This is a genomic window from Psychrobacillus vulpis, from assembly GCF_006861825.1.
GTDB lineage: Bacteria > Bacillota > Bacilli > Bacillales_A > Planococcaceae > Psychrobacillus > Psychrobacillus vulpis.
The window spans coordinates 245,002-302,672 of sequence record NZ_VDGI01000003.1; the positions used below are offsets into that span (position 1 = coordinate 245,002).

The following is a 57,671-nucleotide window of genomic DNA, read 5'->3' on the forward strand; positions in this document are numbered from 1 at the left end:
ACGAGCAATTAGTTGAAATGTACAATACAATACTCTCATCCGATGAGTTATCCATCTATGTCGTAGGAGACGTGAATGTGGAAGCAATAAAAGAAAAAATGGATAAACATTTCCGTTTTTCTAGTAGAACACCAGTCCAGGAACCATCAACAGTGGATATAAAGCAGGCATCACATGAAAAAGACTTTTTACATGAAATACAAGATATGAAGCAAGGTAAATTACATATCGCCTATCACACTCCAATTAATTTTTATTCCGAAGACTTTCCAATCATGCAGATGACGAATGGTATATTTGGTGGATTTGCACACTCGAAAATATTTATGAATGTACGTGAAAAAGAAAGTATGGCTTATTATGCTTCGAGTAGTTATTCTTCCTTGTATGGTTTAGTATTTGTCTTTGCGGGTATTGATGCGAACTTACAAGAAAAGGCAGTTTTATTAATAGATGAGCAGTTAAAAGTAATGCAAGCAGGTGACATTTCTGATTTAGAAATCAATCAAACAAGATCTATGTTAATAAATCAGCTAAAAGAAGCCTTAGATTCTGCTCGAGCTCAAATTGAAATTTACGATCAATATAAAGAATTGAATGAAGCATTTACAGTAGAAGAATGGATAGAAAAATGGTCCAAAGTCTCAAAAGAACAAATTCAACAAATGGCTTCTAAAATAGAGAAGGAATTCGTCTATTTCCTATCTGGCAAGGAGGGTGCAGACAATGAATGAAACGTATTTTAAACAACTAGAAGAAACGTTATATCATGAACAATTACCTAATGGTCTAAATGTATATATATTACCGAAAAAGGGATTTTCAAAAACCTTTGTAACCTTTACAACAAAGTATGGTTCGATAGATCGTGAATTTATTCCTATCGGTAAAGAGGAACCTGTTATTGTCCCAGACGGAATTGCTCACTTTTTAGAGCATAAAATGTTTGAAAAAGAAGAAGGAGATGTATTTCAAAAGTTTAGTGAAAAAGGTGCATCAGCAAATGCATTTACTTCTTTTACAAAAACTACGTACTTATTTTCATCCACAGACCATGTACTAGAAAATACGAAGACATTACTCGATTTTGTACAGCAACCTTATTTTACAGAACAAACTGTTGAAAAAGAAAAGGGAATCATTGCCCAGGAAATTACGATGTATGATGATCAACCTGATTGGCGTTTATACTTTGGTGCTATTGAGAATATGTATAAAGAGCATCCAGTGAAAATTGATATTGCAGGTACTATTGAATCGATCAATCAAATCACGGCAGATCATTTATATGAGTGTTATCATACTTTTTATCATCCATCCAATATGGTAGTATTTGTCGTCGGGGCAGTGGATCCAAATCAAATGATGAATTTTATTAAAGAAGATCAAGCGGCGAAATCATTTGAAGAACCACAGGAAATAAAGCGATTTTTCCCAACTGAACAAAATTCAGTTGCATATTCAGAACGATCATTACAAATGGATGTGCAAAAACCGAAAGTTATTTTTGGGATCAAATCTAATAATGCAACTATTTCTGGAAATGAGATGTTAAATTTTGAACTTTCCATGCAAGTAGCTATTGAACTGATTTTTGGAAGGACTTCTGCATTCTATCAAGATGTATATGACAAAGGCTTAGTTGACGAATCGTATTCGGCTGATTTTTCGATGGAACAAGGATATGGATTTACGATGATTGGTTCAGATTCTCCAAATCCAGAGACTCTTGTAAAATCGATTAAACAAACGATTCTAGATAATACAAACGAGTGGAATTTCTCTGATGAAGATTTAAAGCGTATTACTCGTAAAAAAATCGGATACTTTTTAAGAGCATTAAATTCTATTGAATATATTGCTAATCAGTTTACACGTTATTCATTCAACGAGATGAATTTATTCGATGTAGTACCAGCTTTAGAAAGTTTAACAATGGAACAAGTGAAAAATGCTTTTGAAACACTGAAAAATGAAGAAACGCATACAATTTTTACAATAGTTCCTTTTGAGAAAAAAGGTCAATGAGTAAAAAGTTTGCATTAGTAGTAGGTGCTTCTGGTGAAATCGGCCATGCAATCAGTCATAAGCTCGCAGAAGATGGCTGGTCTTTGTACTTACATTTTGCGAGCAGTAAAGAACGTGTTATGGGACTTTTAGAAGAACTAGAGGCATCGTATAAAGAACAGGAATTTATGTCTGTGCAAGCGGATTTGCGAAATGTAGAATCTATTGAAAGATTATCTTCTGCAATTTTTTCTTTACAGGCGGTAATATTTGCGCAAGGTCATAGTCTGTATAAAGGATTAGAGGATACTTCGATTGAAGAAATACGTCAACTATTTCAGGTTCATGTGGAACATCCCATGTCTTTATTAGCTAAGTTAACTCCAAAGCTTCGAAAGAAGGCTAATGCTTCTGTTGTTTTTGTAGGTTCTATTTGGGGGGATACAGGTGCATCTTATGAAGCTGCATATTCGGCTGCAAAAGGTGCTCAGCATGCATTTGTAAAAGCATATGCGAAAGAGGTTGCTTCGCAAAAAATTACAGTGAATGCAGTTGCACCAGGATTTATTGATACAAAAATGAACCAACATGTGGAATTGGATACACGCCAAATGTTACTAGAGGAAATTCCAGCAGGGGTTTTCGGTACTACAGAAGATGTTGCGAATGCAGTTGTTTTTTTAGTAGGCGAAAAAGCAAACTATATAACTGGTCAAATCATTAGAGTAAATGGCGGCTGGTATATTTGATTTGAATACAGAAGAAATAAATACAGACTTAATTTGTTGGCGACTTAGTAACGTTTTTTTATGTGTTGTGAGCAGGATCTGTATGGATAAAAGGAAGTTAGACATTCATAATCGGAGGAAAAGAAAAGAGAGATATACTTACTCTTTTCTTTTTTTCTTTTATTCACCAGAGAAATCATATATGATAGAACTTATAATGAACTGAAACGTCATCTACATAGAGAGGACAGATGGGCAATGGCTAGTGAGTGGTTTTTTGAATACGAAATTCAAATAAATCGTCCCGGACTTTTAGGAGATATTTCTTCCTTACTTGGTATGTTGAGAGTGAATATTGTCACGATTAATGGAGTGGATGAAGGTCGACGTGGTATGCTTATTAAAGCAGAAAAAAAAGAAAATATTGAACGCTTTGAGCATATTGCTTCTACAATGGAAACAATCCATTTAACTAAATTTAGAGAACCGAAGCTACGAGATCGTTTAGCTGTTCGACATGGTAGATATATTCAACGTGATGCCGACGATAAAAAAACATTTCGTTTTGTTCGTGATGAACTTGGGCTTCTCGTAGACTTTATGGCAGAAATTTTTAAACAAGATGGCCATAAGCTAATTGGAATAAGAGGCATGCCTCGTGTAGGGAAAACGGAATCGGTTGTAGCAGCAAGTGTATGTGCTAATAAAAAATGGATTTTTCTTTCATCCACAATGATTAAGCAAACAATTAGAAGTCAACTTGCAGGGGATGAATTTAGTGACCGCAATATTTTCATACTAGATGGTATTGTGACGAGAAATTCAAACGATGAAAAGCATTTACAGTTAGTAAGAGAAATGATGCGTATGCCTACTATCAAAGTCGTAGAACATCCGGATATGTTTATCCAGCATTCAGAGTATTCTATTGACGATTTTGACTATATTATTGAACTTCGTCATAGTCCAGAAGAGCAAATTACGTATGAAATGATGGAGAAAAACCACAGTATGTCCGACAATGGAATGGGTGGATTTGGCGGATTTGGTGGATTTAATTTTTAATGGGTAGGTGTTTTTAGGTGACAGAATTAGGGGCTCGCTTAAAAGAAGCGAGAACGGCAAAAGGATACAGTATTGATGATCTACAAGAAATTACAAAAATTCAAAAAAGATACTTGGCTGGCATAGAAGAAGGAAATTACGCAACGATGCCAGGTGCATTTTATGTGCGTGCGTTTATAAAACAATATGCAGATGCAGTCGGATTGAATGGGGACGAGTTATTAGAAACGTATAAAATGGAAATCCCATCTCCAACAAATGAGGATGTTTCTAAAAATATCCCTGCTACTCCTTCAAGAAGATCTCTAGGTGGTCGTTCTTCTAACAAGTTCATGGAGATTTTTCCAATGCTCGTTGTTGGTTTATTCATCATTGCAATTATTGTTATTGTTTGGACTTTATTTCAAAACTTACCTAAAGATACACCGGAACAAGTGGATACTGGAGATGGTCTAACCATTGAAACAAAACCACAACAACCTCAAGTTAAACCAGACGCTGAGGAAGAAAATGATCCAGTTGAAGAGGAAAAAGAAGAGGTTGTAGAAGAACCTGAAAAGGTTGAGCAGCAATTGACATTGATTGAAACACAAGGTGATACATCCACATATGAATTAACTGGTGCTGAAAATTATAAAGTGAAAATTGTAGCAGCCAATAATACGTGGCTGAATATTAGAGATCAGGACAATAAGATTTTGGTTGATCAAGCGGTTAATGCTGGTCAAACGTACGAATTAGATGCAACTAGCTTTACTAGAGTTCGTATCCGTATGGGCTATACTACTGGTAATACGCTGTATATGAATGATCAAATAGTTGAATTTCCAACCGATAGAACTACGCAAAACTTAGTAATACAGTTCAACAAATAGTCATCTAATAGATGGCTATTTTGTTTGAAAAATCAAAGGAGCTCGTTTTACATGAAAATGAATATACCAAATCAGATATCCATGTTTCGGATTTTTTTAATCCCGATATTTATGTTTTTTATGCTTGTTGATTTTAACTGGGGGGATGTTAGTTTTCTTGGAGCTACAATTCCAACCGGACATTTAATAGGAGCGATTATTTTTATCATAGCTTCTATTACAGATTTTATTGATGGATATTATGCTAGAAAATATAATTTAGTGACGAATATGGGGAAATTTTTAGATCCGTTAGCCGATAAGTTACTTGTTTCAGCTGCTCTTATTATTTTAGTTCAATTTGGCATTGCCCCAGCTTGGGTAGTTATTCTAATTATTAGCCGAGAGTTTGCTGTTACAGGACTAAGATTGATATTGGCGAATGAAGGAGAAGTAGTTGCTGCAAATCAGCTTGGAAAGATTAAAATGTGGACTCAAATTATCGCTATTTCTTCACTATTGCTAGGTAATGTTTTCTTTGAAATGTTCTCATTCCCGTTTGCAACTATTATGCTATATGTTTCATTATTCTTTACGTTATGGTCAGGGTTCGATTACTTCTATTTAAATCGTAAAGTGTTACTTGACTCAAAGTAGGAAGGAAGTATTACTAAGATGAAAGCAGAAATAATCGCAGTAGGTTCTGAGTTATTGCTAGGTCAAATTTCAAACACGAATGCCAGATTTATCTCTTCCCAACTTGCAGAGCTAGGAATTGATGTATATTACCATACAGTTGTAGGTGATAATCCGAATCGATTATTAGATTCTATAAAGATTGCTGAAGGACGAGCGGATCTACTCATTTTTACTGGTGGATTAGGTCCTACGAAAGATGATTTAACAAAAGAAACAATAGCTAATCATTTAAACAAGAAATTAGTAATGGATGATCATGCCTTAATTTATATCGAAGATTTTTTTAAAAGAATGAATCGAGAGATGACCGAAAACAATAAAAAACAAGCATTGGTTCTCGAAGGCTGTACTGTTCTTCCAAATAAGCATGGAATGGCGCCTGGAATGCTCCTGAGTAACGAGAAACACTCTTATATACTTTTACCAGGGCCACCAAAAGAAATGGAGCCAATGTTCCAATTTGAAGCAAAACCATTACTACCAAAACTGCTCAATGAAGAAACAATTATATTGTCTCATGTCATTCGTTTCTATGGAATTGGTGAGGCTGAATTAGAGACAAAAGTACAGGATTTACTGGAAAATCAAACAAATCCTACTCTTGCTCCACTTGCTTCTGATGGTGAAGTCACATTACGTCTAACGGCTAAAAGTGACACAGAAAAGGATGCATGGCATAAAATAGAAACCCTTCAAGCCGAAATTTTACAAAGAGTAGGAAATTTTGTTTATGGATATAACAATGACTCCCTAGCTTCTAAGCTTAGAGAACTATTAATCGATAATAACTTGACCATTTCTGCAGCTGAAAGTATGACGGCTGGTTTGTTTCAATCTGAACTAGCAGAAGTACCTGGTATGGGCGAAGCATTAGTTGGTGGAATGATTACATACACAGAAAAGATAAAAGTAGAACAGTTAGGTGTTAAACAACAATTATTAAGTGATTATGGGGTAGTTTCTAGTCAATGTGCGGAAGAAATGGCTGTTCGAATAAAAGAAAAGTTTGGAACGAATATTGGAATTGGCATCACAGGAGCAGCAGGACCAGATGGACATGGCGGACAGCCAGCAGGAACTGTTTGGATTGGTATAGCTTTAGACCAAATGGCTCCAGTTTCTTATAAATTAAGTCTTACTGGTATGAGAAATACAAATAGATTAAGAGCAGTAAAATTTACAATCCATTATTTAATACGATTACTTCGTGAAGAGGGAATTGCGAAAATTTAATCTTTCTAGAAACGCTCAAAATTAAATTTTATACAATAAAAACGGCCTAAAATTCAGTTTTGAGCCGTTTTTCGCTTTCAAATTTATATTGTCGTTAAAAATAAACGAATAAACGTTCGCTTTTTTCTTGTATATTTCTCACACACCGAGTATAGTAGTAGTAGAAATAAAAAACTGATTTTCTTATAAGGAGGAAATACTTTTGAGTAACGATCGTAAAGCAGCATTGGAAATGGCTTTAAAACAAATAGAGAAACAGTTTGGTAAGGGTTCTATTATGAAACTGGGAGAAAAGACGGATCGAGAAATTTCAACGTCATCTAGTGGTTCTCTAGCGCTTGATGCAGCGTTAGGAATTGGCGGATATCCAAGAGGACGTATTATTGAAATATATGGCCCAGAAAGTTCAGGTAAAACAACTGTAGCACTTCATGCGATTGCAGAAGTTCAAAAAAACGGAGGACAGGCAGCATTTATTGATGCTGAGCACGCACTTGATCCCGTATATGCACAAAAATTAGGTGTAAATATTGATGAATTACTTTTATCTCAACCAGATACAGGAGAGCAAGCACTTGAAATCGCAGAAGCATTAGTACGTAGTGGTGCTGTGGAAATTTTAGTTATTGACTCAGTAGCTGCTCTAGTACCGAAAGCAGAAATAGAAGGAGAAATGGGAGATTCCCATGTTGGTCTTCAAGCACGCTTAATGTCACAAGCATTACGTAAACTTTCAGGTGCTATTAATAAATCAAATACTATCGCGATTTTCATAAACCAAATTCGTGAAAAAGTAGGGGTAATGTTCGGAAATCCAGAAGTTACACCAGGTGGTCGTGCACTTAAATTTTATAGCTCAGTTCGATTAGAAGTGAGACGTGCAGAAGCATTAAAACAAGGAACGGATATTGTTGGGAATAAAACAAAAATTAAAGTTGTGAAAAACAAAGTAGCACCTCCGTTCAGAACGGCAGAAGTAGACATCATGTACGGAGAAGGAATTTCTCAAGAAGGAGAAATTATCGATCTTGGATCTGAGATGGATATTGTCCAAAAAAGTGGTTCTTGGTATGCGTATAATGAAGAGCGCTTAGGGCAAGGTAGAGAAAACGCAAAGCAATTCTTAAAAGAAAATCCAGCAACTAAAAATGAAATTGCAGTAAAAATTCGTGAATCTCTAGGAATGACTGCGGGCTCTTATACAATTGCAGGACATGAACCTGAAGAAGAAGACGAAGAATTCGAATTATTGTTAGATGAAAAATAATAAATGTAAAAAGTCTCCCGATTTTTGGGAGACTTTTTTTGTAACTATTCTTTCCGATTCCTTGACAGAGTATTTCTACATCTATACAATTAAAACTGTATAATTTCTTTACTAATATTATGATAAAAAGGCAATACATATATGTGTTTACATGTATGGGCCGACTGAACTTAAAAATGTATAGCAATAGGGGGTGTTCAAATGCCATATGAAATTATCATCTCCGCTTTGCTTGGTCTGTTTGTCGGTGCCGTTGTTGGTTATATTTTTCTAAAAAAAGTGAACGATTCAAAAGTGACTGGTGCAAAACAATCTTCTGTACTCATCTTAGATGAAGCAAAGCGAGAAGCAGAAGCGTTAAAGAAAGAAGCACTATTAGAAGCCAAAGATGAAACTCACCAATTACGAAGTGAAGCAGAATCTGACATCCGTGAACGCCGTATGGAACTGCAAAAACAGGAAAATCGGTTATTACAAAGAGAAGAGAATCTTGATCGTAAGGATGATGCTCTAAACAAGAGAGAAGTAGGTCTTGAGCGTAAAGAAGATGCTCTAACCGAAAGACAACAGCATATTGAACAGATGGAAAGCAAAGTGGACGAGCTAGTTGGAAAACAACAAAGCGAACTAGAAAGAATTTCTACGTTAACACGTGAAGAAGCAAAAGGAATTATTCTTCAAGAAGTAGAAAACGAGCTTACTACTGATATAGCTATTATGACGAAAGAATCGGAAACTCGTGCAAAAGAAGAGTCCGATAAAAAGTCACGTGAGATTCTTTCACTTGCATTACAACGTTTTGCAGCTGATCATGTAGCAGAAACAACAGTTTCCGTTGTAAACTTACCTAACGATGAGATGAAAGGTCGTATCATTGGTCGTGAAGGTCGAAACATTCGTACGCTTGAAACTTTAACTGGAATTGATTTAATTATTGATGATACACCAGAAGCTGTTATTCTATCAGGATTTGATCCAATACGTAGAGAAACTGCTCGTTTAGCTCTTGAAAAATTGGTACAAGATGGTCGTATACATCCTGCGCGAATTGAGGAAATGGTAGAAAAATCAAGACGTGAAGTGGATGAACAAATTCGCGAAATTGGAGAACAAACGACGTTTGATGTTGGTATTCATAATTTACATCCAGATTTAATGAAAATTCTAGGTAGACTTCGCTATCGTACTAGCTATGGTCAAAATGTGTTGAAGCATTCAACAGAAGTAGCATTTTTAGCAGGTTTACTTGCTGCAGAGCTCGGTGAAGATGTTACACTAGCGAGACGTGCAGGATTACTTCACGATATTGGAAAAGCAATTGACCATGAAGTAGAAGGAAGTCATGTAGAAATTGGCGTAGAGCTTGCAACAAAGTATAAAGAACATCCTGTAGTTATAAACAGTATAGCTTCTCACCACGGAGATACAGAAGCAACTTCTGTTATTGCCGTACTAGTGGCTGCAGCAGACGCATTATCTGCAGCACGACCAGGTGCAAGAAGTGAAACATTAGAAAATTATATTCGTCGTTTAGAAAAACTGGAAGAGATTTCTGAATCTTACGATGGAGTAGAAAAATCTTTTGCTATACAAGCAGGAAGAGAGATTCGTATTATGGTTCGTCCAGACCAAATTGATGATATATCTGCGCATCGTTTGGCTAGAGATATACGTAAACGAATCGAAGAAGAGCTAGATTATCCAGGTCATATTAAAGTGACAGTAATCAGGGAAACTAGAGCTGTAGAATACGCAAAATAATAAATGAAAGGCTTCGAAAAGAAGCCTTTTTTTCGTGAAAGGATTGAAGAAATAGATGAAAATATTATTTATAGGTGACATAGTTGGTTCTATTGGAAGAGATACTTTGGAAAGCTATTTACCAAGACTAAAAAGAAAATACTCGCCAGACGTAGTAATTGCGAATGGAGAAAATGCTGCTGCAGGACGTGGAATTACAAAGAGTATTTTTCAATCATTACTGCATATGGGTGTAGATGTTGTAACAATGGGTAACCACACATGGGATCAAAAAGAAATTATGGACTTTATAGATGATACTGATTATTTAATCCGTCCAGCAAACTTTTCAGAGGAAGCGCCAGGAAAAGGGATGACCTCCATTACTAAAAATGGACAAACTATATCTATTATTAATTTACATGGAAGAACTTTCTTACCACCTCATGATGATCCATTTAAGAAAGCAACGGAATTGGTAGAAGAAGCAAAAAAAATATCACCAATCATATTTGTAGATTTTCATGCAGAGGCCACTAGTGAAAAAATTGCATTAGGATGGCATTTAGATGGAAAAGCATCCGTTGTCGTTGGAACGCATACACATGTACAAACAGCAGATTCACGTATTTTACCAGAGGGAACGGCTTATATTACGGACGTTGGTATGACAGGACCATATGATGGCGTCTTAGGGATGAAAAAAGAAGATGTATTATACCGTTTTCAAACGAATATGCCAGCACGTTTTGAAGTGCCAAAAAGTGGTCGTTCAGTATTAAGTGGATTTTTTGTGGAAGTAAACGATTATGGAAAAGCTGTACATCAGGAACGAGTTTATATTAACGAAGATTATCCGTTTAAAGGTTAAAAGAGTCTAAAAAATTTCCTTAAAGCATAGGTTAGATTATGAACGAAAGCAAGTTCATAATCTAGCGATAAAAGGAGAAATGATAGTGGATTCTTTAAAAGTATCTTCTCGTTCAAACCCAAATTCAGTTGCTGGTGCATTGGTTGCAGTAATAAGAGAACAAGGGTATGCAGAGATGCAAGCAGTAGGAGCAGGGGCATTAAATCAGGCAATTAAAGCTATTGCCATTGCAAGAGGATTTGTCGCACCAAGTGGAACAGACTTAACATGTTCACCTGCATTCACAGATATTATTATTTCAGGTGAAGATCGAACTGCTTTGAAGTTATTAGTAGAAAAAAAAGTAAAATAGCTTCAGACTACCCATAAAATACTGTACTCAGTTGGGTGAGTAAATTATAGGTCTATTTGAGAGCTGGATAAAGGCAAGAAAGGCAACTAATGCCACTAGTGCGAAGAACTTAGGTTGCCTTACTAAACAAGCATTTCAAGACAGTTTGAAGAGGATGCTTTCGGATTTATATTTTTTCATAAACCTAAAGCCGCTACTTTTATTAGTAGCGGCTTACAGCTTGTCGACAAATGCATTTTTATGAATCAACATGTATTAAGAACATAGTGATTATTGTGCTTTTCCTGTAGCAATCGCTTCAGGCGGGCGCTTTCCGCTGAAAAATAGGAAGGGCCCTCCACGGAGACTCCTGTGGGAATAGCTTGAGCTGAAGACCCCGCAGGAAAGACACGAGGGCACTGAAAAAGTGTCATTCAAATAAATTATCTATCAAATAGTCCTAAGAGAATTTATCGCTTTGGCATTCGCTTTCCACGGGCGAGCGACGAGCCTCCTCCTTCGCTATGCTTCGTGCGGGGTTTTGGACGCTCCGTTTTTTCGCAGGATTCTCGTAAATTTTTCCTTTATGTATAAGGAATCTAGTAGTTGTTATGAGAAGGCATTCCTAATAAAATTAAAGTGATTAGCTAGAAAGAGTTCCATCTTTTTTCTTATAAAATGAATGAAGACTAGTTGAACGGAAAAAGCTACTCGCTTTTCGCGGAGAATCGCCAAGCATACTCCTCACTGCAATGAGGGCACTGAAAACCCATCTTTGTTTTAATAAATACTTTTCATTTCTAGAAAATCGTTGAAGAAGGCGACACTCCTGCGGGAATAGCGTTAGTCGAAGACCCCGCAGCGAAGCGAGGAGGCTGAGGCAACGCCCGCGGAAAGGGAGGCCACTGAAAAACCAAAATTCAGAAAATAAAGTCACCACTTGAGAAGTATATTTGTATCAAAATTGGCATGACGTCCCCATAAACACCCTAAAAAGTGAAGGAATTATGGGATTTCGTTTTTATTTTTTGAAAAAAAGTGACTTTTTCAGTGGCCTCCGGAAAGGGAGCCGTTTCAACGATTTTCTTATTTACTGGAATATTAGACTACCTCATTTGGCAAAATCGAATTATAGGGACTTTTTCAGTGACTTTGCAGTGACGAGGAGGCTGAAGCCAAGTCCACTGAAAGCGAAGTGGCGGGCCCTGCTGATTCTCTTATACATCTCCATTCATTGTAAAACGAATTTGTCTAAAGTCTGAAAGCCGCTACTTTCATAAGTAGCGGCTAAAATTTAGCATTTCATACATAGTGACGATAATCTGAATATATTGTGACGAAGCAATTCCGTCAAAGGTCTGATTTTCATGAAAAATATTGTGAATACATAGTGAATATCACTACTTCGTGATAAACTAATGAAGGTAAAAGCATTCAACCAGATAGTAAGGAGATGTTTATATGTTGCAACAGCTTTCTTGGAAAGTAGGAGGGCAGCAAGGAGAGGGTATCGAAAGTACTGGTGAGATTTTCTCAATGGCGATGAATCGCCTTGGATATTACCTTTATGGATATCGTCATTTCTCTTCTCGTATTAAAGGTGGTCATACGAATAATAAAATCTGTGTACGACCTACGCAAGTTCGTACAATCCCAGATGATTTAGATATACTTGTAGCTTTTGATCAAGAAACAATCGATGTTAATTACAAAGAGCTTACAGAAAAAAGTGTTATATTAGCAGACGCTAAATTTTCACCTGTTTCTCCAGAGGATTGTTTAGCACCAATGTATATTGTTCCGTTTACGGAAATTGCGGCGGAGTTAGGTACATCATTAATGAAAAATATGGTGGCAATTGGTGCAACTTCCGCATTGTTGAACTTAGATAAAGCAGTATTTCAAGGTGTGGTAGATGAGATTTTTGGTAAAAAAGGAACAGAAGTAGTAGAAAAAAATATGCAGGCGATTCAACAAGGCTTTGATGTAATGGCTGAGCAACTAGGGGACCGTTTAGGAGAATGGCAACTAATTGAAGCAGATGGAAAACATCGTATGTTCATGATTGGAAATGATGCAATTGCACTTGGTGCACTAACAGCAGGAGTTCGTTTCATGGCAGCCTATCCAATTACTCCAGCTTCTGAAATCATGGAATATATGATTAAAAAGCTACCGCTATTTGGTGGTGCAGTCATTCAAACAGAAGACGAAATAGCTGCAGCAACAATGGCAATTGGATCAAACTACGGCGGTGTACGAGCGTTTACGGCATCTGCAGGACCGGGCCTTTCACTTATGATGGAAGCAATAGGCTTATCCGGTATGACAGAGCAGCCACTTGTAATAGTGGATACACAACGTGGTGGTCCTTCAACTGGTCTTCCAACTAAACAAGAGCAATCTGACTTAATGCAAATGATTTATGGAACACATGGTGAAATTCCAAAAGTAGTTATTGCACCAAGTACAGGAGAAGAAGCGTTTTTTGATACGATTCAAGCATTTAATATTGCAGAAGAATTACAACTTCCTGTCATTATCTTGTCTGACTTACAATTATCACTTGGTAAACAAACCGTTGATCCATTTGATTATTCAAAAATTGAAATTAGACGCGGTAAATTAGTTCAAAACGAAGAAATCCCTGAATCAGTGGATAAATCGTATTTTAAACGTTTTGAAGTAACAGAAGACGGTGTTTCTCCACGTGTTTTACCAGGAACAGCACATGCTATTCACCACGTAACAGGTGTCGAGCACGATGAAACTGGAAAGCCATCAGAAGCAGCTACAAATCGTATAGCTCAAATGGACAAGCGTATGAAAAAATTAAAGCATGTTCAATTTAATGAACCTGTATATAAAAATGTACCTTACGAAGAAGCAGATATCTTATTTGTTGGTTTCAATTCAACTAGAGGTGTATTAGAGGAATTACAACAAACACTGATATCACAAGGAATGAAAGTGAATCATGCACATATCCGATTAATTCACCCATTCCCTGTAGAGGAAATGCAACCATTAGTAGCAAATGCAAAAAAAGTAGTTGTTGTAGAAAATAATGCTACAGGGCAACTAGCGAACATTTTAAAAATGAATGTTGGTGGACATGACAAAGTAGTAAATGTAACAAAATACGACGGTACACCATTTTTACCATTACAGCTTGAAAAACAAGTAAAGGAGTTGCTAGCAGATGGTAACATTTAAGGATTTTAGAAATAATGTAAAGCCAAACTGGTGCCCTGGGTGTGGTGACTTTTCTGTTCAAGCAGCAATTCAACGCGCAGCAGCAAATGTTGGAATCCAACCACATGATTTAGCTGTTATTTCTGGTATTGGTTGTTCTGGACGTATTTCTGGGTACATCCATTCTTACGGATTCCATGGTATCCATGGACGTGCATTACCTATTGCACAAGGCTTAAAAATGGCCAATAAAGATCTTCATGTTATTGCCTCAGGAGGAGACGGAGACGGATTCGCAATTGGTCTTGGACATACTATCCACTCGATACGTCGTAACATTGATTTAACATACGTAGTAATGGATAACCAAATTTACGGATTAACAAAAGGGCAAACTTCTCCAAGGTCAGCAGAAGGATTTAAAACAAAATCAACACCAGGCGGTGCAATTGAGCCCTCTCTTAAACCTCTTGAATTAGCGCTAACATCAGGTGCAACTTTTGTAGCACAAGGATTTTCATCTGATATTAAAGAGTTGACTGCAATCATCGAAGCGGGGATTAATCATAAAGGGTTTTCTTTTATAAATGTATTCAGTCCATGCGTAACGTACAATAAAGTAAATACGTATGATTGGTTCAAAGAAAACCTAACAAAACTTTCCGATGTGGAGGGTTATGATCATACAAATCGCGAAGAAGCAATAAAAGTTGTGATGGAAAATGAAGGACTAGTGACTGGAATTATTTATCAAAACGAAGAAGCACCTTCATATCAAGCACAGGTACCTGGATATGCAGATACACCACTTGTTGACCAAAACTTGAAGATGAGTGAACAAGAATTTAACACTTTATTACAAGACTTTATGTGATATCCTAGACTGCCAATGCAATCGGTAGTCTCAGACTGTTGACAAACGCTTTCATTCTTCGTTACTTGCATTTCGTTGTAAGCTCATGAACTTTAGTTCTATTCGCTTCCGCCTCATGCGTCGTGCCTCGACTGACAAGCGTTTTCAAGTCAGTCTGAAGTGGTCTTCGAAACATGATTTTGTCTACAACCCGAGACTGCCGATGCAATCGGTAGTCTTTTTTTATGTCTAATTAAGTACTTTTCATGTTTAATCCTTGTAGCACTAGTATGCTATTCAGTATAATAATAGGATGGATATTCGTATTACCATCGAATGAAAGAAAGGAGAGTTCTTATGAACGAAGAATCCCGTTTACAAAGTGCTCAAATAAAAGAATCTAATTCTCCGGACAAAAAATCCGAGAAGGATTATAGTAAATATTTTCAAGCCGTATACACTCCGCCTTCCTTAAAAGAAGCGAAAAAACGAGGAAAAGAAGAAGTAACTTATCATAACGATTTTGCCATTGCGGAAGAATTTAGAGGTATGGGTCAAAACCGCAAATTTTATATACGTACGTATGGCTGTCAAATGAATGAGCATGACACAGAAGTTATGGCAGGTATCTTCATGCAGCTTGGATACGAGCCAACTGATACAGTGGACGATGCAAATGTCATTCTTTTAAACACATGTGCCATTCGTGAAAATGCGGAAAACAAAGTGTTTGGTGAACTTGGACATTTAAAGCATTTAAAACAAAATAATCCAGATGTTTTAATCGGTGTCTGTGGTTGCATGTCTCAGGAAGAATCTGTAGTAAATAAAATTCTTAAAACGTATAACCAAGTCGATATGATTTTCGGAACACATAATATTCATAGACTTCCGAACATATTAAATGAGGCGTACCTTTCGAAAGAAATGGTTGTTGAAGTTTGGTCTAAAGAAGGCGACGTTATTGAAAACTTGCCGCGAGTTAGAAAAGGCTCTATTAAAGCTTGGGTTAATATTATGTATGGCTGCGATAAGTTCTGTACATACTGCATTGTTCCTTACACACGAGGAAAAGAGCGCAGTAGACGACCAGAGGATATTATTCAAGAAATTAGACATCTTGCAGCTCAAGGCTATAAAGAAGTAACATTACTTGGTCAAAATGTTAATGCGTACGGAAAAGACTTTGAAGACTTAGATTATCGTTTTGGAGATTTAATGGATGACCTTCGTAAAATAGATGTAGCACGTATTCGTTTCATGACAAGTCATCCAAGAGACTTCGATGATCATCTCATTGAAGTACTTGCAAAAGGTGGAAACTTAGTCGACCATATTCATTTACCTGTTCAATCAGGATCTTCCGATATTCTAAAAATAATGGCTCGCAAATACACAAGAGAACATTATTTAGAACTAGTTCGTAAAATAAAAGAAGCGATTCCAACCGCATCGTTAACAACAGACATAATTGTTGGATTCCCAAATGAAACAGATGAGCAATTTGAGGAAACAATGTCGTTATATAAAGAAGTTGGTTTCGAAATTGCATATACGTATATTTACTCTCCACGTGAAGGTACACCGGCTGCAAAAATGGTGGATAATGTACCAATGGAAGTGAAAAAAGAGCGTCTTCAACGCTTAAATGCACTTGTAAATGAAATGTCTGCGGAAGCAATGAAAAAGTATGAAGGTCAAATTGTCGAAGTACTAGTAGAAGGAGAAAGTAAAAATAATCCCGATGTACTTGCAGGATATACGCCAAAAAGCAAGCTAGTTAACTTTGTTGGACCAAAAGAAATCATTGGTCAGCTTGTACAAGTGAGAATTACTGATGCAAAAACATGGTCACTTACTGGAGAACTAGTAGAAGTACCAAATGGACAAAAGGTGGGAATATAATGACTACAAAATATACAAGAGACGATATTATCGAGAAAGCAAAAGAAATTGCAACAATGATTGCAAATACAGAAGAAGTAGATTTCTTCAAGCGTGCTGAAGCACAAATTAATGAAAATCAAACAGTTCGTGAAAAAATTGCTAGCCTGAAAAGCTTACAAAAACAAGCAGTGAACTTTCAACATTTAGGAAAAGAAAAAGCGTTAAAAATGATCGAAGGTAAAATTGAAGCTATTGAAGCTGAAATTGATGAACTACCAATCGTTCAAGAGTTTAAACAATCACAAGGAGATGTGAACAGTCTCTTACAGTTGGTTGCAAACTCTATTTCCAACAGTGTAACTAATCAAATTATTGAAGCAACAGAAGGCGATTTGCTACGAGGAGAAACAGGTTCAAAAGTTCAAAATACAAATCCAGGTAGCTGCTCTTAATTCAAAAATAGATTCTCAATTAGAACATACATTACATCTGAAAAGATATAGTGTATGTTTTTTTTTATGATTTAAACATTATGAAAACACCGAATTCACATAATAGGTTGACAATTGAAAGCGGTTTTATGTTAATATTATTATGTGCATGGGGAATCTACATAAAAAGGGAGGAATTGGAATGAAGAGAAAACAATTTAAATTGCTAACAATTTTGAGCTTATTTGCTCTATTAGTATTATCAGCATGTGGAACTACTGAAAGTGGATCAGGAAGTACAACAGATAGCGATGCTGATAAGGATTCTGGTAAAACAAAAGTAGATTACAAATTTTTAAGTCTATTAACTGGTGGAACTCAAGGTACATATTATCCACTTGGCGGAACATTTGCAGAATTAATTACAACGGATACTGGGGTTAAAACTACTGCCGAAGTTTCTCAAGCATCAGCTGCAAATATGACAGCTTTGCAAAATGGCGAAGGTGAAATTGCTTTCGTTCAAACTGACATAGCGTACTATGGTACTGAAGGGATACTAATGTTCGAAGGTAAAAAGACGGACTCAGTATCTGCACTAGGTGCTCTTTACCCAGAAACAATTCAATTGGTAACTTTAGAAAATTCAGGAATTACTTCATACGATGACCTAAAAGGTAAAAAAGTCTCTGTAGGTGCTCCAGGTTCTGGTACTTACGCAAACGCTGAACAATTACTTGAAATTCATGGTTTATCAATGAAAGATATCCAAGCACAAAATTTAGATTTCGGTGAGTCAACAGAAGGTATCCAATCAGGACAAATCGACGCAGCATTTATCACAGCTGGTTATCCTACAAGTGCAGTTGAAGCGTTAAATGCAACGAACAAAGTTTCAATAATTCCAGTAAGTAATGACAAAGCAGAAGCATTAATAGAAAAATATCCATATTATGCGAAAGATGCAATTCCTAAAGGAACTTACGGTTTAGATTCAGAAGTGCCAGCTGTATCTGTTTTAGCGATGCTAGCAGTTAAAAAGGATCTTCCAGAAGACCTAGTATATGAAATTACAAAAGCGATTTATGACAACACAGATAAAATTAGCCACGCAAAAGGTGAATTCATTAAAGCTGAAACTGGATTAGATGGTATTGGTATTGAAGTTCATCCAGGCGCACAAAAATATTTTGACGAAGTAAAAAAATAATCAAAGAGTAAAAAAGGGGGCTCAGTTGCGAATAGCTTCGAGCCTCTTTTTTATTAAGTGGGGTTTAGTCAACAAGTGAAAAAAATACTTGTGATACTAATCATTTTCATTATTTGTAGTATATTTTTTATTCCATTTTGGCAGGTGTTTACTTTTACAGAAACACGAAATGAATATCCAGACCTCCACTATATATCGATAAATGGCGGAAATGACTTTCAAATAATTTTTACGCATTCTATTCATCTAACCGATGTTATTGAAAGTTATAGAGTACTAGATACGAATGAAATTCGTTTAATGTCTATGCAATACAGCGATGTTGCAATCGGTATGCCGGGTTATGCTGAGGAAGGTCAAACGTTATTGTACAAGGATGGAATTTACACATTGCAATACGATGAAGCGATATTAAAGGATTTTACTATACATATTGGTGATGTTGACTATAAGTTGAATTTCAAATATGGTACAAAATATTTTGATTTAAAAGAAGAGCTTGTGAAAGGAAAGTCGTATTTATTCGAAGTAAAGAATATATCTTTATATGAAATACTGAAAGGAGTCAAATTAAATGGACGATAAGAACAACACGAAATTACAAACAAATCAGTTTGAAGAATTGTCTGTTGAGGATCAACAGGCTATTCTAGAAAAATACGATCTTGAATCGAATACGCGTACTTTAGGCGGGGTATTGAAACATGTTATTTTCTTTGGTTTAATGGCATTTTCTTTATTTCAACTGTACACAGCTATTTTTGGACAATTTCCAGCTCAAATACAACGAACGGTACACTTAGGATTCGGTTTAGTTTTTATTTTCTTATTGTTTCCAGCAAAACGTAAACTTTCGAAGACTAAAATTCCGTTTTATGATTTTATTTTAGCAATAGGGGCAATTCTAGTTGGAAGCTATTGGACGATAAATTATCATCGTTTAGTACAGAGCTTGGGACAGCTAGAGGGAATGGACTTTTTCGTAGGTTTGCTTGCAATACTACTTGTTTTAGAAGCAGCAAGACGTGCAGTAGGATTGCCTATTACAATCATTGCTTCCTTGTTCTTAGTGTATGCGTATTTAGGTCCTTATTTCCCGGACTTTATGGCTCACCGAGGACAAAGTATTGATAATATCGTCAATTTAATGTTCTTTACGACAGACGGAATTTTAGGAACACCGCTTGCCGTTTCTTCCACGTATATTTTTGCATTCTTATTATTCGGAGCTTTCTTGGTGAAAACTGGAGTTGGGCAATATTTTAACGATTTATCTGTTGCGGTTGCTGGAAAGTTAACCGGTGGTCCGGCAAAAGTTGCTATCTTCTCATCTGCACTTCAAGGGACTATTTCAGGTAGTTCTGTAGCAAACGTTGTTACGTCTGGTGCATATACTATTCCGATGATGAAGTCACTCGGCTACAAGAAGGAGTTTGCTGGTGCGGTTGAGGCATCTTCTTCAACTGGTGGTCAGCTAATGCCTCCAATAATGGGGGCAGCAGCGTTCTTAATGGTTGAATTTATCGGCCGTGGAGTGACGTATTGGGATATTGCAAAAGCTGCTGCAATTCCTGCTTTACTTTACTTTACAGGTATTTGGATTATGACCCATTTCGAAGCAAAACGATTAGGACTTCGTGGGTTAACTGATGATCAAATGCCAGATCGCAAAGAAATATTTAAAAAGCTTTATTTAATTTTACCGATTTTCTTAATTATCGTGTTAATGATGGTAGGAGTTCCTGTCATTCACTCTGCACTGTACGGAATAGTTGCGTGTATCGTAGTTAGTATGTTTAACAAAGATACACGAATAGGTCCACTTGATATTTTAGATGCATTAGTGGATGGTGCTCGTACAGCTCTAGGTGTAGTAGCTGCTACGGCATGTGCTGGCATTATAGTAGGAGTTGTTGTTAAAACTGGATTAGGATTAAGTTTAGCGACGAGCTTAGTGAAACTTGCTGGAGGAAGTATTTTATTAACATTGTTCTTTGTTATGATTGCATCGCTTATTTTAGGTATGGGTGCTCCTACAACGGCAAACTATGTTATTACTTCAACAATTGCAGCACCAGCTATTATTGCATTATTAGCACCTGACACACCTCAAAGTGCTGTCCCAATCGTTGTGTTATTATCAGCGCATTTCTTCGTGTTCTATTTCGGAATAATAGCCGATATAACCCCTCCTGTTGCCCTTGCCGCATTTGCAGCATCAGGTATATCTGGTGGGGATCCAATAAAAACGGGAGTGCAAGCATCGAAATTAGCTATAGCAGCTTTTATTATTCCTTATATGGTCGTATTCTCTCCAACCTTGTTAATGGTTGATACAAATTTATGGGAGATAATATGGGTTGTCTTTACTGCACTAACTGGAATGATAGCTATTGGGGCAGGGATGATTGGTTATTGGTATCGTAAAGTTACCTGGATTGAAAGAATTCTCGCAGTTGGAGCTGGTCTATTATTGATCTATCCTGAAAGTTTTTCTGATATTGCCGGCTTAATTCTATTTGCTGTTCTTTTCACGATCCAATATATGACGCGTGAAAAAACTGATCAAAATAAAAAAGCTGTAATAGCTTAATATAAAAATAAAAACACGTGCCTTTGAACTGCACCCCCATTGTTAGACAACATCTAGCATTTGGAGGTGCAGTTCACTTTTGGGTTCGTGTTTTATTAAAAGATAAGAAAGTATAGAAACTTGGTATGTCATGAACACAGGTATCATGGTCTTTTGTCAAAGGATTCCGTTACAAGTGGAGGCTTTCCGCGGCAGTTGCTTCAGTTCGAGGCCACTGAAAAAGTGTTATTCAAATAAATGTTCTATCAAATAGTCGTTAAGAGAATTTATCGCTTTGGCATTCGCTTTCCGCAGGTCAGCGAAGAGCCTCCGCGGGCCAACACGATGTTGGTCATGAAGGCGTTGCCTCAGGAAGAGGCGCCCTTAGCCTTCCTTCCTCTCTGCTGCTTCGTGCGGGGTCTCGTCTGTCTCGCTTTCCCGCAGGAGTCTCATGCGTTGCGCTAAATTCTCTTAAATAAATTCAGCAAATAGTTCCTACAAAAATACTAATTCGAGTTTTTTAGTGGCCTCCTCGGCACAGCTGGCGTGTCTTCGACTAATGCTTAACCCTCAGGAGTCGCCGCTTGTAAAGAAATCCATCTAGTTTAGAAGAATGTAATCATGCTCCGTCTATTTATTGATTTTACGGAGTACTTCCTTCTGCATTTATCGTGATAATTGTAGACATACATAGATGAGTCGAATCTTTTGAGCAAGTTTTTCTCTTTTTAGAAATAGAGTAAAAGAAGTAGTCATGCTATCTTTGTTTCGCTTACGATTCAAATGTTCGTCATTTTACTTATAAACAGCTGCAATTATGAATAGTTCCATATTAGTTGATTAGAGCGCAGGTGGCGACTTCTGCTGGAATAGCATTAGCATAAGGCCCTGTAGGAACGTAGTGAGGGCACTGAAAAACTGTCTATTTTACATTTCTAGAAAATCGTTGAAAAAGGGGACACTCCAGCGGGAATAGCGTTAGTCGAAGACCCCGCAGCGAAGCGAGGAGACTGAGGCAACGCCCGCGGAAAGGGAGCCGTTTCAACGATTTTCTTATTAATGGACTATTGGACAATCTCATCTGGCACCGTAGAATTATTGGGATTTTTTCAGCGCCCTCAACGCAGTGACGAGGAGACTGAAGCCATGCCTGCGAAAAGCGTCCTACGTAACGGAAATCAACGGTATTTCTACGGTTACTCTTCTTATAAGGGAAGGGCGTCTTTTGCCCGGTTTTTCTTACATTTCCCCTTCCTTTTTGTGGTAAGATATTACTATTATAATACGAATGTTAAGAATAATAGAAATGAGGATATTAAATGGCACTAAAATTTATTGATGCTGAAAAACATATAAATGATACGATTATTTTTCCTTCGTTCAGTTTAGATGTTTTACCGAATGAAGTCGCAGCAATTTGTACAAGTGTGAACGTTCGGGAGCAGCTTATTGATATATTGCTAGGTACAAAGTTGTTATCAAATGGTAATATACAAAATCTTTCCGAAAAGAGATTAGCATTCTTTTTTCTTAACGATGGTCTATATGAACGCCTTTCGGTGAATGAGTTATTGAAATTTTACCAACAGCTATATCAGTCAGATGAATCAACAGAAAATATTATTCGAATTGTACAATTGGATTTGAAAAAAAATAAAAAAATAAAAGACCTTACATACTCTGAAAAAAAACGAGCTCAGCTAGCATGTATTCTCTTACAAAATTCAGAAGTTTACATAATGGAAGAACCCGATCAAAATCTAGATGTTGAGTCAAAAAGGATATTCATATCAGTGCTAAACCAACTTCGATTAACAAAAAAAACGGTACTCATATTAACGAGTCATCTCGAAAGTGCAGTAACTGTTGCTGATAAAACATATCGGTTAGACGAAAAAGGACTTCACATAGTACAAACAGAGGAAGTGCAACAAAACGTTTCTGATGTAGAGATAGAAAAGGAAGATAAAGGAATTCAACCAATTCGATTCGAGAAAATACCTACAAAAGTAAATGAAAAAATCGTTTTATTTAATCCACCTGAAATCGATTTTATAGAAAGTACAGACGGACAATCGTTTATACATATTAAAGGAGAAAATTTCCCTTGTAGTTTTACATTAAATGAATTAGAAGAACGGCTATTACCATTTGGATTTTTTCGATGCCATCGATCGTATATCGTGAATTTACAAAAGGTCCGAGAAGTAATTACATGGACGAGAAATAGTTTTAGTCTTGTTTTAGAGGATGAAAAAACGTCTGTACCGTTGTCCAAAACAAAAATGGCGGATTTAAAAGGAATTTTGGGGCTTAAATAAGCTCCATTCACCCCTAAAATAACTCCTTTCACCTGAAATATGATGTTATCCCTCTAAAAATCTCTTAATCTAATGGTGTAGAAACGAAATGTTCAACCAAACAATTAGGAGGATGGTTATGGAAAATGCAATTGAAGTAAAAGGTTTAGCAAAATATTTCTCAAATTTTAGAGCAGTGGAAAGCATCGATTTTCATGTGAAAAAAGGAGAGATTTTTGGATTTCTTGGTCCAAGTGGATCTGGAAAAACAACGACGATAAAAATTTTAACTGGTCAACTAGATCCAACAGTTGGAGAAGCATTTGTTTTTGGAGAAAAGGTTTCAAAATTAAAAAATTCGAATGCACGAAAACGCTTCGGTGTTTTAACAGATAATAGTGGACTTTATGTAAGGCTATCTATTTTTGATAACTTAAAGTTATATTGTCAGCTATATGATTTGCCTATCTCGAAAATTGATGAAGCACTTGGTTTTGTGAATTTAAAGGAAGCTAGTAAAAAGAAAGTTTCCGAATTATCTAAAGGAATGATGCAACGGGTATTATTAGCAAGAGCAATTCTACATGAACCGGAGCTATTGTTTTTAGATGAACCCACTTCAGCTTTAGATCCTGTGAATACACTTCACATATATGAAGGATTACGTGCATTAAATAAAAAAGGGACGACAATCTTTTTAACGACACATGACATGCATGAAGCGGATACATTGTGTGACAGAGTTGCATTTTTAAATAAAGGGAAAATCCAGCTAATGGATGAACCAAGGAATTTAAAAAAGCAATATGCGGATTCCACAATAACGATGGAGTTGACGAATGACGAGCAAGTTACGATACGAAAAGATGCAGCAGGTGCTGAAGCAATGTATCAATTGATGATGGAAAATCGTTTAGTAACCGTACATTCCAATGAGCCAACATTAGGAGATATTTTTGTTAGGGTAACAGGAGGAGAATTAGTATGACATTTTCATGGAAACGCGTAAACGCAATTTTTCAAAAGGATTTAAAAGATTTCTCAAGAAATTTAGCTGTATCGGTTGTAGTTTTTTTACCACTTATTCTTGCACTATTTAATGGTCGTGCAGGGGAAAATACAATAACTGGGCATTTTATGACGATTAATATTGCTTTTACACTTATTGCAACTTACGTACAATGCTGTTTAATAGCAGAAGAAAAAGAGAAAAATACGCTACGTGGATTGATGTTATCTCCTGCAAATACGTTAGAAATTCTTGCTGGTAAAAGCCTATTATCATTTGTCTTAACAATAATCGTAATATTTTTTAGTGCATACTTATCAGGATATAACCCACCTAATATTTGGATGATTTCCATGGCAATTATTCTATCTTCTATCTTTTATATTGGTTTAGGAACATTACTAGGGCTTGTTGCAAAATCAGTAATGGACTCATCTGTTATCGTTCTTCCTGTTATTGGGATCTTTTCAATCGGATCTTTTGTTCTGTTATTGGTCGATAAATACCCAATCTTAAAAATTGCTGAATATTTGCCGAATGTCCAATTAATTGAACTAGCAGAAAAAATTGAGGTTGGTGCTGAGTTCTCTGAAGTCCTTTCAAACTTAGGTATTATTAGTATTTGGGTAATTGCAGTTATACTATTAACGATTGTTGTATATAGAAAACGCATGGTTGATTAATGAATTGATTGTAAAACAAAATGGAAGACAAAGATTAGAAGAAACTTTAGATCCCCCAAAGTTTCTTCTGCTTGTTTATTTATAAAGGAGCTTTTTTGAATGAACTGTCCAATTTAATCCCTCAGATCAATAAACTTAAATGATCAATTAAACGGGGGATAAAAATGAAATTAAATAAAAATTTTCTTTTTTTAATGCTTGGCCAATCTGTTGCTAATATAGGAGATGTTTTTTATATAGTTAGCATCATCAGTATGTTATATCAATTAACTAACTCTGCTACTATATCAGCATTTGTACCATTTACAATTACCACAGCTATGTTTGTTTCAAGTATTCTGACACCTTTAGCTATAGGGAAATGGCGATTAAAAACTCTTTTATTAGGTTCCCAAATTGCCAAAACGATTTTATTGTTTGGTCTTAGTTTTTTTGTTTTATTCTTTTTACATGAAGCGAATTATTATATCATCTTTTTGGTAATTGCAGTTATTGCATTTCTCGATGGATGTTCAAATCCAATTTTGCGTGCTTTAGTTCCTTACTATGTGCAGCAGGATCAATTAGTGAAAGCAAATAGTATTGCCGAAACAATTACACAACTGATTCAAATTGGTGCTTGGCTAGTTGGTGGTCTTTTATTACTACTTATGTCTCCTATTCAATTAGTATGGCTCGTGATTGTCTTTTTTGTTCTTTCATGCATACTTTTAAGTTTCATTCAGCATGTGAATCATGTAGAAGAACAAGACCAAAAACTATGGATACAGCTTACTCAAGGATGGAAGAGTATTGGAGCTACACCAGTATTGAAGAAAATTATTCAAATGGATTTTTTAGAAACAATTGCAGGAACTGTGTGGATTGCAGCAATTGTATATGTATTTGTCGAGCAGGCTTTACATGTTGGAGAGCAATGGTGGGGATTAATAAATGGTGCGTTTTTTGTCGGCTTATTAGTTGGAAGTCTATTTTGTGTAAAATTTCCGCAAGTAGTAGAGAATTATATGTACCAGTTTATTTTTCTTGGAGCTTTGCTCTGCAGCTTATTGACTATACTTTTTGGTACTACAAGTCATCCCCTTATCGCACTAATATTGTCAGCAGGAATTGGAATTTTTGGGCAGCTCAAAAATATTCCTCAGCAAACTGTTATTCAAAGAAGTGTCCCAACTGATAAACTAGTAACGGTATATACCTCCATGGGAACTGTTACAATGGGTGTCTTTGGTGTTTCTTCTTTATGTATCGGGATACTAGCAGATTTAGTGGGAGTCAGAGCAGTATTTGTAATTTCAGGTTTGTTGCTTGCAGCAGTGAGTTTAATAGCATTTAAAAGCAAAAGCTTATTGATGAAAATGTAATTCTTTGAAGAGTTGTCTAAAAAGCTAAAAAGTAGAGGGGGAACTTCAATAGTTCCCACACTCTACTCTACTTTTTCATTTTTAGAAAATCGTTCAAAAAGGCGATATCCCTGCGGGAGAAAGGGAGCCGTTTCAACGATTTTCTTACTTATTGGAAAGCCCTTTTTTTCAATAAAAGAATTCTTGTCATAATATCCTCACAACTTCTTACATAGTGGGACTTGTATAGTTGAAATGATTTCTTCTATCATTGTAGGAGACAGCAAGGGGGTTAGCGGATATGTTAAACGAAGCAAAAGAATTTTTGAATATTTTTTATGAAGAAACTGGGCGACCTAATAATGAAATGCTAGATAGGTTAGTCGAAATCGAACAACAAATTAATAAACAAGGGTTTTACGAGCAAACGACAGATGAACTAGAGTATGGTGCTAAAGTGGCATGGCGAAATAGTAATAAATGTATTGGTCGCTTGTTTTGGCAAAGCTTGCATGTTATAGATAAGAGACATTTGCGCACAGAGGAAGAAATTTTTGAAGCACTTCTAGAACATATACAGTTTGCAACGAACAAAGGAAGAATTCGTCCAACAATCACAGTTTTTTCACCACATTCCGTTCGAATTTGGAATCATCAATTGGTTCGTTATGCAGGATATGAAACAGAGAATGGAATAGTTGGAGATCCGGATTCTGTGACTTTTACGGAAATATGTGAGAATTTAGGATGGGAAAGTAAAAGGGGACCTTTTGATGTGCTGCCGCTTGTTATTCAAATGAGTGGCAAAAAACCGAAAATGTTTGATATCCCAAAAGAGCATGTATTAGAGGTGCCGATTCGTCATCCAGAATATAATTGGTTTGATGATTTTCAATTGAAATGGTACGCAGTTCCGATGATTTCAAGCATGAAATTAGAGGTTGGGGGTATCACTTATGCAGCTGCTCCATTTAACGGCTGGTACATGGGAACAGAAATAGGAGCACGTAATTTAGCGGATAGTGATCGGTATAATATGTTGCCATCCATAGCAGAACGTATGGGATTGAATACAAAATCAAATGCTTTACTATGGAAGGATCGTGCTTTAGTTGAACTGAATGTAGCTGTATTACATTCATATAAGGAAGATAGTGTTAGTATTGTCGATCATCATACGGCGGCGCAACAATTCAAACGGTTCGAGACAAATGAGAAAGATGCAGGACGTGATGTTACTGGTAATTGGGCATGGCTCATCCCACCGATATCTCCTGCTACTACTCATATTTTTCATAAGCCATATGATAATGAGAAGAAAACACCCAATTATTTCTATCAAAAATCGCCTTATTAAATAAAAGAGGAATTAGCAAAGAAATTTTGCTGATTCCTCTTTTTATAAAGATAAGAAAGTATATAAAATTGATGGACTATGAACCCAGTCTTTATAGTACTTTTACTAGGATTAGTAATGACTTGTAAGGGCGCTGAAAGAGTGTCATTCCAGGGTTGACCAATAGTCCAATTAATAAGAAAATCGTTGAAACGGCTCCCTTTCCGCGGGCGTAGCCTCAGCCTCCCTTACGGGTCTGTTTTATTCTTTTCAAGGCCAAGTGTCCTGCTGGACAAACAAACATGCCTGCATCTTTATTAAACTCAAATACGTTATCATGCTTTCGGTTTCCTTGTGTAATAATCGGATGAAGTTTGGAGATCAGTTCCATCCTCTCTTTTTTTATGAAAGATAAATTGTCTCTTTTTCTGAATAAACTGTATCCCCAATGATTGTTTTGATTTTCATGCCCGCCTGTTTTGTTTTCTTGATTAATTCTTGTTATATTTCCCATCACTTTTTTCTGCGGTTGTAATCACCGCTGCAGTAATAATTCGTTCATCGCTCATGGCAAGATGTGTTTTATATCCAAAGAAAGAAGAATCCGCAGTTTTATGACCAACGCGTGCTTCGTTATCTGTTGAATAGGAAGGGGATAAATGTTCATGAAAATCTTCTACAACTTCTTTGGATGCTAGTTGATTGGAGGGGAAGGTGGCGACTCCAGCCGGAATAGCATGAGCTGAAGACCCTGGACTGAGCGTAGCGAAATTAATTTTTGCGACGAGCTTGCGCAGGAGCAAGGGAAGCGGCTGAAGCCATGCCGGCGGAAAGCGTCCGCCTGGAACGGAAATCAACGATTTCCCAATAAAAAGAGAGTATGTGAACAACTTGTCATTCACCATACTCTCTATGAAATCTCTTGAAGGACTTTTTCAGTGCCCTCCCGTAGCATGGGGGTCTTCGACTAACGCTATTCCCGCAGGAGTGTCACCTTTTTCAACGATTTTTAAGAAATATTTCAAACGGGCGGCGGACAAATGACAGCCAAAGGATTACCGAAAAAGAGGGACGGGAAGTGGCTTGCCACTTCCCGTCCCTCTTAAAGCATATCCGGTAATAAGATGGCCGACATGCTGTCCAATGCACGCTAGAAACGATGAAGAGAAGATGCGGTTAATGGCGCACACGCATTTCTAATTTAGTGTTCGGCGGAAACAAATCGATCTCTTCCTGCATGCATTCCTGAAAGAAATAATAGTATAACTGTTACGATAAATAAAATAAGCGGGATAAACCAACTAGATGTAGCATCGTGCAAGTAACCAAAAAAGACAGGTCCTAGTGCAGCCAAAAGGTATCCAATTGACTGAGCAGTTCCTGAAAGTTCTGCTGCTTCCATAGGAGTTCGTGTACGAAGTGAGAAAAACATCATAACTAAACTAAACGAAGCGCCACCCGCTAGTCCAAGTAAGACCATCCAAATTATCGCAAAAGTTGTGCTACTTGCTAAAATTCCAATAAACCCGATTAAATACAAAACCGTATACAATACGATCAAGGGACGTTGATCTTTCATACGTCCTGCGATAATGGGAATAAGAAATGTCATTGGTAATTGAGAGAGTTGCATAAGTGATAGCATCCAACCTGATTGGTCAGCACTCATTCCCTGTGATTGTAATATCTCAGGTATCCAGGCAGCGGTCGTATAAAAAATCAGAGACTGAAACCCCATACATAATGTAATGCTCCATGTTAAAGGAGATGATAATAGAGATTTCGAATTGCTTTCTACTGTAGTATTTTGTGTTTCTGCATTTAATTTTCGATTATTAATTTGAGGTACCCAAACAAAAATAGCGACTAATGCTAATATTGCCCAGCACCCAAGTGCACCTTGCCATCCAAATTTTGTTCCTTCTGCAATTGGATAACTTATTCCTGCTCCAATGCCAGCAGACAAATTCATAGAAACCGTAAATATTGCTGTTAATAAACCAACTTGAAGAGGAAACTTTAATTTTATCAAACTTGGCAATAATACATTTCCGAAAGATATTGCGATTCCGATTAATGCTGTACCAATGAGCAATAATGGGGCATTTCCTAGTGATCGGATAATTATTCCTACTGTTAACAAAATAATAGAGAAAAACAGTGTCAACTCTATGCCTAAGCGTCGTGAAATTTTTGGTGCAAATGGTGAAATAATTGCAAATGCAATAAGTGGAATGGTAGTTACAAATCCTGCTAAAACATTTGAAATAGCTAGCCCCTCTCTAATATGGGAAATAATAGGTCCTACTGATGTTAGAGGGGACCGAAGCGTACTAGAGATAAAGATTATACCGATTACTAGTAAAATAATTTTACTTTTGTTTTGTTCTTGTTCAGTTGACAAAAGAGTTCTCTCCTAACGATGAAATTCAAAAAAATAGCTCTATGCAAGACTAACATTTTTTCTATGAAAAGTTAAACATATATGAACTTTAAATAAAAGAAACATTCATAATTTAGAATATTTCTTTTTTCTCTTAAAATAACATGTATAATTAACAATATATGAGAAAAATGGTAATTCAATAGAAGAACTTAATAGATAGGAGCTTTTTATGAACAATGAAAAAGTATTGTGCTTAACTGATCTAACAATGAGTTTTGGAAACAAACGTGTTTTGAATGGTGTAAATCTTGAGGTTTATAAAGGGCAAATTATAGGCTATATAGGTCCAAATGGTGCTGGTAAAAGTACTACCGTTAAAATAATGCTTGGTTTAATAGAAGGTTACCATGGAACAATTGAAATCTTTGGGGAAAATATTGCAAGAGGTGACTTCGCTTATAAACGAAAAATTGGATATGTTCCTGAAACTGCAGAAGTATATGATAATTTAACTGCCTGTGAATATTTAACCTTTACAGGAGAGTTATTTGGTTTAAGTAGTGTAGAAGCAGAAAAAAAAGCTTTTAATTTGATGAAAGAATTTAACCTTGAATCTGTGTTTCATCAACGATTGTCTTCCTTTTCAAAAGGAATGAGGCAAAAGGTATTAATTATCTCTAGCTTATTACATGATCCTGATTTGTTGTTTTTTGATGAACCTTTAAGTGGGTTGGATGCAAATAGTGTAATGATTATAAAAGAAATACTCAATCAGCTTGCAGCCCGTGGAAAGACTATCTTCTATTCATCGCATATTATGGATGTTGTAGAGAAGATAAGTAATCGAATTATTTTACTTGTAGAAGGCAGAGTAGTAGCTGATGGAACCTTTGCAGAATTACAAGCGCAGAATAAAGAAGGTACATTAGAAGAGATTTTTAACCAAATTACTGGTATTAATAATCATAAAGAGATTGCAGAAAAATTCGTGGGAATTGTTAGTGAGGGAAGCAACCATGGATGATTTTAAATCACTTCAAGTATTAGATCGCTTTAAATGGATATTTCAAAAGTTTCATATTGATTATGAAATAATGCGTAAGATTTTACAGTTGAAGCTTACAATGGATGGTAGACGAATGCCTACTGTATTTAATGGTTCCAAAGTAAAAAAAGAAGGAAATCAGTTTATTAAATCTTTATGGATGTACGGATTTTTGGGGCTTTTGACGTTAACGCCATTTTTATTTCTAGGTGATCAATTTATTTTTTTCACAAGCATCATGATGAGCATTTTAATGTTTATATTAATGACACTGATGGTTTCTGATTTTTCTGCTGTACTGTTGGATGTTCGAGACAAAAATATACTTCACTCAAAACCTATTAGTACAATAACGATTAATGCTGCGAAAATAGTTCACATACTCATTTATATGTTTTTATTAACAGGCTCATTTGTCGCGATTCCATTAGTAGTAAGCATTTTCAAACATGGTATTGGATTTGCTCTTATTTTTGCAATAGAAATAATATTTATCGGTTGTTTAGTTGTTGTGTTAACTGCATTTGTATACTTATTTATTTTACGCTTTTTTAGTGGTGAGAAGCTTAAAGATATAATCAATTATGTCCAAATTTTTTTATCTATAGCTGTGATAGTCGGTTATCAACTAGTGGCTCGCTCTTTCGAAATTGTGAATCTAAATATTTCGTATACTTTTGATTGGTGGCATTTGCTATTACCACCTATTTGGTTTGGTGCTCCATTTGAATTGTTGTTAAACAAAGACTTTTCGTTTCATATTATTCTATTGACAATATTTGCCGTTTTAACTCCAATTTTTTCAGTCATGCTTTATATTCGACTCATGCCAGCTTTTGAACGAAATTTAGTAAAATTATTAAGTGATTCGAATAGAAAGAAAAAGAAATCTCGCAAAATAGCAAAATTGTGGTCAAAGGTTTTATGTAGAACGACAGAAGAACAAACTTTTTTCTCATTTTCATCGCTGATGATGAAGCAAGAGCGCGATCTAAAATTGAAAATTTATCCTCAGCTTGGTATTGCCTCAATCTTTCCATTCATATTTTTATTTAATGATATAAGGATGGATTCTTATGAAGTGGCAGTAACAGGGAATGGCTTTATGTTTGTTTATTTTAGCTTATTAATGATCCCCAACGTAGTGCATATGTTGAAGTTTTCAAGCAATTTTAAAGGTCATTGGATATACAGAGCTGCTCCTATTGAAAATGAGTTCTCTATATATAGAAGCACCTTGAAAGCTTGTATTGTAAACTACTTTTTACCTGTTTATTTCTTAGTAAGTGCAATTTTTATCTACATTTTCTCTGTGCGCATTATACCCGATTTACTAATTGTTTTACTTGTGGCAATTGCGATGACATTATTTGCATACGTAGTATTAAATGGAGAAACGTATCCATTTTCCAATACACACGAGCACTCGCAGGATATAAGTACATTTAAGGTTTTGGGAAGTATACTTTTTATTGGTATATTTGCTTTAGTTCATTTTTTCGTATTGAAAATTACTTATGGAATATATGTGTACATGATTTTACTCGTGATAGGTAATGTAATTGGTTGGAGATTAGTATTTCCAAGGAAAATAAAAAAGATTCAAGTGCTATGAAAGAGGTAATATTTTGGATATTGAAACAGAAGAAGATGTAGTTCGAATAATACAACAAGATGATTGGATGATGAGCGTATTAAGGGCTGCAAAAACATTAAATCTTCCAGATTGGTGGATTTGTGCAGGTTTTCTTCGATCAAAGATATGGGATACTTTGCATGGCTTTGAGGAAAGGACAGTATTATCAGATATTGACATCATTTATTTTGATCCTACTAATACTGATGAAAATTTTGAAAAAAAGTTGGAAGCTAAGTTAAGGGAGATCATTCCTAACATCCCGTGGTCAGTAAAAAATCAAGCAAGAATGCATATAGTGAATAACTTACAACCCCATTCTTCTGCAGTAGTTGGTATAGCTAATTTCCCAGAGACGGTAACAGCATTAGGAGCGAAATTAGACGAAGAAAACAATGTGATACTTACCGCTCCACATGGAATTCATGATGTGCTTAATCTAGTAGTAAAACCTACACCACCATTTCTTACAACAGTGAAATTACGAGCAATTTACGAAAATCGGGTGCAGCAAAAGAATTGGTCATCTATTTGGACGAAAGTCAAAATTTTTTATATGGAAAAATTCGAATAGGAGAGTATGGATGAGAAGAATACTGTTAACCTTTCCAGTAGTATTGTTAGCAATTGCTTTATGGGGTTGTACGAATAATACATTAGCAGATAATGGTGTATTTGAAGTTGAACTAACGGATAGAGAGGAATTTCTTCTAAATACTACTACCGACAAGTATTTTGTTTTTGACTTTCAAGTAAGTAATGGGTATAAAAATTTGTCTCTGTGGGTTGATAAATATGAATTTGGCCAATTAGTAGAAGAAGAGATTAATTATTTGTCCATGAATATTGAAAAAAAGGGGACGATTATTTTTACAACCTCTGAAATTATGAAAAATCCAAAAGAGTTTTCTTTTAACTTAAGTATTTCTAGCAACGGTACGTTTAGTAGAGGCAATACACAACTTAAAATGCCGTCAATGGTGCAAAGTACTTGGGGAAGTAACCCTTTAGAAAATAATCCTATTTCAGATGATATGATATTAGCTAGTATCTGCTATTCAAATGGTAATGGTATGAGTTCACTCTCTAAAGAATTTTATACTGACTTGGATAGTCATTTAGACGAGATAGAAGGATATGATGTTGTCTATGTACTGCGAAGCAAGTTTCATTAATACTTCGTTTTCATAACACAAAAATAATTAATAAAACGTTTATTTTCATATTAAAGAACCATTGAAAATCCTTAGTGGAGTTTTCAATGGTTCTTATCTGTTTATAAAATTTTTAGTCAATTAAAATATCAGTAATAACCGTCACATGAGGATGTTTTTTCAAAACAGTTATAGGCAATTGTTCGGTAATTTTGTCCCCAAGTAAAGCTTCAATAGCTAATCGTTTCTTTTCTCCAAAAGCCAATAAAATTATTTTTTTTGCGTTCATAATTGAAGCGATTCCCATCGTAAATGCAGTATTTGGAATTTTCTCGTCATCATCAAAAAATTGACTATTTACACCTAGAGTAGAATCAGTCAAATTCGCTACATGTGTGACAGAATCAAAGGGAGTTCCTGGCTCGTTAAATGCAATATGTCCATTTTCTCCAACTCCTAAAAATTGAATATCTAATGGATGTTCATTTAATTTGTTTTCATATCTCGCACATTCCACTTCTAGATCTTCCGCTACTCCATTTTGAATATTCGTTTCCTTAAACTTCTTCTTTGAAAATAAATGCTCATGCATAAAATAAGCATAACTATTTTTATTTGTAGGTGTTAATCCAACGTATTCATCTAAGTTAAAAGCAGTTACTAGTGAAAAATCTAATGGTGACTCCACTATTTTTTTATATACTGGAATCATCGTACTTCCAGTTGCTAAACCTATCACGTTTAGTGTTCCTTCATGCAAATCTTTTGCTAGTTTATCCACAACAACGGACGCTGCCTGCTGTTGGGTTTCAACTTTTATTACTTCAAAAAATGGCATTCTATGACCTCGCAATTCTATTGATGTAATAAGTGTATTAGCAAACTTTCGAAAGGTCAATGAATTATCTAAACAGATGAACCTATTGGGCACATTGTGCATATGATGTTATGACTTGAATACAAGGAGGAAGAAAATGAAAATCATGCGACAAATCGTGACGAAAGCTGTTGTTGCTAAAGGAAAAAAGAGAACGGAATCTTGTGAAGTTCTTTGTCCGCCAAATACGCCATCTAGTATTTTAGGGTGCTGGGTAATCAACCATTCGTGTCAATCGAAAAAGCACGGGAGATATGTAGAAGTAACTGGTAAATTCGATATAAATGTTTGGTATGCACATCATGACCATTCCAAAACGTCTGTTTTTACAGAAACAATCAATTATAAAGACAAAATAAAATTACATTATCGAGATAAAGAATCTACAGGGGAAGAAGTACATGTGCGAGTACTTCAACAACCGAATTGTACAGAAGCGATTATAATTGAAAACGGTACAAAATTCCAAGTTACAGTGGAACGTGAGCTGCTTGCAGAAGTAGTTGGGGAAACAACTGTATGTATTCAAGTACTTGAGCAAGATTTCGAAGAAGAATGGGCATTCAACGAAGAAAGCTCTTCCATCTCTTCAAGACCGTCTAGCACACATAGTGAACATAATCCATCTTCATCGATTTAACAAGCCGGCCAGAAGTTCCGGCTTTTTTTTTTTAGATGGCTATTTAACAGTCAATCTTATATGAATACTTTATTATTGTTCGAAAATATGAAGTTCTATTTTTGTTGATTGAAGCGGAAGGAGGTGACTCCAGCGGGAATAGCTTGAGCGGAAGACCCTGGACTGAGCGTAGCGAAATTAATTTTTGCGACGAGCTTGCGCAGGAGCAAGGGAAGCGGCTGAAGCCAAGCCCGCGGAAAGCGTCCGCCTGTAGCGTAAATCAAACGTTCGCTTTTTCAATTGAAATAGGTAATTATGAAATTGACTCAGTTAGCTGTAATTATACTATGTAGAAGAACGTTGAAGCAGGGAGGCGTCTGCCGTTTTTCTTTATATTTTGTTATAATAAATATAGAAGTATAGAAGAGAGAAGGATTTATAATGACAACACATACTCCCATGATGCAGCAATATTTAAAAATCAAAGAAGACTACATAGATGCTTTTTTATTTTTTCGACTAGGAGATTTTTATGAATTATTTTTCGACGATGCTATTAAGGCAGCTGCAATTTTAGAAATTACTTTAACAAGTCGAAAGGATAATATTCCGATGTGTGGTGTACCTCATCATGCAGCGCAAAATTATGTTGAATCACTAATAAGTAAAGGTTATAAAGTCGCTATTTGCGAGCAAGTGGAAGACCCTAAGCATGCAAAAGGGGTCGTGAAAAGAGAAGTGATTCGACTCGTAACTCCTGGAACGATAATAGAAGGGAAAGGGATGCAAAATAAAACAAATTATTTTATCGCATCTGCAGATTTACTACAAACAAACGAAGTTGCTTTCTCGTATTTAGATGTCTCAACTGGAGATGGTTTTACTACAATTATTAAAGGGAATGAAAAAGAAGTCATTCAGGAATTATTGGCTTTGCAAGCAAAAGAATTAATTGTAAGTGAACAACTATATGTATTGATTAATGATTTGTCGACTACACATGATTTTACTTTATCCATTGAAAAAGAGGAGTTAAGTAATGATGAGGTAGTTAAGTACATCGTAAATCACCCAGAAGAAACGCATCAAACAGTCAAAAGATTACTTCAGTACATTCAAAAAACTCAAAAACGATCCCTTTTACACATTCAGCCTTTTACCTTTCAAAAAAGAGATTCCTTTTTAACAATTGATTATCATTCGAAACGGAATTTAGAGCTAATATCTTCTATTCGAAGTGGTGACCAAAAAGGCACTTTATTATGGTTACTAGACGAAACTGTAACTGCAATGGGAGGTCGAAAGCTGAAGCAATGGATACATCAGCCACTTGCACATAAACAATCTATTGAGACTCGTTTAGAAGTTGTGACAAGCTTTTTAGAAGATTTTATGCTAAGAGAAGAAATAAAAGAATTATTTAAAGAAGTATATGACCTTGAACGTTTAGTAGGAAGAATTGGTTTTGGTAGTGCAGGTGGAAGAGATCTTGCTCAACTTAGACAATCTCTATCAAAAATCCCTTCTATAAAACACTTGTTAGTAAATTCAAGTAATTCAGCTCTAATAAAATTAGGACAAGCAATAGAGGATTGTCAGGATATTTGGAGAAAGTTAGAAGTAGCTATTAGTGAAAATCCTCCAATTTCTGTGAAAGACGGTGGGGTAATAAGAGATGGCTATAATGAGCATCTAGACAAGCTACGTGATGCCTCTGTAAACGGTAAAAGGTGGATTGCTGAACTAGAACAAAAAGAGCGGGAAATGACAGGAGCAAAAAATTTAAAAATAGGGTATAACCGAGTCTTCGGTTACTATATTGAGTTAACCAAATCCTATATCCATTTAGCGGACGAGGAAAGATATATGCGAAAGCAAACATTAGCAAACGCAGAGCGCTATATTACGGACGAGTTAAAAGAAAAAGAATCATTAATTCTTTCAGCCGAAGATGAAAGCTTATTGCTAGAATACGAACTATTTACTCAGTTAAGAGAAGAAATAAAAGCATATATTCCTCGTGTACAGCAATTGGCTAAACAAATAAGTGAATTGGACGTTTATATAGCATTTGCACAAGTCTCTGATAAACATCGTTTAACGAAACCAATTTTCCATGAATCAAATGCGATGGAAATTAAAGAAGGAAGACATCCTGTTGTAGAAAAAATGATGAACAATCAATTGTATGTGCCAAATGATTGCGTGTTATCAGTAGATGAAAACATGCTATTAATAACTGGTCCTAATATGTCAGGTAAAAGTACATTTATGAGACAAGTGGCTATAACAGTAATTATGGCGCAAATTGGCTGTTACGTTCCTGCTGAAACTGCAATTTTACCAATTGTTGATAAAATATTCACTCGTATCGGAGCAGCAGATGATTTAGCTGGGGGTCAAAGTACATTTATGATTGAAATGATGGAATCTCAGCATGCCATTATGAATGCTACGAGTAATAGTTTACTTCTTTTTGATGAAATTGGTCGTGGAACATCCACGTACGACGGAATGAGCTTAGCTCAAGCGATGATGGAGTATATTCATGATCATATTGGAGCTAATACACTTTTTTCTACTCATTATCATGAGCTAACGGACTTGGAACAAACTTTACCAAAACTACGTAATGTTCATGTTTCTGCAACTGAAAAAGATGGTAAAGTAGTGTTTCTTCATAAACTAAAAGATGGCCCTGCAGATAAAAGCTATGGAATCCATGTAGCAGAGCTTGCTGAACTACCAGAAGAAATTATTACAAGAGCTCGTGAAATTTTAGAAACATTTGAACTTCAAGAGAAAACAGGATCAACAGAGCTTGTTAATGAAGAGAAACAACTTTCATTTTTTGATGAACAAATAAACCAACCAGTTGAAACAAAAGTAGTTGAAACAAAAGTAGTGGAAAGTAGTTCAGCGGATAAGGTAATGAAAAAACTCAAAAAAATTAATATTTCTGGAACAACACCACTGGAAGCACTTCAGTTATTATTTGAACTTCAAAATGAAATAGAATAAACGGCAACATTTCAAAGAGAAGGTGAAAAAAGTATGGGACAAATAATCGTAATGGAAGAACTACTTTCCAACAAAATTGCTGCGGGGGAAGTAGTAGAACGTCCCGCTTCTGTTGTTAAAGAATTAGTGGAAAACGCTATTGATGCTAGTAGTACATCCATTGAAATAGTTTTAGAAGAAGCCGGACTGGCGAAAATACAAGTAACAGATAATGGAAAAGGTATGGACGAAGAAGATGCCGTTCAATCTTTCTCTAGACATGCCACATCGAAAATCACGACAGAACATGACCTTTTTAGAATACGATCTTTAGGATTTCGTGGAGAAGCACTAGCAAGTATCGCTTCTGTTTCTAAAATTAGTTTATGGACATCTGATGGTGAAAATATTGGAACGAAAGTGGAACTGGAAGGCGGGACTATACTTTCTTGTACACCGGCACCGATACGTAGAGGAACAGATATTGTCGTAAAACAGTTATTTTTTAATACACCAGCTAGATTAAAGTATTTAAAAACAATACAAACAGAGCTAGGACATTCCATCGATTTGATAAACAGATTAGCTCTTAGTTATCCGAATATAGCTTTTAAGCTTTCAAATAACGGTCAAACAATTATCCAGACAAGTGGTAGAGGAGATTTGAGACAGGTATTAGCATCTATTTATGGAATATCCAACGTAAAGAAAATGGTTGCTTTTGAAAATGAGTCTTCTGATTTTCGAATCTCTGGATATGCAACATTGCCCGAAATTACGCGAGCATCTAAAAACTATATAACGATATTAGTGAATGGTCGTTGGGTAAAGCATTATGGCTTAAACAACGCAATAGTAGATGCTTACCATACACTATTACCAATAGGAAGGTTCCCAATAGTTGTATTAAATATTGAGACAGATCCAATGCTAACGGATGTCAATGTACATCCGGCTAAGCATCAAATTAGATTGAGTAAAGAAAAGGAATTAATGGAACTTGTTAGACAAACAATTCGTTCTGTAATTCATCAGGTTCAACAACCGCCTAAAATAACAGAAAAACCAATTGTGAAACAACAACCAAGCGTACAATTTGATATCTTTAAACAATCATATACAGAAGAGCCAAAGCCTTTTAATGCTCCAGCTATAGAGGAAAGGGAGCAACCTACTGTCGTCTATGAAGAGGTAGAATCTCTTCAAAAAGAAATAGTTGTAGAAGAAATAATTGTAGAAGAACATGTTGAAGTCAAAAAGCCTTTTCCAGATTTACATGTAGTTGGACAAATCCATGGAACATATATAGTTGCCCAAAGTGATGATGGATTTTATTTAATCGATCAGCATGCGGCACAAGAGCGTATCAAATATGAATTTTATAAAGAAAAAGTTGGGAAAGTTAGCTCTAGTGAACGTCAAGCTCTATTACTCCCTCTTACTTTTCATTATTCATTAGATGAAGCTTATCGGATAAAAGAATCACTTGAAGAACTTCAAAATGTAGGCATATTTTTAGAGGAGTTCGGTACATCCAGTTTTGTTGTTAGAGAGCATCCAACTTGGTTTCCAAAAGGGCATGAAACGAAGATTATTGAGAGTCTAATCGAACAAATATTAACTAACCGAACAACTGATATAAAAAAACTGCGAGAAGAAGCAGCAATTATGATGAGTTGTAAGCTGTCAATCAAAGCCAATCACTATTTAACAACAAGAGACATGGAGCAGCTATTGGACAGTTTAAAAAATGCACAACATCCATTAACATGTCCACACGGTCGACCTGTAATTGTTCATTTTTCAACGTATGAAGTAGAAAAGATGTTCAAAAGAGTAATGTAGGAGGGCTTTTATGGGGAAATATGTGTTATCAATCGATCAAGGTACTACAAGTTCGAGAGCTATTTTATTTGATAAACAAGGTAATATTGTTCATTCTTCCCAAAAAGAATTTACTCAATACTTTCCTAAGCCAGGCTGGGTAGAGCATGATGCCATGGAAATTTGGGGATCCGTTTTGTCTGTTATAGCTGGAGTATTAACGGAAAGTGGAAATCAACCAGAAGATGTTCATGCAATTGGAATCACTAATCAGCGTGAAACAACTGTAGTTTGGAATAAAAAAACGGGTAAGCCAGTTTACCATGCAATTGTATGGCAATCGAGACAAACCCAAGATCTTATTGATGAATTGAAAAAAGAAAAGTTAGATTCATTTTTTAAAGATAAGACTGGACTCATGCTTGACCCTTACTTTTCTGCTACGAAAGTAAAGTGGATTTTAGAAAATGTCGAAGGTGCAAGAGAACAAGCAGAAGCGGATGAATTACTCTTCGGGACAATCGATACTTGGCTTATTTGGAAACTATCTAATGGTAGTGCTCATGTTACGGATTATTCAAATGCTTCTCGAACAATGTTATATAACATATATGAACAAAAGTGGGATAAAGACATTTGTGAGAAGCTTCAAATTCCTATGAATATGCTACCGAAAGTATCATCCTCATCTGAAGTATATGCTAAAACAGATCCTTCCGTATTTTTTGGAAATGAGATTGATATTGCTGGTGCTGCGGGAGATCAGCAAGCTGCACTATTTGGTCAATGCTGCTTTGAAAAAGGCATGGCCAAAAACACATATGGAACAGGATGTTTTATGTTACTCAATACGGGTGAAGAGGCAATTACTTCACCTTCTGGGCTATTAACAACCATTGCTTGGGGATTGAATGGTAAGGTAACCTATGCTTTAGAAGGCAGTGTTTTTGTTGCAGGATCTGCAATTCAATGGCTTAGAGACGGTCTACGAATGGTGAAAAAAGCTTCTGAGTCTGAAAACTATGCTAAAAGAGTAGACTCAACGGAAGGGGTATACATTGTTCCGGCGTTTGTTGGTCTTGGAACTCCTTACTGGGATTCTGATGCACGAGGCGCTATTTTTGGATTATCACGAGGGACAACAAAAGAGCATTTCATACGTGCTACACTTGAATCTCTTGCATATCAAACGAAAGATGTGCTGAATACGATGGAAGTAGATTCAGGAGTAGAAGTGGAGGCGCTTCGTGTAGATGGAGGAGCGGTAAGTAACGAATTCCTTATGCAGTTTCAAAGTGATTTGTTAGATTTGCCCGTAGAACTAGCTAAACTTAATGAGACAACGGCACTCGGTGCTGCCTATTTAGCTGGATTAGCAACTGATTTTTGGAAAGATGAACAAGAGCTTTCTTCAATGTGGGAAAGTCAAAAGTTATACAAACCACTAATGGATGAAGGTAAAAGAAGTCAGTTATATCGTGGTTGGAAAAAAGCAGTAGAAGCAACAAGAGTGTTTAAACTAGTGGATGAAGAGGTGGAATAAATGAAATCTTCTGTAGAACGTGAACAAATATTAAATACATTAAATTTTTATGAATTTGATGTACTAGTAATTGGTGGTGGTATTACGGGGGCTGGTATTGCACTTGATGCAGCGACAAGAGGTATGTCGGTAGCCCTTGTAGAAATGCAAGACTTCGCTGCTGGAACTTCAAGTAGATCAACAAAACTCGTACACGGTGGTTTACGTTATTTAAAACAATTTGAAGTGAAGATGGTAGCAGAAGTTGGGAAAGAAAGAGAAATTGTGTATGAAAATGCTGTACATGTAACAGAACCTGAATGGATGTTACTTCCGTTTCATAAAAAAGGGACATTTGGTCCAATGACTACATCTGTTGGTTTAAAAATGTATGATTTTTTAGCCCGCGTTAAAAAAGAAGAAAAACGTCAAATGCTATCGCCAGATGAAACAATTCAAAAAGAACCGTTATTAAGAAGTAAAGGTCTTCTTGGTGGTGGTTATTATGTTGAGTATCGAACAGATGATGCAAGATTGACTTTGGAAGTCATCAAAAAAGCAAATGAAAAAGGTGCAGTATGTTTAAACTATGCAAAAGTAAAATCATTTGTATATAACGACGAAAATGATGTTATTGGAGCAGAAGTAATAGATCAAGTAAAAAATAGAAAAGTAACCATTCATGCCAAAAAAATTGTAAATGCAACAGGTCCTTGGGTTGATACAGTTAGAGCTCTTGATGCAATAGATAATAATAAAAAATTGAAATTGACAAAAGGTGTTCACATAGTTATCGATCAAAAACATTTTCCTCTTCAACAAGCTATTTATTTTGACACGCCAGATAAACGTATGATCTTTGCAATTCCACGAGAAGGAAAAACATATATTGGAACAACAGATACATTTTTTGAAGGAGATATACAAAATCCTGTAGCTTCGAAGGAAGATGTTCAATACTTACTCCAAGCAATACATTACATGTTTCCGACAGTTCAAATTTCAGAACTAAACGTGGAATCGACTTGGGCTGGTGTTCGTCCACTAATTTTTGAAGAAGGAAAAGATCCTTCTGAAATATCACGAAAAGATGAAGTTTGGCAGTCCAACTCAGGTTTGTTTACTATTGCAGGAGGTAAACTGACAGGATATCGAAAAATGGCGGAGTCCATTGTAGACATCATATCGAAACAGTTAGGAGATCATCATTACGGACCATGTGTGACAAAGCATCTAGTGCTATCAGGAGGAAATATAGGGGGCTCTGAAAATTTTGCTGCATTTATCACTAGTAAAGAGCAGCTTGCATTGTCCTATGGGCTATCTATAGAAGAGGGTAGATATCTTGCAAAATTTTATGGTTCGAATGTAGATAAAATATTTCAATATGCTCATTTATTAAAAACATCTACAACTTCTACCTTGCCATTACATGTATTAGCGCAATTATATTATGCTATTCATGATGAAATGGCGTATTCTCCAGTTGACTTTCTAGTACGTAGAATTGGAATGCTTTATTTTCATGTAGACCAATACAAGGCATACAAGGATGAAGTATTACAAGTAATGAAAAATTTACTTAATTACTCTGAGCAAGAAATGCTGAAATTTCAAAAACAGTTAGATAATCTTCTAATGCAAGCTACTTTGAAAGAAAGCAGGGAGACCATTTGAAATCTATTTTAGAAGTGGAACTATCTGATAACCATCTAATCCACGTAGTGAAATATACTCCTGAACAAGCTCCTATCGGTCATGTTCATATATTACACGGAATGGCAGAGCATATGGCAAGATATGAGGAGTTCGCTCTATTTCTAGTAGACAAGGGATATGTAGTAAGTGGTCATGATCATAGAGGTCACGGGCAAACGGCTGGAAAAAATGGCCAGCTAGGATTTTTTGCAAAATCTAATGGATTTGAACGTGTAACTGAAGATGTACGAGAAGTATTAGGGAGAATTCGTGAAAATTTAGCAGATGTTCCACTTATTTTGTTCGGTCATAGTATGGGTTCTTTTATTGCTCGTAGGTATATGCAAAAGTATAGTGAATCTCTTTCTCAAGTAGTTATTTGTGGCACTTCTTTTAATCCAGGAGTACTTGGTGATTTTGGGTCCATTATCGGAAAAATAGCTTCTAAATTTCAATCTCCTGAAACGGAAAGTAAAATTCTGAATCAGTTATCTTTTGGTGGCTTTAATAAACAAATTAAAGATACTCAATCTTCTTTTGATTGGTTAAATACAGATGCTACAGAAGTGAAAAAATATATGGACGATCCAATGTGTGGATTTGTACCTTCCAATCAATTTTATATCGATTTGTTTTATGGTTTAAAAACGATTCATAAAACCGATGAGATTGCTCGAATTAGAAAAGATTTGCCTGTTTTTATAATAGGTGGAACGGAAGATCCAGTAGGGAAAAATGGGAAAGATTTATTTAAAGTAGCGAAAGGTTTGACAAATGCCGGAATGAAAAATGTAACTGTACAATTAGTGGAAAATGCACGACATGAAATATTATTAGAGAAAAATAAAGTGGACACTTTTGAAGTTATTGCAAATTGGATGAAGAATAATGAATGAGAAGCCATCTGTTATAGCGATAGTAGGACCGACAGCTGTCGGAAAAACAGCACTTAGTATTGAACTTGCAAAGTCTTTTAATGGAGAAATCATAAATGGAGATTCCATGCAAGTTTATCGAGGTTTATCTATTGGAACGGCTAAAATTGAGCCAAATGAGATGGAAGGTGTTCCGCATCATTTATTAGACATTAAAGACCCAACTGATAATTTTTCGGTAGCCGAATATCAAAAGCTTGTCCGAGAGAAAATAGATGAGATTGCTTCACGTAACCGAGTCCCTATCATAGTAGGAGGCACGGGTTTATATATACAATCAGTTTTATACGATTTTAGATTCACACAAGAGAAAAAAACAGATAATGCTTTATTGAATGAGCTGGAGCAGCTATCACCAGAAGATTTGTATGATCGATTAACGATATTAGATCCGATTGCTGCAGAAGAAATTCATCCAAACAATGTGCAAAGGGTCATAAGAGCTATTGAGCGAGTGGAATTAAGTGGGAAAAGAAAAGACGAAATAGAACAAGATCAAGGACATGAAAAAATTTACCCACACTATATTATTGGGCTTTCCATCGATCGCGCACTTCTATATGAAAGAATTAATAAGCGAGTGGATATAATGATCGAAAAAGGGCTACTAGATGAAGTGAGTGGACTCCATAAACAAGGTATCCGACAAGTTCAATCAATTCAAGCGATTGGCTATAAAGAAATTTACGAGTATTTGGATGGTCATATCACTTTAGAGGAAGCAATAGACAAATTAAAGCAAAATTCCAGAAGGTATGCGAAACGACAACTTACGTATTTTCGAAACAAAATGGATATTCATTGGTATAATCCATTTACAGATATGGAAAGAATAATAAAAGAAATTCAAGCATTTTTGCAGGAGAATTATTAATTACAGCGAATATTAAGTGGTGGAGAGTCTTTTAGAGGCAAAATGTATATTGGGGGTAATTGAAATGAAACCTATGAATATTCAAGACAATTATTTAAATCAGCTGAGAAAAAGTGATATTTTTGTAACTGTATTTTTATTAAATGGATTTCAATTAAAAGGTTGTATTAAGTCGTATGATAATTTCACTGTATTATTAGAATCTGATGGTAAGCAACAGTTAATTTATAAACATGCGATTTCTACCTTTGCACCCTCAAAATCCGTAAATATCAATATCGAATAGTTTTGATTTATTGACAGATGAATTTACTCCTATTATTATTTGTATGAGTATACAGGGGAAGTGGAGATAAAAATGAATATTATTACAACAGAAGAACTTTTACAAAAGATAGATGCTGGAGAAGAACTGAGTTTAATCGATGTACGTGAAAGCGAAGAAGTTGCAACAGGTATTATACCAGGTGCTAAACATATTCCGCTTGGTCAAGTAGAAACAAGTATGAACCAAATAGATAAGTCTGTTCCACAATATATCATTTGTAAAGCTGGCGGACGCAGTGCAATGGCTTGTGAAATTTTAGAAGAAAACGGTTTTACAGTTACCAATGTAGTAGGTGGTATGCTAGATTGGGAAGGCGAATTAGAATTTTAAAGTCAAAAGTGTAAGTGCATGTTTCAGCTAAGAGAGATGAAAACATGCGCGAGTGACTAGACGTCTAGGAAAGGCTAATTTCAATTATTGAGATTAGCCTTTTCTGTTTTGGGATGAATCTGCATAATTGGGAGAGAATGAAATGCAATTTACAACAACTTTATCTGAAACGGTATTAGAATTAGCAGAAGAAGCAGAATTGAAAATCGCAAGTTTTCATAAAGAAGTTGAGAAAATAGCGTTTTTCAATCAACAAAAAGTCATGAATGCTTTTAAGAATCATCATGTTAGTGATCATCATTTTCATCCGTCTACAGGATATGGATATGATGATGAAGGAAGAGATACATTAGAAAAGGTTTATGCCACTACGTTTGGTGCAGAATCCGCACTTGTTCGTCCTCAAATTATTTCTGGGACTCATGCTATTTCAATTAGTTTGTTTGGAGTACTTCGTCCAAATGATGAACTATTATACATAACTGGAAAACCATATGATACTCTACAGTCGATTGTGAGCGGTAATGGGGAAGATACAGGTTCTCTGGAAGATTTCGGGGTAACTTATCAGCACGTTGACTTATTAGATTCAGGATTGATCGATTGGAATGCAGTAGAAGAGAAGGTTAAAAGTAATACAAAAGTTATTGCTATACAGCGTTCTAAAGGATATGCTGTCCGACCTTCTTTTACAATAGAGCAAATTAAAGAAATGGTGCAGAAAATTAGAAAGATAAAAGAAGACGCTATTATTTTTGTAGACAATTGCTATGGTGAATTTGTAGAAGAACTAGAGCCGACCGATGTTGGAGTAGATTTAATGGCAGGTTCGCTTATTAAGAATCCTGGTGGTGGTCTCGCTAAAACAGGGGGATATATTGCTGGAAAGAGTGAATTTGTAAAAAAATGCGCTTTCCGAATGACTTCTCCTGGGATTGGAGCAGAGGCAGGAGCGTCTCTTCATACATTAATGGATATGTACCAAGGATTTTTCTTAGCTCCTCATATTGTATCCCAAGCTGTGAAAGGTGCTATATTTACTTCCGCTGTTTTAGAAGAAGTTGGAATGACAACAGAACCACATTATTCTGAGAAAAGAACAGATCTCATCCAATCCGTGTCCTTCCAAACTGCTGAACAAATGATTCAATTTTGCAAAGCCATACAAATGCATTCTCCCGTAAATGCTCAATTTGCTCCGGAACCTGCATATATGCCAGGTTATGAAGATGATGTTATTATGGCAGCGGGAACATTTATACAAGGATCGAGTATGGAACTAACAGCAGACGGTCCAATTAGACCTCCATTTACCGCTTTTATTCAAGGTGGTTTAACATACGAACATGTAAAATATGCTATTTTGGGAGCAGTACAAACATTGGGTAAATAAGCTTGAACGCCACTTTCATTTAGTTAAAGAAAGTGGTTTTTTTCATGTTTAAAATTTTACGTAAGTTTTTCTTACATGACATTGACAACGAAGCTTACATAGCATATATTATTAGTATATCCAATAGGAGGTGCAGTGATGGAGAAAGAATGGAGACGTTCCATGCCTTTATTATCGATGAATATTGTAATGCAGTTAACAGGTTTGACAGCAAGGCAAATTCGTTATTATGAGGAGCATGAGCTTGTTCACCCTGCACGAACTGAAGGAAAACAACGCATGTTTTCGCTAGATGATATAGATGTATTGTTGGAAATAAAAGATATGTTATCTACTGGAGTTAATATTGCGGGTATAAAACAAATTTTTGAAATGAAAAACAATCCAGCTGCTAAAAAAGAAGTTCGCCAAGTAATTTCAGATATACAGCTAAGAGCGATTGTTAAAGAAGAGATGCAGCTTGCACAAAGACAACAACGAGCATCTCTAAGACAAGGGGACCTCTCTCGATTCTATCGTTAAATCGAGGTTTGAATATAAAAATCATTAGGAGAGTGAAACAATGGGCAAGTATACAAAAGAAGATATTAAAAAATTCGTTCAGGATAACGAGGTGAATTTTATTCGTCTTCAGTTTACTGACATCCTCGGTACAATTAAAAACGTTGAAATTCCAGTGAGTCAGCTCGATAAAGCTCTCGACAATAAAATGATGTTCGATGGATCTTCTATTGAAGGATTCGTTCGTATTGAAGAATCAGATATGTACTTAGTTCCTGACTTAGATACATGGGTTGTATTCCCTTGGATTACTGGTAAAGGGAAAGTTGCTCGTCTAATCTGTGACGTAAACAAAGCAGATGGTACACCATTTGAAGGTGACCCAAGAAACAACTTAAAACGCATCTTGAAGGAAATGGAAGAGTTGGGATTCACAAGCTTTAACCTAGGGCCAGAGCCTGAGTTTTTCCTATTCAAACTAGATGCACAAGGGGAACCTACTTTAGAATTAAATGACCACGGTGGTTATTTTGACTTAGCGCCAGTGGATTTAGGTGAGAACTGTCGTCGTGATATCGTACTAGAGCTTGAAGAAATGGGCTTTGAAATTGAAGCATCTCACCATGAAGTTGCTCCGGGTCAACACGAAATCGACTTTAAATATGCAGATGCTGTATCAGCATGTGACAATATTCAAACATTTAAACTTGTAGTTAAAACGATTGCACGCAAACATGGATTACATGCTACATTTATGCCAAAACCACTTTTCGGAGTAAATGGTTCTGGAATGCACTTTAACGTATCACTATTTAAAGGAAATGAAAATGCATTCTATGACGAATCTGCTGACATGAAAATGAGTGAAACATCTATGCAATTTATGGCTGGTGTATTAAAACATGTTCAAAGCTTTACAGCAATTACAAACCCAACTGTAAACTCATACAAACGATTAGTACCTGGTTACGAAGCTCCTTGCTACATTGCATGGTCAGGTCAAAACAGAAGTCCGTTAATCCGTATTCCTTCATCAAGAGGTTTAAGTACGCGCATTGAAGTTCGCTCTGTAGACCCTGCTGCAAATCCATATCTTGCAATGGCAGTAATTTTACAAGCAGGTCTAGACGGTATTAAAAACAAATTAACACCACCACCTGCTGTAGATCGCAATATTTATGTGATGTCTGAAGAAGAAAGAATTGAAAATGGAATTCACAACTTGCCATCTTCTTTACATTCAGCACTACAAGAGCTTGGTAAGAGCGAAGTAATTCGTGGAGCAATAGGTGAGCATATTTATGCTAACTTTGTTGAAGCGAAAGAAATTGAATGGGATATGTTTAGAACAACTGTACACCCATGGGAACGCGAACAATATCTAAAAATGTATTAAGCTTGAAAACACTGTATTTATAGGGTTTTTAAATGGGGGCTTTACTTAAATTTGATTGTAGAAAATCATATATGCCCCCAATAATTATAAATAAATTATTTGAAAACATCGTTCAGTCGTGAGTTGACTCGTTCGGTGTTTTTCTTTTTTAATTTCTTTGATACATGTGCTTGGTAGCTTTCCGCATCTATCTTACCTTTTAATTTAGATTTAAGGATCTTTTTGATCTTTTGAAGATGATTGATATTAGTAAAATAATGCCGCTAAAAATGAATATATAACCAATAGGTAGTAAAAAGAATGGTTCTGTCAAAGTGCCATCTGCTTCAACTTTCCCGCCAATAATATTAAAAGTGACAAAACAAATTAAACCTAGAATTAAAGATGTAAAAGCTAATATGTGTTTCTTCATGATATTCCTCCATTTTTCTTTTATTTGTTTATTTGAATACTTAATAAATGATAGCAAATTCTCATCTTCATTCCATTGAAATAAGTTTCAATAGCCTTACACATATGAAAGTTATTATTCATTTCCTGTAATTGGGTTGTTGATTTTGTTTGTGAAACAAACGTTTGTTCTTATAATAAGTGGGAAGGAGGGAACGATAGTGATGTTCGAAACTAAAGCCTATAGAAGTTAGTGGCGCTCGGTTAAAAGTTGCTAAAGAAGAAATAGGGATAAATATTATTCACATTAAAGAAATGAAAGTAACGGAACTTAGATAACCCTTAAACCACCTTCCAACCAGTGTTTGGAAAGTGGTTTTTTGTATATATGCATTTCACTTCCACAAGAAATTAAGTAAAGAGTATGCATTTTTGTTCTTACGATGTCAAAAATACTTTATCTAAAACTATATGTTTATTTTAAAGATGAAGATAGCATACTTTCTCTAGGATTAAAGAAAAAATAAGGAAGATAACGAAGTGATTTTTCACTTAGTATATAGTCATGCCTCATGAAACGAGAAAAAGAGTTTATTTATTAGTTGGAGGAAAAAGGAAGTGTGAGTGACGTGGCGAAAACAGTAATTAGCGTTAGACATTTACAATAATAGTTACTTTTTTTGTAATAGGGACATCAATATTAATTATACCTGGGAGTATAGCTTCAGAGGCTAAGCAGGATGCTTGGATAACTTGTATTATAGGAATTTTATTAAACTTACTACTGGTAAAATTATATATCACTGTAGGAAATCTTGCGCCAGAAATGTCATTAGTAGAGGTGAGTGAACAAGTTTTAGGTAAATGGTTTGGAAAACTACTTTCTTTTACCTTTTTTTTATTTAGCTTTATTACTGCTGGAGAACTAGTATATATTGTTAGTAATTTTTTAAGGACGGAAGTCATGCCTGAAACACATGCATATCCGATAAATATACTTTTTATTCTCGTTATCGTCTATGGGTCTTATTTGGGATTAGAAACAATTGCCCGTACTGGTGAATTATTATTTCCCATTTTTGTTCTTTTATTTACTATTTTTGTTATTTTAATATCTCCTCAAATAGATGCAAAACAATTTCAACCTATTTTAGAAACCCAATTGAAACCCCTAGTATACAGTGTATTAATATTTAGTAGTACCTTTTCACTCCCTTTGGTTGTAATGTTAATGCTATTTCCCGTTTCTATCAATGATAAAAAAGTTGCACAAAACGCATTTTATATTGGCACCATATTAGGTGGATTTGTTTTACTCATAATAGTTTCCTTGTCAATATCCGTATTAGGGGCTGATGAAACTTCTGTTCGTTCATTCCCTAGTTATGCATTAGCTCAGGGAATATCATTAGGGAATTTTATAGATAGAATTGAAATTATTATGGCTTCAATGTGGTTTATTACAATATTTATTAAAACATTATTCTATTTCTATGCAGCAGTTATAGGTCTAGGACAAATACTTAAAGTAAAAGATCATCGTTCTCTTATACTACCTCTTGGAATGATTCTAGTAGTGGTTTCTCTAATAATACATCCAAGTGTGGTTCATTCTAACGAATACAACAAAGATACTTGGATTCTATATGTATCAGTTTATGGTCTTTTTCTTCCATTATTATTAATGATGGTGAATAAAATTCGAAAAGTCTTTTAATCGAAAAAAACATATTGAAATTGTAAATTAAATAAAATGATTTTACTTTTTTCAACAATATAACCACCAACCATTAATTTGGAAGGTGGTTTATTTTCTGGAACTGATTTAATTAAAGAAATCACGAATTTTAGATACTATAAATCTTTGGGTATCTTCATTTAATTCCGGATAAATTGGTAGAGATAAAACTTCCTTAGAAGCTTTTTCAGTCTCTGGCAGGTCACCATCTTTATAATCAAGATACTTGAAAACTGGTTGAAGATGAAGAGGCAATGGATAGTATATCGTAGTTTCAATTCCATGTGCTTCTAAATATTCTTGTAGTTCTGATCGCTTATCGACTCTAATTGTATATTGATGATACACATGATAGCTATTATTAATTTCTTTCGGTAGTGCTACCTGCGATAAGCCGTATTGATCAAATAAATAAGAATAATAATCAGCTTTCTTTCTTCGAAGTTCATTCCATTCTTTTAGTTTTGGAAACTTTATGTTTAGTATAGCAGCTTGCATTTCATCTAACCTGCTATTGTAGCCGAGTACATGATGATAATACTTCGGTTTAGCACCATGTACTCGAATTACCCGCATTCTATCAGCTATTTCATCGTCATTAGTAATAATCATTCCGCCGTCGCCATAAGCACCTAAGTTTTTAGAAGGGTAAAAACTAAATGTGGCAGCACTACTTAATTCACCTGGAGACTTGCCAGCAAATTTAGCACCAATAGCCTGTGCTGCATCTTCTATAATAATTAAATTATGCTTTTTGGCAATTTTATAGACGGACTCCATATCTGCCATTTGACCATATAGATGGACAGGAAGTATTGCTTTTGTATTGTTTGTAATTGCACTCTCAATTTTTTTTACATCGATATTAAAAGTTATTGGATCGATATCAACAAATACAGGCTTAGCACCTGCTCGAACAATTGAACCTGCTGTTGCAAAAAATGTGAATGAAGTTGTAATTACTTCATCTCCAGGACCTACACCAGAAGCTTCAAGTGCAATATGTATCGCATCACTTCCATTCGAGCATCCAATTCCATGATTAACTTTGTTTAAATTAGCAACGTTTTTCTCTATTTGTTTAACGTTCTCTCCAATAATAAAAATTGAAGAGCTCATAACTTCGTCCAGTATTTTTAATAATTCTGGTTTTAACTCTTCATATTGCTCTTTAGTATCCACCATAGATATTTTCATATAGAATCCTCCAAATAATTATCATTAATAACTACAGCTAAAGAATATTTATTAAATACATGTTTCTTATATAAAGTTTGAAAAATTATATTTTTCTATATATTCAGTCGCTATTATAATGTCATATAATTCAACGAATATGTCAATATTTTCTTTTTGTAAGTACTAAAAGTTCAACTAATGCTAAATATTACTATTGATCTTCTTCGGCAGTCGAGAGGTGGTGACTAATACCTTGTATAAAATAGATAATTTTTAAGTCGCACCCCACTTATAACCCCAACAAATACAGTGTTTTCAAACTCGCCCTTATGATAATTCGTTCGCATGTAATAACTAGAAGTTATAAGATCCCATCTTACTTGAATATATCTAGATAAAGAATGTAATTGGAGGGCTATTTATGGCTTTAGTTTCGATTTATACTGTTGGTAGGCTAAATCACCCCCATGACCACCCTGCTTCTCGGGAGTTTTTTGAAGTGGGATATGAAGTATTTCGTCAGGCTTCTAAATCAGGACATCTAATAGAGGCATTTTCATCCAATGGAGTGCCTTTCCCTGGAGATGCAATTAAAGGGGAAGGTTTACCTATTCTTACACTAACGGTATGGAAAAGCCTTCAATCCTTATATAGTTTTACGTATTCAGGTCAGCATAGACAAGCTTTGCGAGATAGGAGCAAATGGATGGAGTCTTATCAAGAGAAACACCTTTCATATGTTGTATGGTGGACAGATAAGGTGAAGGATGTCTCATGGGAGGAGGCTTTCAAGAGATACAGCTATTATATTCAGAATGGACCTACTCCTTTTGCGTTTGACTTTAATCATGCATTTGATGAAAAAGGGGAGAAATGTTTGGTTAAGTAGCAGGGGGTCTCTTTGTTCAACCGTGGGAACGCAAATAAAATTTAAAAATGTATTAATAATAATGCGTTGGGGCTCTGAGCTTCCAGCGTCTTTTTCTTTTTGCTTAATCCAACTTAGGTTTACCTAATTCATGAGAATTCATGAAATCATCTAATTGGTCCATTAATTTTTTGTTCAAAGCTTTCAGAATTATGTAAGTAAATATCAGCCGTTGCTTGTCTGTTTATAAAGTAATGGATGAATTTTTAAAGTATGAATATAGAGGTTATAATGGTTGGTCGTAATATGGGCTAGAAGAAATTAACTAAAGAATGATTAACAATAAATATTTACTTCAAATTATAAATTGGAAGTGTTGGTTAAAATTGTGTATTATTTCAATTTAATTCTGATACAATAAAAGGAAATGGGGTGATGGGATTAATAATATTAGACGGAACTTCATTAGGTTGATCTACGTGATTGAAAGATAATAAGACTCGTAGGGACTGTATACGTTTTTATCAGACTTGGAACAAAACTATTTTAATTTGACTGAATTTTCTGATGTTACTGCCGCTATTCGAGAGTAGTTTCCATTACTACCGTTGGAAGAATCAATTGTAAAGACAACGGTTTTCGTATTAGTAGGTCAATTGTGGCATTGTTATCGAGCTAGAGATTAATAAAGAAATAACGTGAAATATTAGCTTTATTCATGATTATCAAAATTTACGAGATTGTGATGTTGCAGACTAGCATTTGCCATTCGGCAGTTGTAACGCTCTTTTATCATTTCCTAGCTTAAGAAATTCAAAGATATGCTGGAGGACTTGGGGGGATGCATATGTGGAAGATTTTAAAGACCTGTTTTATCTTAGAGAAATCAAATAAAAAAAATATTTTTGCTTGTATTATCGTTGCAGTATTTGTTTTTGGTTTAGTTTTATTTGTGAAGACTGAGGACTTAGGAAACACAATAAAAGAAAAATCGGGTGAGTATCAATCGCTTTCTTCAGCGTTGAGTAAATTTCAAAATGTAGATGCTACTGATAGTGGGAATGGCAGCGACTTATATAAGAATTTAGTTCTTCAGCGACATTATGTATCTAAGCAAAGTATGGCAATAAAAATGGACAAACCTGAAATGTATTTAGATACTGCGATACTGCTTGTAAATTTAAGAGCTGACTCCTTTGATATGGAGGGATTTCAAAATGTTGCGAGTTATCTACCTTCAAAAATAGAAAATCAATTGGATAGTGTATTCTATCAATATATGAAGAAAACAGGAATTTCTTTGTCTATGAATTCATTATCTTATTTTCAATTTCTTGCTTATCTTATTGGAGTGCTAGGTTCAGTTTGGTTTATTTTCATGAGTATTTATTCAAGTGGGGTCATGATAGAAGATTTCCAACACTCTTCATTAATTAAGGGTTATCCTATTACGTTTGATAAGTACGTTGTAGCTAAATGTATCTCATTAATGCTCATAGTAGGAGTATTTCTTCTGGAATTATTTATTTTTAGCCTGCCATTAGTTTATTTTAAAGGATTAGGAAACCCATCCTATCCTATTGCTATTTTTATTGATGGTACTTCTGAAGTTTATCCAATCTACAAATACTTAGGTTTATCTTTACTGTATATGATAAGTATTTCCATTTTTACAATACTTCTATCTGTAATTTTTAACGTATTATTGAAGAATATGTATTTGACGCTTTTTTTGGAATTGTTATTGTATATTTTCCCTATCTTATTTCCAAGCATGATAAGTCTTATTCCGTTTAATCCGTTTAACTATTTGAATTTTCCTAACCTATTAAATGGGCAGATGTTCGAGCTTACAAACTCAGTTGACTTAAATAGCACGCATGGACTTATTTATATCGGGATTAGTATTGCCATAATGGTAGTCGCTGTAAAGCTATTCTTGACTACTGGGAAACTAAAAAAGGTATAAGGGAGTGAGATAATGTGGGCATATTTTAAGTTTGAATTTTTTCAATTTTTTAGCAATAAGAAGAATATCGCGATTTATGTCATTCTACTTTTCTTTTCGTGTTATTATGCACTAAAAATAGCTCCAACATATATCCCTATTGAAAAAGTAGATGTAAATGAAATTGAGGCGCGGTATCTAACTAGGGAAGAATTTCTAAATAATGTTGAAATTAATGAAGGAACACACCATTTAACGAGATTTGCAGCTACAATATTCCCGGAATGGAATGAGTATGATAAAGAAAGATTAGACTCTATCGAACAGCACAATCTGAAAGAGTATGCTGAGGCTACATATAAGTGGTATGCCTACTCTGATGAGATGATTTTTCGTTATGGAGGTGGGTTCCTATTCTACAATCCGGGATATTACACATATGGAAATAATTACGCAACAATGGACGGGCACTATGCGTATTTATATTCTGCAAGTCGGTACGAAGGATATTCAGAAGGGACATCGAATTTATCTGTCAAGGTTTTTGAGGAAAGGACAGCGTTACAAACTTTGCAACGTTTGTTACACGCTTACCTGCCGCTAATTCTCATTGTTAGCTGTATATTATTCACTGTGGATATCGTGTTGAAGGATCGGCAGAATCCAACATTATTACAAGGTTTACCACTTTCCGATTGGAGAAGGTTGATTGTTAAAGGAGGAGTTTCCTTACTAGGTAGTATCCTAGCAATTCTCCCGCTTTCCGTTGGTCTATTAATAATAGGGGCTCGAAATGGATTTGGTGATTTTGATTTACCTGTTCCGATTTATTTTTTAGGTGAATTTTCAAATATTACAATTGGCAAATATTTAATTCAGAACATGCTATTCATAGTTTTCTGGTTTGTGTTCATTATTTCATTACTACTATTTGTAAGTGTGACGATAAAAAACGAGTTTGCAAATTTATTGGTAGGTTGCGTGTTTGTAATTGCTGAATTTATCTACTTTGCTAGAGGAGTTGCTGTTGTTTGGAATGTTCAGTGGTATCCAACGAGTTATGTTCAGGTAGGACAGATTATTTCGGGGTATCGGAACTACCTCTATGGTACCGAAGCACTTACATTTGGCAATGGACTATACGTAATGGGATTGTGTGCGTGTATTTTTCTGTTCTTCACTTTCTTGATCAGTAATCGAAGAAAGTTTAAGCTACTTTAGTTTGATAGAGATGGAGAGAAGTTATGATTGAATTAAAAAATATTGGAGTACAGTTCTCAGGTAGAGACATTTTAAAAGATGTTTCTGTGATGTTCAATCCGGGAGAAATAATTGGTTTAGTAGCTCCCAATGGGACGGGAAAGTCAACGCTTATGAATGTAATCATGAATTATATCAATCCAAATAACGGGAAAGTCATCTTAAATCATGAGTTAGAATATACAAATAAAAAAAATGAAGTGAAAATCCATCAATTAGTATCCATGATGCCTGATCAAAGTGACTTGTACAATCAGATTTCCGGAAAAGAGCATTTAAAAATTTATTCTTCTATGTGGAATAGTAATCGAAAATTGATTGAAAGTACGATAAAAGAACTAGGAATGAAGTCATATATAAAAAAGAATACAGGAACGTATTCTTTGGGAATGCGCCAAAGACTTTGTTTTGCGATGCAAATTGTTTCTGATACCCAAGTCATGTTAATGGACGAAGTGATGAATGGATTGGACCCTACTCATGTTGAACTTATTTCGCAAATACTAGTAAAAAAGAAGTCCGAAGGAAAAACGGTTATTGTAGCTTCTCATTTACTAGAAAATTTAGAAAAATACGCGGATCGCATTTTCTTTATGAAAAATGGTGAGTTAATACTAGTAAATGCCGTATCCCCGGGGTTTGACGAAAGAGAAATCACAACCGTTCGAGTAACAGACCTGACAGATAAGATAAAAGAAAAGTTTTCAAAAGAGTTTCCAGAAAGAAACGTTCGAACATTGTCAAATGGCGTTACTCTAATTGATGTCCGTGAATATGATTCAGGGAGATTAGGAAAAGTTGTAGAATTTCTTAAAGAAAATCAAATAAAAGAGTTTAGCATTGGGAAAGAAGCATTAACTGACTTGTATTCAATGTATTATCAAGAACGATGAGGTTATAGGATGGACATATTTTCGTTCACATGACAATAGACAAACTAAACCAATACAACGGATTATTTGGAGGATTGCTAAATGCAATCCTCTTATTTTTGATTTTTTTACATCGTGGAAGCATTCTGAAAGGGTTTTTTTATACTTTATAGAATTAGAAAGATAAACAATTGTGATAGGAGGTAATAGGATGGGAATTGTAGAAAGAATAGATACAGTGTGTTTAAAGGTAAGTAACATCGAAAGGGCTAGTCTATGGTATG

Annotated in this window: 49 protein-coding genes and 2 pseudogenes (2 of these 51 only partly in view); 45 read left to right on the forward strand and 6 right to left on the reverse strand. The window is 35.4% G+C overall.

The annotated features are described in order from the left end of the window. The 11 genes from yfmF to FG384_RS05215 form a co-directional block, all read left to right on the forward strand. Positions 1 to 734, forward strand: partial view of an EF-P 5-aminopentanol modification-associated protein YfmF gene (gene yfmF, locus FG384_RS05165; RefSeq protein WP_142641517.1) — the 3' portion only. Its footprint begins 547 nt before the window's first position; only the last 734 of its 1,281 coding nucleotides appear in the window; its start codon lies beyond the left edge, outside the window; its stop codon occupies positions 732 to 734. Beyond that, entirely contained in the window at positions 727 to 2,028 is a 1,302-nt protein-coding gene (yfmH, locus tag FG384_RS05170; RefSeq protein ID WP_142641518.1) for an EF-P 5-aminopentanol modification-associated protein YfmH, read from the forward strand. The genes yfmF and yfmH overlap by 8 nt, the downstream gene beginning before the upstream one ends. Beyond that, entirely contained in the window at positions 2,025 to 2,756 is a 732-nt protein-coding gene (gene ymfI / locus FG384_RS05175; RefSeq protein WP_142641519.1) for an elongation factor P 5-aminopentanone reductase, read from the forward strand. The genes yfmH and ymfI overlap by 4 nt, the downstream gene beginning before the upstream one ends. A gap of 237 nt (positions 2,757 to 2,993) precedes the next feature. Beyond that, a complete protein-coding gene (locus tag FG384_RS05180; RefSeq protein WP_142641520.1) occupies positions 2,994 to 3,800 on the forward strand; it encodes a DUF3388 domain-containing protein in 807 nt (268 codons plus the stop codon). 17 nt (positions 3,801 to 3,817) lie between these two features. Next, positions 3,818 to 4,675, forward strand: a complete 858-nt coding sequence (locus FG384_RS05185) for a helix-turn-helix domain-containing protein (RefSeq protein ID WP_142641521.1) — start codon at positions 3,818 to 3,820, stop codon at positions 4,673 to 4,675. 57 nt (positions 4,676 to 4,732) lie between these two features. Beyond that, positions 4,733 to 5,311 carry a CDP-diacylglycerol--glycerol-3-phosphate 3-phosphatidyltransferase gene (pgsA, locus tag FG384_RS05190; protein ID WP_142641629.1) on the forward strand — a complete coding sequence of 193 codons (579 nt, stop codon included), beginning with the start codon at positions 4,733 to 4,735 and terminating at the stop codon, positions 5,309 to 5,311. A gap of 18 nt (positions 5,312 to 5,329) precedes the next feature. Continuing rightward, positions 5,330 to 6,586, forward strand: a complete 1,257-nt coding sequence (locus FG384_RS05195; protein WP_142641522.1) for a competence/damage-inducible protein A — start codon at positions 5,330 to 5,332, stop codon at positions 6,584 to 6,586. A gap of 202 nt (positions 6,587 to 6,788) precedes the next feature. Next, positions 6,789 to 7,853, forward strand: a complete 1,065-nt coding sequence (gene recA, locus FG384_RS05200) for a recombinase RecA (protein WP_142641523.1) — start codon at positions 6,789 to 6,791, stop codon at positions 7,851 to 7,853. Between the two features lie 201 nt (positions 7,854 to 8,054). Further along, a complete protein-coding gene (gene rny / locus FG384_RS05205; RefSeq protein WP_142641524.1) occupies positions 8,055 to 9,614 on the forward strand; it encodes a ribonuclease Y in 1,560 nt (519 codons plus the stop codon). A gap of 55 nt (positions 9,615 to 9,669) precedes the next feature. Further along, positions 9,670 to 10,464, forward strand: a complete 795-nt coding sequence (locus FG384_RS05210) for a TIGR00282 family metallophosphoesterase (protein WP_142641525.1) — start codon at positions 9,670 to 9,672, stop codon at positions 10,462 to 10,464. Positions 10,465 to 10,549: 85 nt separating this feature from the next. Then, positions 10,550 to 10,816: a stage V sporulation protein S gene (locus FG384_RS05215; protein WP_093060206.1), complete on the forward strand. Its 267-nt coding sequence runs from the start codon at positions 10,550 to 10,552 to the stop codon at positions 10,814 to 10,816. A 1,085-nt stretch (positions 10,817 to 11,901) separates the two neighbouring features. Here FG384_RS05215 and FG384_RS20505 read toward each other — a convergent pair. Then, positions 11,902 to 11,997: pseudogene (locus FG384_RS20505) on the reverse strand (hypothetical protein); the annotation flags it as partial. A 259-nt stretch (positions 11,998 to 12,256) separates the two neighbouring features. Here FG384_RS20505 and FG384_RS05220 point away from each other — a divergent pair. The 12 genes from FG384_RS05220 to FG384_RS05275 all read left to right on the forward strand — a co-directional run bounded on the left by FG384_RS05220 (position 12,257) and on the right by FG384_RS05275 (position 27,635). Continuing rightward, on the forward strand, positions 12,257 to 14,011 hold the full coding sequence (locus tag FG384_RS05220) for a 2-oxoacid:acceptor oxidoreductase subunit alpha (protein WP_142641526.1): 1,755 nt from the start codon (positions 12,257 to 12,259) through the stop codon (positions 14,009 to 14,011). Continuing rightward, a complete protein-coding gene (locus tag FG384_RS05225) occupies positions 13,998 to 14,864 on the forward strand; it encodes a 2-oxoacid:ferredoxin oxidoreductase subunit beta (protein WP_142641527.1) in 867 nt (288 codons plus the stop codon). The genes FG384_RS05220 and FG384_RS05225 overlap by 14 nt, the downstream gene beginning before the upstream one ends. A 336-nt stretch (positions 14,865 to 15,200) precedes the next feature. Further along, complete coding sequence (miaB, locus tag FG384_RS05230) at positions 15,201 to 16,748, forward strand: tRNA (N6-isopentenyl adenosine(37)-C2)-methylthiotransferase MiaB (RefSeq protein ID WP_142641528.1); 1,548 nt, start codon at positions 15,201 to 15,203, stop codon at positions 16,746 to 16,748. Continuing rightward, positions 16,748 to 17,182 (forward strand): YlbF/YmcA family competence regulator, encoded by a 435-nt coding sequence (locus FG384_RS05235; protein WP_142641529.1) that lies wholly within the window; start codon positions 16,748 to 16,750, stop codon positions 17,180 to 17,182. The genes miaB and FG384_RS05235 overlap by 1 nt, the downstream gene beginning before the upstream one ends. A gap of 181 nt (positions 17,183 to 17,363) precedes the next feature. After that, on the forward strand, positions 17,364 to 18,371 hold the full coding sequence (locus FG384_RS05240) for a TAXI family TRAP transporter solute-binding subunit (protein ID WP_142641530.1): 1,008 nt from the start codon (positions 17,364 to 17,366) through the stop codon (positions 18,369 to 18,371). Between the two features lie 75 nt (positions 18,372 to 18,446). Further along, positions 18,447 to 18,956 (forward strand): DUF1850 domain-containing protein, encoded by a 510-nt coding sequence (locus tag FG384_RS05245; protein ID WP_142641531.1) that lies wholly within the window; start codon positions 18,447 to 18,449, stop codon positions 18,954 to 18,956. Continuing rightward, the gene (locus FG384_RS05250; RefSeq protein ID WP_142641532.1) at positions 18,946 to 20,964 is read left to right on the forward strand and encodes a TRAP transporter permease; all 2,019 of its coding nucleotides are present in this window, start codon (positions 18,946 to 18,948) and stop codon (positions 20,962 to 20,964) included. The genes FG384_RS05245 and FG384_RS05250 overlap by 11 nt, the downstream gene beginning before the upstream one ends. A 1,298-nt stretch (positions 20,965 to 22,262) precedes the next feature. Next, positions 22,263 to 23,264, forward strand: a complete 1,002-nt coding sequence (locus FG384_RS05255; RefSeq protein ID WP_142641533.1) for a LytTR family transcriptional regulator DNA-binding domain-containing protein — start codon at positions 22,263 to 22,265, stop codon at positions 23,262 to 23,264. A 118-nt stretch (positions 23,265 to 23,382) separates the two neighbouring features. Beyond that, positions 23,383 to 24,231 carry an ABC transporter ATP-binding protein gene (locus tag FG384_RS05260; RefSeq protein WP_142641534.1) on the forward strand — a complete coding sequence of 283 codons (849 nt, stop codon included), beginning with the start codon at positions 23,383 to 23,385 and terminating at the stop codon, positions 24,229 to 24,231. Beyond that, positions 24,228 to 24,935, forward strand: coding sequence for an ABC transporter permease (locus FG384_RS05265; protein WP_142641535.1), 708 nt, complete (start codon positions 24,228 to 24,230; stop codon positions 24,933 to 24,935). Before FG384_RS05260 ends, FG384_RS05265 begins: the two co-directional genes overlap by 4 nt. A gap of 164 nt (positions 24,936 to 25,099) precedes the next feature. Continuing rightward, complete coding sequence (locus FG384_RS05270) at positions 25,100 to 26,299, forward strand: MFS transporter (protein WP_142641536.1); 1,200 nt, start codon at positions 25,100 to 25,102, stop codon at positions 26,297 to 26,299. A 280-nt stretch (positions 26,300 to 26,579) separates the two neighbouring features. Continuing rightward, positions 26,580 to 27,635, forward strand: a complete 1,056-nt coding sequence (locus FG384_RS05275) for a nitric oxide synthase oxygenase (RefSeq protein ID WP_142641537.1) — start codon at positions 26,580 to 26,582, stop codon at positions 27,633 to 27,635. A gap of 223 nt (positions 27,636 to 27,858) precedes the next feature. Here FG384_RS05275 and FG384_RS05280 read toward each other — a convergent pair. Then, a pseudogene (locus FG384_RS05280) lies at positions 27,859 to 28,303 on the reverse strand (transposase); the annotation flags it as partial. Positions 28,304 to 28,815: 512 nt separating this feature from the next. Continuing rightward, positions 28,816 to 30,018, reverse strand: a complete 1,203-nt coding sequence (locus FG384_RS05290; protein ID WP_142641540.1) for a CynX/NimT family MFS transporter — start codon at positions 30,016 to 30,018, stop codon at positions 28,816 to 28,818. A 211-nt stretch (positions 30,019 to 30,229) separates the two neighbouring features. Here FG384_RS05290 and FG384_RS05295 point away from each other — a divergent pair, with 211 nt between their 5' ends. Genes FG384_RS05295 through FG384_RS05310 form a run of 4 tightly spaced genes read left to right on the forward strand, consistent with a single transcriptional unit; the run spans position 30,230 to position 33,856 of the window. Further along, positions 30,230 to 31,024 carry an ABC transporter ATP-binding protein gene (locus tag FG384_RS05295; RefSeq protein WP_142641541.1) on the forward strand — a complete coding sequence of 265 codons (795 nt, stop codon included), beginning with the start codon at positions 30,230 to 30,232 and terminating at the stop codon, positions 31,022 to 31,024. Next, the gene (locus FG384_RS05300; RefSeq protein WP_142641542.1) at positions 31,017 to 32,660 is read left to right on the forward strand and encodes a hypothetical protein; all 1,644 of its coding nucleotides are present in this window, start codon (positions 31,017 to 31,019) and stop codon (positions 32,658 to 32,660) included. Before FG384_RS05295 ends, FG384_RS05300 begins: the two co-directional genes overlap by 8 nt. Before the next feature lie 13 nt (positions 32,661 to 32,673). After that, positions 32,674 to 33,255: a nucleotidyltransferase family protein gene (locus FG384_RS05305; RefSeq protein ID WP_142641543.1), complete on the forward strand. Its 582-nt coding sequence runs from the start codon at positions 32,674 to 32,676 to the stop codon at positions 33,253 to 33,255. Between the two features lie 10 nt (positions 33,256 to 33,265). Then, on the forward strand, positions 33,266 to 33,856 hold the full coding sequence (locus FG384_RS05310; protein ID WP_142641544.1) for a hypothetical protein: 591 nt from the start codon (positions 33,266 to 33,268) through the stop codon (positions 33,854 to 33,856). 112 nt (positions 33,857 to 33,968) lie between these two features. On the opposite strand, the gene FG384_RS05315 is transcribed toward FG384_RS05310, so the two are convergent. After that, positions 33,969 to 34,673, reverse strand: a complete 705-nt coding sequence (locus FG384_RS05315) for a glucosamine-6-phosphate deaminase (RefSeq protein ID WP_142641545.1) — start codon at positions 34,671 to 34,673, stop codon at positions 33,969 to 33,971. A gap of 136 nt (positions 34,674 to 34,809) precedes the next feature. On the opposite strand from FG384_RS05315, the gene cotE reads away from it, so the two are divergent. The 12 genes from cotE to glnA all read left to right on the forward strand — a co-directional run bounded on the left by cotE (position 34,810) and on the right by glnA (position 49,132). Beyond that, positions 34,810 to 35,352: an outer spore coat protein CotE gene (cotE, locus tag FG384_RS05320; RefSeq protein ID WP_142641546.1), complete on the forward strand. Its 543-nt coding sequence runs from the start codon at positions 34,810 to 34,812 to the stop codon at positions 35,350 to 35,352. A gap of 420 nt (positions 35,353 to 35,772) precedes the next feature. Then, complete coding sequence (gene mutS, locus FG384_RS05325) at positions 35,773 to 38,352, forward strand: DNA mismatch repair protein MutS (RefSeq protein WP_142641547.1); 2,580 nt, start codon at positions 35,773 to 35,775, stop codon at positions 38,350 to 38,352. 33 nt (positions 38,353 to 38,385) lie between these two features. Beyond that, positions 38,386 to 40,176, forward strand: a complete 1,791-nt coding sequence (gene mutL / locus FG384_RS05330; RefSeq protein WP_142641548.1) for a DNA mismatch repair endonuclease MutL — start codon at positions 38,386 to 38,388, stop codon at positions 40,174 to 40,176. Between the two features lie 10 nt (positions 40,177 to 40,186). Further along, entirely contained in the window at positions 40,187 to 41,698 is a 1,512-nt protein-coding gene (glpK, locus tag FG384_RS05335) for a glycerol kinase GlpK (protein WP_142641549.1), read from the forward strand. Then, the gene (locus tag FG384_RS05340) at positions 41,699 to 43,354 is read left to right on the forward strand and encodes a glycerol-3-phosphate dehydrogenase/oxidase (RefSeq protein WP_142641550.1); all 1,656 of its coding nucleotides are present in this window, start codon (positions 41,699 to 41,701) and stop codon (positions 43,352 to 43,354) included. Next, positions 43,351 to 44,271, forward strand: coding sequence for an alpha/beta fold hydrolase (locus FG384_RS05345; RefSeq protein ID WP_142641551.1), 921 nt, complete (start codon positions 43,351 to 43,353; stop codon positions 44,269 to 44,271). The genes FG384_RS05340 and FG384_RS05345 overlap by 4 nt, the downstream gene beginning before the upstream one ends. Then, positions 44,264 to 45,184 carry a tRNA (adenosine(37)-N6)-dimethylallyltransferase MiaA gene (gene miaA / locus FG384_RS05350; protein ID WP_142641552.1) on the forward strand — a complete coding sequence of 307 codons (921 nt, stop codon included), beginning with the start codon at positions 44,264 to 44,266 and terminating at the stop codon, positions 45,182 to 45,184. The genes FG384_RS05345 and miaA overlap by 8 nt, the downstream gene beginning before the upstream one ends. Positions 45,185 to 45,248: 64 nt before the next feature. Next, a complete protein-coding gene (hfq, locus tag FG384_RS05355; protein ID WP_142641553.1) occupies positions 45,249 to 45,470 on the forward strand; it encodes an RNA chaperone Hfq in 222 nt (73 codons plus the stop codon). 72 nt (positions 45,471 to 45,542) lie between these two features. Further along, positions 45,543 to 45,842, forward strand: coding sequence for a rhodanese-like domain-containing protein (locus FG384_RS05360; RefSeq protein ID WP_142641554.1), 300 nt, complete (start codon positions 45,543 to 45,545; stop codon positions 45,840 to 45,842). Between the two features lie 142 nt (positions 45,843 to 45,984). After that, entirely contained in the window at positions 45,985 to 47,235 is a 1,251-nt protein-coding gene (locus FG384_RS05365) for a methionine gamma-lyase family protein (protein ID WP_142641555.1), read from the forward strand. Positions 47,236 to 47,373: 138 nt separating this feature from the next. Then, positions 47,374 to 47,757 carry a MerR family transcriptional regulator gene (locus FG384_RS05370; protein WP_142641556.1) on the forward strand — a complete coding sequence of 128 codons (384 nt, stop codon included), beginning with the start codon at positions 47,374 to 47,376 and terminating at the stop codon, positions 47,755 to 47,757. Between the two features lie 40 nt (positions 47,758 to 47,797). Next, on the forward strand, positions 47,798 to 49,132 hold the full coding sequence (gene glnA, locus FG384_RS05375) for a type I glutamate--ammonia ligase (protein ID WP_142641557.1): 1,335 nt from the start codon (positions 47,798 to 47,800) through the stop codon (positions 49,130 to 49,132). 199 nt (positions 49,133 to 49,331) lie between these two features. Here glnA and FG384_RS05380 read toward each other — a convergent pair whose 3' ends face one another. Continuing rightward, the gene (locus FG384_RS05380) at positions 49,332 to 49,544 is read right to left on the reverse strand and encodes a DUF3955 domain-containing protein (RefSeq protein ID WP_142641558.1); all 213 of its coding nucleotides are present in this window, start codon (positions 49,542 to 49,544) and stop codon (positions 49,332 to 49,334) included. Between the two features lie 645 nt (positions 49,545 to 50,189). Here FG384_RS05380 and FG384_RS05385 point away from each other — a divergent pair. Continuing rightward, complete coding sequence (locus FG384_RS05385; protein ID WP_420849945.1) at positions 50,190 to 51,239, forward strand: GerAB/ArcD/ProY family transporter; 1,050 nt, start codon at positions 50,190 to 50,192, stop codon at positions 51,237 to 51,239. Between the two features lie 108 nt (positions 51,240 to 51,347). On the opposite strand, the gene FG384_RS05390 is transcribed toward FG384_RS05385, so the two are convergent. Then, a complete protein-coding gene (locus FG384_RS05390) occupies positions 51,348 to 52,457 on the reverse strand; it encodes a DegT/DnrJ/EryC1/StrS family aminotransferase (protein WP_142641560.1) in 1,110 nt (369 codons plus the stop codon). 403 nt (positions 52,458 to 52,860) lie between these two features. Between FG384_RS05390 and FG384_RS05395 the strand changes: the two genes are divergently transcribed. The 5 genes from FG384_RS05395 to FG384_RS05415 all read left to right on the forward strand — a co-directional run. Then, complete coding sequence (locus FG384_RS05395) at positions 52,861 to 53,328, forward strand: DUF3291 domain-containing protein (RefSeq protein WP_142641561.1); 468 nt, start codon at positions 52,861 to 52,863, stop codon at positions 53,326 to 53,328. A gap of 826 nt (positions 53,329 to 54,154) precedes the next feature. Then, a complete protein-coding gene (locus FG384_RS05400) occupies positions 54,155 to 55,276 on the forward strand; it encodes an ABC transporter (RefSeq protein WP_142641562.1) in 1,122 nt (373 codons plus the stop codon). 12 nt (positions 55,277 to 55,288) lie between these two features. Then, entirely contained in the window at positions 55,289 to 56,476 is a 1,188-nt protein-coding gene (locus FG384_RS05405) for an ABC transporter permease (RefSeq protein WP_142641563.1), read from the forward strand. A gap of 23 nt (positions 56,477 to 56,499) precedes the next feature. Next, complete coding sequence (locus tag FG384_RS05410) at positions 56,500 to 57,408, forward strand: ABC transporter ATP-binding protein (protein WP_142641564.1); 909 nt, start codon at positions 56,500 to 56,502, stop codon at positions 57,406 to 57,408. A 190-nt stretch (positions 57,409 to 57,598) separates the two neighbouring features. Then, on the forward strand, positions 57,599 to 57,671 hold the 5' end (the start) of the coding sequence (locus FG384_RS05415) for a VOC family protein (RefSeq protein WP_142641565.1). It continues 227 nt past the right edge of the window; 73 of the gene's 300 nt are visible here — the first part of the coding sequence; the start codon lies at positions 57,599 to 57,601; its stop codon lies beyond the right edge, outside the window.

What these genes read in the sequence shown, in the direction of transcription:
- yfmH (WP_142641518.1), top strand. Translation starts at nt 727, where the DNA reads ATGAATGAAACGTATTTTAAACAACTAGAAGAAACGTTATATCATGAA.
- ymfI (WP_142641519.1), top strand. Translation starts at nt 2,025, where the DNA reads ATGAGTAAAAAGTTTGCATTAGTAGTAGGTGCTTCTGGTGAAATCGGC.
- FG384_RS05180 (WP_142641520.1), top strand. Translation starts at nt 2,994, where the DNA reads ATGGCTAGTGAGTGGTTTTTTGAATACGAAATTCAAATAAATCGTCCC.
- pgsA (WP_142641629.1), top strand. Translation starts at nt 4,733, where the DNA reads ATGAATATACCAAATCAGATATCCATGTTTCGGATTTTTTTAATCCCG.
- FG384_RS05195 (WP_142641522.1), top strand. Translation starts at nt 5,330, where the DNA reads ATGAAAGCAGAAATAATCGCAGTAGGTTCTGAGTTATTGCTAGGTCAA.
- rny (WP_142641524.1), top strand. Translation starts at nt 8,055, where the DNA reads ATGCCATATGAAATTATCATCTCCGCTTTGCTTGGTCTGTTTGTCGGT.
- FG384_RS05210 (WP_142641525.1), top strand. Translation starts at nt 9,670, where the DNA reads ATGAAAATATTATTTATAGGTGACATAGTTGGTTCTATTGGAAGAGAT.
- FG384_RS05220 (WP_142641526.1), top strand. Translation starts at nt 12,257, where the DNA reads ATGTTGCAACAGCTTTCTTGGAAAGTAGGAGGGCAGCAAGGAGAGGGT.
- FG384_RS05225 (WP_142641527.1), top strand. Translation starts at nt 13,998, where the DNA reads ATGGTAACATTTAAGGATTTTAGAAATAATGTAAAGCCAAACTGGTGC.
- miaB (WP_142641528.1), top strand. Translation starts at nt 15,201, where the DNA reads ATGAACGAAGAATCCCGTTTACAAAGTGCTCAAATAAAAGAATCTAAT.
- FG384_RS05235 (WP_142641529.1), top strand. Translation starts at nt 16,748, where the DNA reads ATGACTACAAAATATACAAGAGACGATATTATCGAGAAAGCAAAAGAA.
- FG384_RS05240 (WP_142641530.1), top strand. Translation starts at nt 17,364, where the DNA reads ATGAAGAGAAAACAATTTAAATTGCTAACAATTTTGAGCTTATTTGCT.
- FG384_RS05250 (WP_142641532.1), top strand. Translation starts at nt 18,946, where the DNA reads ATGGACGATAAGAACAACACGAAATTACAAACAAATCAGTTTGAAGAA.
- FG384_RS05255 (WP_142641533.1), top strand. Translation starts at nt 22,263, where the DNA reads ATGGCACTAAAATTTATTGATGCTGAAAAACATATAAATGATACGATT.
- FG384_RS05260 (WP_142641534.1), top strand. Translation starts at nt 23,383, where the DNA reads ATGGAAAATGCAATTGAAGTAAAAGGTTTAGCAAAATATTTCTCAAAT.
- FG384_RS05265 (WP_142641535.1), top strand. Translation starts at nt 24,228, where the DNA reads ATGACATTTTCATGGAAACGCGTAAACGCAATTTTTCAAAAGGATTTA.
- FG384_RS05270 (WP_142641536.1), top strand. Translation starts at nt 25,100, where the DNA reads ATGAAATTAAATAAAAATTTTCTTTTTTTAATGCTTGGCCAATCTGTT.
- FG384_RS05275 (WP_142641537.1), top strand. Translation starts at nt 26,580, where the DNA reads ATGTTAAACGAAGCAAAAGAATTTTTGAATATTTTTTATGAAGAAACT.
- FG384_RS05295 (WP_142641541.1), top strand. Translation starts at nt 30,230, where the DNA reads ATGAACAATGAAAAAGTATTGTGCTTAACTGATCTAACAATGAGTTTT.
- FG384_RS05300 (WP_142641542.1), top strand. Translation starts at nt 31,017, where the DNA reads ATGGATGATTTTAAATCACTTCAAGTATTAGATCGCTTTAAATGGATA.
- FG384_RS05310 (WP_142641544.1), top strand. Translation starts at nt 33,266, where the DNA reads ATGAGAAGAATACTGTTAACCTTTCCAGTAGTATTGTTAGCAATTGCT.
- FG384_RS05315 (WP_142641545.1), bottom strand. Translation starts at nt 34,673, where the DNA reads ATGCCATTTTTTGAAGTAATAAAAGTTGAAACCCAACAGCAGGCAGCG.
- cotE (WP_142641546.1), top strand. Translation starts at nt 34,810, where the DNA reads ATGAAAATCATGCGACAAATCGTGACGAAAGCTGTTGTTGCTAAAGGA.
- mutS (WP_142641547.1), top strand. Translation starts at nt 35,773, where the DNA reads ATGACAACACATACTCCCATGATGCAGCAATATTTAAAAATCAAAGAA.
- mutL (WP_142641548.1), top strand. Translation starts at nt 38,386, where the DNA reads ATGGGACAAATAATCGTAATGGAAGAACTACTTTCCAACAAAATTGCT.
- glpK (WP_142641549.1), top strand. Translation starts at nt 40,187, where the DNA reads ATGGGGAAATATGTGTTATCAATCGATCAAGGTACTACAAGTTCGAGA.
- FG384_RS05340 (WP_142641550.1), top strand. Translation starts at nt 41,699, where the DNA reads ATGAAATCTTCTGTAGAACGTGAACAAATATTAAATACATTAAATTTT.
- miaA (WP_142641552.1), top strand. Translation starts at nt 44,264, where the DNA reads ATGAATGAGAAGCCATCTGTTATAGCGATAGTAGGACCGACAGCTGTC.
- hfq (WP_142641553.1), top strand. Translation starts at nt 45,249, where the DNA reads ATGAAACCTATGAATATTCAAGACAATTATTTAAATCAGCTGAGAAAA.
- FG384_RS05360 (WP_142641554.1), top strand. Translation starts at nt 45,543, where the DNA reads ATGAATATTATTACAACAGAAGAACTTTTACAAAAGATAGATGCTGGA.
- FG384_RS05365 (WP_142641555.1), top strand. Translation starts at nt 45,985, where the DNA reads ATGCAATTTACAACAACTTTATCTGAAACGGTATTAGAATTAGCAGAA.
- FG384_RS05370 (WP_142641556.1), top strand. Translation starts at nt 47,374, where the DNA reads ATGGAGAAAGAATGGAGACGTTCCATGCCTTTATTATCGATGAATATT.
- glnA (WP_142641557.1), top strand. Translation starts at nt 47,798, where the DNA reads ATGGGCAAGTATACAAAAGAAGATATTAAAAAATTCGTTCAGGATAAC.
- FG384_RS05380 (WP_142641558.1), bottom strand. Translation starts at nt 49,544, where the DNA reads ATGAAGAAACACATATTAGCTTTTACATCTTTAATTCTAGGTTTAATT.
- FG384_RS05390 (WP_142641560.1), bottom strand. Translation starts at nt 52,457, where the DNA reads ATGAAAATATCTATGGTGGATACTAAAGAGCAATATGAAGAGTTAAAA.
- FG384_RS05395 (WP_142641561.1), top strand. Translation starts at nt 52,861, where the DNA reads ATGGCTTTAGTTTCGATTTATACTGTTGGTAGGCTAAATCACCCCCAT.
- FG384_RS05400 (WP_142641562.1), top strand. Translation starts at nt 54,155, where the DNA reads ATGTGGAAGATTTTAAAGACCTGTTTTATCTTAGAGAAATCAAATAAA.
- FG384_RS05405 (WP_142641563.1), top strand. Translation starts at nt 55,289, where the DNA reads ATGTGGGCATATTTTAAGTTTGAATTTTTTCAATTTTTTAGCAATAAG.
- FG384_RS05410 (WP_142641564.1), top strand. Translation starts at nt 56,500, where the DNA reads ATGATTGAATTAAAAAATATTGGAGTACAGTTCTCAGGTAGAGACATT.